Genomic DNA, 57,671 nt, shown 5'->3' on the forward strand with positions numbered 1-57,671 from the left:
TCCCCACATACCCGTGCGAGTTCTCTCGTGACAGTCAAGGCTAAGCCCATGAACCCAGGAAGCAAGAAATGTCTCCTGAGTCGACAACCGAACCTTACGTCACGACACGCCCGTTTCGCACAATTTTCCCGCAATTCACGTGAGTCAAGTTAATTCACATGACTCAACATGTGCACCTAACCTGCAATGATTTTGTTACCATCCCGTCATTGTGACTTTAATCACTAGACAACCGGAGCCCCATACGCCCTACTAGCCCCGAGTCTGACCATAACCAGGACAACTCAACCACTCCCCCACCGGATGTCAACCCCTAAGGGTTTACTTTGACCACTCCCCCGCCCCATCCACGATCCCCAATTAGGTATCCGGCTCACGTTAAGTCCAGGCCGAACTTCTGCCTCCCCAATCCGCAACCGACTCTCCCGGCATCCCGTGAGTGAACGAAAGTGTGTCATCCACATTCACCCGGAGCCCTTCAGTACACACCTTCGGGCCAGTTGCCCGAATTTTTCGGGGCATCAAAGGCCCGCAAAAGTTTCACCCTCTAACGTGATACTTTCTCGAACAAACTTAATTTTCAGGGACTATTTGTCGAATTCTGGAAAGCCAAGTTCCACGTTTCTCGCCCGACTTTCATCACTAGCCCGTCTCGCACGCCCAGCTTCCGTAGGTTCTTTTCAACTATTAGAGCGTGCGACGGCCGGCCGCTAGGAAAGAGCCAACCAATACAATCACGGCGATTACGGCAACTGCCCCCACCACTGCGCCGACCGGGAAGCTGATTTGGTCTAGCCCCCTGTAGTACTCAGACAGAAGGTCTACTTGTTCAACCCCAGGCGGGATCTGTGCCTGCACCGACTCAATGTCGGCACGGCTATAAGTGTCACTAACGGAAGAAACATGGCGAGGGGTTTGTACGATGACGGTATTCAAGCCTGTCGCATCCTGGAGCTCTTGGGCAATGTCACGGACATCAGGTGCCCGATCAGCCACCACATCAACCACGGCCACTCCGTCACCGTCTCGCAAGCCTTGAGCTACCTCCGCGTTGAGCTGTGCATCTTGGCTGAGCGTTGGGGACGTGTAGGCCACGCCATCCTCTTCCAGCTGGCCTGCCAAATCAGCTACATCTACGCCCGCGGGAACCATGTGTATCTCTTCCTTATATATAGGGCTCCTAAACTTCTTCTCCCCCAAGATACGGGCGGGCCACAGACGTCCTTCCCCTCAACTCGCCGAATTTCTCGAAAAGGTGAAAACAGAACGCTTGTACTGTTACAATGGCAGCGACCGAAGGTTTTAGCCTCTACAATATCTAGGTGAACCATCGCGTTCTTTGTCGCCTTCAACACAGCGGGCCCCATGGTCGCGTCGCGTCACACCAGTGACCAATGATGCCGAGCACTGCCCCGCGGTGACGACTGGCGGCGAGTACCAAACAGAACACACTGTTTATTAACAAGGAATGGAGCTCCCTGTGACTGAAAGCTTGAACTCCTTCGAGGCCAAGAAGACCCTTGACGTCAACGGCAAGTCTTATGACTACTTTGACATCAACACCGTCTCCGGCTTGGAGAAGTTGCCTTACTCCCTCAAGGTGCTGGCAGAAAACCTGCTGCGTAACGAGGACGGCAAGAACGTAACCAAGGACCACATCAACGCCTTGGCAAACTGGGATCCGGAGGCAGAGCCGGACACCGAAATCCAGTTCACCCCAGCACGCGTCCTCATGCAGGACTTTACCGGTGTTCCTTGCGTTGTTGACCTCGCTACCATGCGTGAGGCCGTCTCCGCACTGGGTGGCACCCCGGATCAGGTTAACCCTCTCAACCCGGCCGAAATGGTCATTGACCACTCCGTCATCGTTGAGGCTTTCGGCTCTACCGATGCGCTGGAAAAGAACGTTGAAATTGAGTACCAGCGCAACGAAGAGCGCTACCAGTTCCTCCGCTGGGGTGCTGAGAACTTCTCCAACTTCCGCGTTGTTCCTCCAGGAACCGGCATCGTCCACCAGGTAAACATCGAGTACCTGTCCCGCGTTGTATTCGACAACGAGGGCCTCGCTTACCCGGATACCTGTATCGGTACTGACTCCCACACCACCATGGAAAACGGCCTGGGCATTCTGGGCTGGGGCGTCGGCGGCATCGAAGCAGAGGCTGCCATGCTCGGCCAGCCGGTATCCATGCTTATCCCGAAGGTCGTAGGCTTCAAGCTGACCGGTGAGATTCCTACCGGCGTCACTGCAACCGACGTCGTTCTTACCATCACCGAGATGCTGCGCGAGCACGGCGTTGTTCAGAAGTTCGTTGAGTTCTATGGCAACGGCGTTAAGTCTGTCCCGCTGGCAAACCGCGCCACCATCGGCAACATGTCCCCTGAGTTCGGTTCCACCGCTGCGATCTTCCCGATTGACGAGGAGACCACCAAGTACCTCGAGCTCACCGGCCGCCCGCAGGAGCAGATCGACCGCGTCGAGGCCTACGCCAAGGCACAGGGAATGTGGCTGGAAGAGGACGCTCCAGAGGCAAAGTACTCCGAGTACCTCGAGCTGGACCTGTCCACCGTTGTTCCTTCCATTGCCGGCCCGAAGCGCCCGCAGGACCGCATCCTGCTGACCGAGGCCAAGGAGCAGTTCCGCAAGGATCTGGCTAACTACACCACCGACGAGGTTTGCGTTGACGAATCCTCTGTCGAGGCAAAGCGCATGTCCGCAGAAGGCGGCGCTCCAGTTATGGAGGACGTCACTGGCGGCTTGAACAAGGCTCGTGAGGGTCACGGCGAGTCCTCGGCTACTGGCGCGAAGGGCCGTCACTCCAACCCAATTACCGTTGAGTCCCAAAACGGTGGCGAGTTCACCTTGGACCACGGCATGGTTGCCATTGCCTCCATCACTTCCTGTACCAACACCTCTAACCCATCCGTTATGGTGGGCGCAGGCCTTATCGCCCGTAAGGCAGCAGAAAAGGGTCTGCAGTCCAAGCCATGGGTTAAGACCATCTGTGCTCCTGGCTCCCAGGTTGTTGATGGCTACTTCCAGCGTGCAGACCTGTGGAAGGATCTCGAAGCCATGGGCTTCTACCTCTCCGGCTTTGGTTGCACCACCTGTATTGGTAACTCCGGCCCACTGCCGGACGAGGTTTCCGCAGCCATCAACGAGAACGACCTCGCTGCCACCGCGGTCCTTTCCGGTAACCGCAACTTTGAGGGTCGTATCTCCCCGGATGTCAAGATGAACTACTTGGCTTCTCCAATCATGGTCATCGCCTACGCCATTGCCGGCACCATGGACTTTGACTTTGATGCTCAGCCGCTGGGTCAGGATAAGGAAGGCAACGACGTCTTCCTGAAGGACATTTGGCCTTCCCCGCAGGAGATTGAGGACACCATCCAGTCCGCTATTTCCCGCGAGATGTACGAGGCTGACTACGCCGACGTCTTCAAGGGCGACGATGCTTGGCGCAACCTGGACGTGCCGGAGGGTGAGACCTTCAAGTGGGATGAGGATTCCACCTACATCCGCAAGGCTCCTTACTTCGATGGCATGCCAACCGAGCCGAACCCGGTTGAGGACATCAAGGGCGCACGCGTTCTGGCAAAGCTGGGCGATTCCGTCACCACTGACCACATCTCCCCTGCTTCCGCTATTAAGCCGGGCACCCCGGCCGCGCAGTACCTCGATGAAAACGGCGTTGCCCGCCAGGACTACAACTCCTTGGGTTCCCGTCGCGGTAACCACGAGGTTATGATGCGCGGTACCTTCGCGAATATTCGCCTGGCCAACCAGTTGGTCGACGTCACCGGTGGCTACACCCGTGACTTCACCCAGGAAGGCGGCCCGCAGGCCTTCATCTTCGATGCTTGCCAGAACTATAAGGAAGCCGGCATCCCGCTCGTTGTCATCGCCGGCAAGGAGTACGGCACTGGCTCTTCCCGTGACTGGGCAGCCAAGGGCACCAACCTGCTTGGCGTGAAGGCTGTTATTACTGAGTCCTTCGAGCGCATCCACCGCTCCAACCTGATTGGTATGGGCGTTATCCCACTGCAGTTCCCACAGGGCGAGTCCCACGAGTCCTTGGGCCTGGATGGTACGGAAACCTTCGACATCGAGGGCATCTCCGCCTTCAACGATGGCTCCATCCCGAAGACCGTCCACGTCACCGCTACCAAGGAGTCCGGCGAGGCCGTCGAGTTCGATGCCGACGTCCGCATCGACACCCCGGGTGAGGCTGACTACTTCCGCCACGGCGGCATCTTGCAGTACGTTCTGCGTCAGATGGTCAAGAACTAAGCGTCTTCGCGCAGTCCTTTAGCCCAACCGATGGGTTAAAGGACTAAGTTCAGTCGACAACGCGGGGTTGCACCGCCCTCTCTCAGGAAGGGCAATGCGGCCCCGCGTTTCGTCACGTCGATTTTATTTCTTATTTAAAATTACTGATTAAACAATCTTTAGATATCCCCCATTAAGGAGAGTTCCCTACTATGCCCATCGTGAGCGAATCTGAACTTAGCCGCCGCCGGCACGACATTCTCGTAGGTGCCCGCCGCTGCTTTGCAGAGCACGGGTACGAGGGAGCGACTGTTCGGCTACTCGAACAAGCTACGGGTAAGTCACGTGGCGCAATTTTTCACCACTTCGGTGACAAAGAGTCACTATTCCTTGCCTTGGCGCAAGAAGATGCCGCTCGTCAGGCCGAAGTCGTGGCTCAAAATGGCTTGGTAGAAGTCATGCGGGAAATGCTCCAACATCCTGAGCGCCACGATTGGCTGGCCACACGCTTGGAAATCACCTCCCTGCTACGCACTGACCCCTCGTTCGCCGCTCGGTGGAAGGAAAACCAGTCGGTTCGTGATGAAGCCGTTCGCGCACGCTTGGCATCTAATGCGGATAAGGGCCGCCTTCGGGATGATGTAGAAATCGATACCTTGGCCATCTATCTTGAGGTATTTATGGATGGATTCATTAATCGGCTTGCCTTGGGCGATACCGCGGAACTAGAAAATGTTCTTGACTTAGTAGAGCAATCCATCCGCGGTGCTCAGGCGAGCCCACAGTAATCCCCCGTACATCCAATCCTGCTCCCGGCTGCTTCTTAACTGATATTGGAGAGAGCCGGGAGCAGTTTTGTATGCGCTTATAGCTGCGGCGCCAGCAGTGTTTTTTCCGTTACTTCAGCATAGGTTTCTATTTCTGCCACAAACTTAGAATCGTGGCAGGTAACTACGAGGGCGCTGCCGGACTGCAGTGCGTAGTGGATGAGTTGGTGCATGAGCCAGCGGTCGGCAGCTGAAAGCAAGGTGTCTGGTTCGTCGAGCAGAACCACCGGTCGCTGCTGCCCGATCACGTGGGCAATCTGCGCAAGCCGCAGGCGAGACGATGATAGATCGAGAGGATGATCCGCCGGATTTAGTCCCAACAGGTTGCGCAAGGTGTCATTGGGGACGAATTCCTCCACTGTTGGGAACACTGCCTGATCAAATGGCGATTGCAGGGCAAGAGCGGGTGGATTCGGGACAGCTCCGGCGCCATCGAGCCCAGCCGCGGCGCGCAGGAGCGTGGTCTTGCCACTGCCGTTATCGCCACGCAGCCACGTAACCGCGGATTCCGTGATAGGGATTTCCACCGGTCCGACGCTGAAGGAAGTGCCACGGGGCTGAGAAAAGTGCCACCATTTCTTCTTTGCTGCACCCCGGCGTGCCGTTAGCGGACCGATACTCCCTGTCCGGGGGCTTGCAGAAACACGCGGTAAGTCGACGGCCGCTACGAGTGGGTCTGTGCCAATGATGTCGCCACCCAATTCTGGCCAGGAGGAACTAGAAACGGAAATGACGCAAGTCTCCGGCATCGACTGCAAGAGGCGAACCACTTGCGTGCGCGAATCAGCATCAAGCCCGGCTCCGGGCTCGCACACAATCATGATTTCTGGCTCGCGAATGGCAACGCAGGCTGCCGCCAACCTGCGCGTTTGGCCACCGGATAGCTGCGTTGGGTCATGTTCGCAGTAGTCAGACAGTCCTACAGCGCGAAGCATTCGCTCCCCGCGCCGCTGCATTTCAGGGGCAGGCACGCCGGCATTTTCGAGGCCTAAAACTACTTCTTCGATACAGGTTTCCCGCAGGAAGCTAATCTGTGCTGAGGCATCCGTGCCGATGATGGCTTCGGTAGATAGGTGCTCGGCTAGTTCCACGGCAACGTCTTCGACGGCTGTGTCAGGTTCGACGAGTACTTGATATATGGCCCCAGGGGTGGGCTCAATGCGGGCTAGATCCATGTAGCAATCACCACCACAAGGCTAACTAGCGGAATGACGAAGCGTAAGACGCGGGAGACCATGGAATCGGTAACGGGGCGCAGTAGGGTGCGTTGCCCTTCTTGGTCGAATCCGACGGCGGCTAAGGCCTGGCCACGTTGGGTTCCTTGCGTAAGGAGGCGAGCGATGACGGGAATAATGACGCGCGAGATGGTATTGCGCCAAGTCACGGTAATGCCGGCGAGCTGGTTGGCTTCACGGACGCAACGCCAAGCATGCGCACCTTGGGGCAGGGTTTGTAGGGAGGCTCCAACGATATACGCGACCTTGTGGCCAGCGCGCGAAACTTGCAGCCACTTGGCGATATCAGCAATGCGCAGCACTGCCATGGCCGCGATGAAGCAGGCCATGAGGGCGCAGAACCGGAGGGTGAGGGTGGCGGCGAGAACCAGGCCGTCGCTAGTTAGCAGCGGCAGCACCGGGTCATCACCGTAGGGGGCGTGAATGACCAGCATGGAAAGGGCCGCTGGGGCGCTTAGCGCCAATGTTGTCAAAATTACGGAGGCGTTGCGGGTAGCGGCGGTACCGCAGGCTAGGGCGATGAGCGCTACGCTTGCCGACGCCACCGGGGTATTTAGCGCCAAAGTAAGGACCCAGCCGCAGGCCGCGATGGTGACAACGGTGGCGGGATGAAGGCCGTGCATTACCGTGGCTGGAGGGATTCTCGGGTGCGCTGCGGCAGTGCCTTGACCGCTGCCCAGACAATGAGGAAAACCAGTGCCTTATCCAGGGGATCCGAAATAAAGGACTGCAGCGTAACCGAGGCGATGAGGGAATTGCCCAATTCTCGGAAGAGCGAAACAACCGCGCCCGTACCAAGACCTGCGGTACCGCCATAAACAAAGGCAGCCACTGGTGCGGCGAGCATGCCGGAAATGATTCCAATGATGGCGCCGCTGAGAATGACCCACCACACCTTAGTGAAAGCGCCCTTCTTGATTACCAGTCCGGAGAGGAACCCCGTGGCGGCGGACACGGCGGCGAAGGGCAAAGCGGCGGGGTTCAACAGTCCCCATACGACGGAGGACAAGGTACCAGTAGCCAATCCGGCGATGGGTCCCGCGAGCGCGGCTACCAGGATCGTTCCCACGGAGTCGATATACAGCGGAACACCGATAGAACCGATGATTTCGCCGACAACAATATTGAGCACTAGTGCTACCGGGATGATGGCGATGGTTCGCGCCGGTAATGCCGGAACGGTGCCGGTGAGAAGGAGCGCGGCGCCAACGAGGTAGCCGGCGAGGGTAATGAGCGCCTCGGTCGAGCCGGCAACGGATTCCCAATCAGTAGGACGCAGAAGAACCAGATAAATCCAGGTTGCGGCGACGATGAGTGCACCCGCGATGACCATAGCCTTGCGGACGGGGGTGAGAGAAAGCTGTGACACAGTAAAAGTCCAAATCCATATACCGAAAAATGGGCAAAATAAACGCCGACCGCGGATGGTGCTGCTTTCCTATGTCACCTCGGAAAGCGAGCTCGCACGGCACGTGCGCCGCGGATAATAGTAGAGGCTCTGCGTGCTAAAAGCCACTAATGCGAAGCCAATAGCGTCAATCCCCGCGCGCATTCGTGGTGTGCGGCCTCCATGTCTGCGCTTGTTACCAGCCGCGCGTTGTGGGCGCGGCCCCAATGGTTGCGCAAATCTGCGACGCTCGTGCCACGCAGCAGTGTCGATTCCGCCTCGACGTCCATGGTGGTTTCTATCGCTTCATAAGGGATGCGCCCCAGGGCAATCATGCAGGTCAAAAGGTCGTGGATCTGGGCTTGATAGCCCTCTCCTTGCGCCTGGTGGAATTCAAAATAAAAACGCAGCACGTCCGGCAGGATTTGTGCCGTGGGGTGCTCCCCCAACAATTTCAGGACCTCGTCTAGGCGCTGCGGAGTAATGAGAAACTGTTCCGTTACTTCGAGGGAACACAGCGTGGTGAGAACGCGTGGGGCGTTTGAATGAAAATGTTGGGCGGCGGCGTGCGGATCCACCCAAAAGTTCCATTCGGCAGTTGGCGTGGTGTTTCCGCGGTAATTGACCGCGCCGCCCATGATGGTGATGGCACCGAAGCGCGCGGCAGCCTCGCTATGGGTTGCTTCGAAGGCCGCAAGGTTGGTGACCGGTCCAGTAACGATCAGCTGCAGATCGTCATGGGTGGCTAATGCTTCTTCCCATACCTGCTGCCAATCGCGCTGTTGTAGCTTGGCGGCGGCAGCGGGGGCGTGTGCGTAGCCCAGCCCTGTCGGGCCATGGGTCTCAGGGGTGGTGGTGAGATCTACCTTGAGGGGTTGGGGTAGGCCGGGGGCTACGGGGACGTCGGAAAGCGAGCACAGGTCCAGAATCCAGCGGGCATTATCCGCGGTCCGGTGGACCTCGACGTTGCCGGCCGTGGTGGTAACCCCCACCAGCTCGATCTCCCCGGCATGATGCAGCCCCGCCAGGTACATAAGGGCGAGGCAATCGTCGACGCCGGGATCGCAATCAATAAGTACAGCTGGTGGCTTGGCAGTCATAATGCCAGCCAGTCTAGCGTCTTACTTGATGGAGCTCACCGGATTGTCGCCATCAACGAAGGCGAGCGGGGAATCCGGCAGATTGTCGCGGCCAAGGACCTCGACGATGACATCCGCAACCAGCTCGCGGGAAGAAGTCAGAGACTCCTTCAGCATCTTATCCTCAATCTGCTCAATGCCCTTGGCTGGTTCCTCGGTTAGCATCGCTGGCTTGAGGATGAGGTGCGGGTAGCTGGCCTGTACAAGGCGGTTGTCTACTTCCTTCTTGGACTCCACATAGGCATACCACTTCTCATCGGCAGGATCCGTGGTTGCTACCTGGGAGCCGACATAAGAGATCATCACATAGGCGGGCACATCCTTGCCCTCCTGCTGCAACTTGTCCATGGCGTCGAGGGTAGCCAGGGCGCCATCGCGGTCGACGGCCCAGGTGAGGTCTGCCCCACCGCGGCCGCCATTGCCGGCGCCCCAGACTACAGCGTCATAAGCGGCGAAAAGCTCTGCCCACTGATCCACGGATTGTTCAGTAATATCCGCCATAACTGGGGTCGCGCCGAGCTTTTCAATCTCGGCCTTTTGCTCCGGATTGCGGATGAGGGAGTGGACCTCATGACCGGCCTCAACCAGCTTAGGGGCGGTCAGCAGCCCGACCTTGCCGTGTCCACCGATGTACAGAATCTTCTTCTTATCAGTCATACCTCCCCACGGTAACAACGGCGCGGCCAGCGTGCAGACGGCCTCCTTACTCCGGCACACACAAACCACCGCGGCGCGCCCGGCAAGCAGATAGAATTGCACGCATGTATGCCATTATGACCGTCACCGGTGCCGATAGCACCGGCATCATCGCCGCGGTGACCACTACCCTTGCAGAACTCGATATCAACGTCATTGACGTCTCCCAGACGCTCATGGGCGGATACTTCACCATGATCCTGCGCGTCGAATTCGATGCGGACAAGGTCTCCATCCAGACCATCAAGGAGCGCATGCGCCCCGTTGCGGAAGAAAAGCACCAGTCCATCCGCATTCAGTCCGAAGACCTCTTCACCGCCATGAACGAAATTTAATATGAGCACGCGTTTTAATACCACCAATATCTTGGACACCATCGAGATGATTGAGAACTATCGTCTCGATATCCGCACCGTGACCATGGGCATCTCGCTCCTCGGATGCACCCGCTCCACCATGGAGGCCACCTGCCAGGCCATCTATGACCGGGTCACCCAGCAGGCAGGGCGCCTCGTCGAGGTGTGCGAAGGCATCGAGGGCGAGCTCGGTATCCCCATTGTCAATAAGCGCATCTCCGTCACCCCCATCTCGTTAGTGGTGGCTGGCGTAGACGGCAACCCCGTTGATGCAGCCAAGGCGCTGGACAAGGCGGCAAAAGAGGTTGGCGTCAACTTTGTGGGCGGCTATTCCGCCTTGGTAGAAAAGGGCGCTACCACCGCCGAGCAAAAGCTCATCAGCTCCATTCCGGAGGCGCTGGCTACTACGGACGTCGTGTGTTCCTCCGTAAACATCGCCAGCTCCCGCGCGGGCATCAACATGGATGCGGCGAAGAAAATGGGCGAGGTCATCAAGGAAGCGGCCGAGCTCACTAAGGACAATTCCGCCATTGCGTGCGCCAAGCTGGTGGTCTTTGCTAACTCCGTGGGAGATAACCCCTTTATGGCCGGTGCCTTCCACGGCATTGAGGAACCCGATTGTGTGGTCTCCGTGGGCGTTTCCGGCCCGGGTGTAGTCGACCGTGCCTTGGGCTCGCTCGAGGGGGCCAGCTTAGACCAGGTTGCAGAAGAGGTGAAGAAGGCTGCTTTCAAGATCACTCGCGCCGGGCAACTGGTGGGCACCATGGCCTCGGAGCGCCTGGGCGTTCCTTTCGGCATCATCGACCTTTCGCTTGCCCCCACCGCCGAATTGGGCGATTCGGTTGCGCACATCTTGGAGCACATGGGCCTAGACCAGGTGGGCACCCACGGCACCACTGCAGCCTTGGCTCTGCTTAACGACGCCGTTAAGAAGGGCGGCATGATGGCTTGTTCCCGCGTGGGCGGGTTGTCAGGTTCCTTCATCCCCGTTTCCGAGGACAAAGGCATGATCGATGCGGTCAAGTCCGGCTCCATTTCCATGGACAAGCTGGAGGCCATGACCGCTATTTGCTCGGTTGGCTTCGACATGATTGCCCTGCCGGGCGACACCTCTGCCGCGACGATCTCGGGCATGATCGCTGATGAGGCCGCCATTGGCGTGATGAACCATAAAACCACCGCAGTACGCGTCATTCCGGTACCTGGCGCCCAGGTAGGCGACGAGGTCAGCTTCGGCGGGCTTCTTGGCTACGCCCCTGTCATCCCGGTCAATCAGGTGGGCAATACGCAGTTCATAAACCGCGGCGGCTTCATCCCCGCCCCGGTGCATGGATTCCGCAACTAGCGCCAGCGACAACCGCGCCGCGGTCTAATCCGCGGCGTGCTCCTCGCCTGGCTTATCGGATTCCGCCCACGCAGCTAGGTTGGCCTGGAAGTGCTGGTAGGAGGCCTCCAACTGTTTCAGCTCCACCTCGCCGCCTACCTGGCGGCGGGCATCGGAGTAGATGGCCCGGGCGGTGTCGTCAAGCACGCGCCGGCGTTCCGCTGTGCGAAGAAGGGCAACCACCTTAGCGAGGTTATCCAGCATGCTGAGGTAGATCTCCGCATTATCGGCCGCATCGCGCCGAATCTGTGTAAACATCGCCTCGACGATCTCGTCATAGCTAAAGGTCTGATAATCCAGCCGAAATTCGCCGTCCACATGCACAATGCCCTGCGGAAGCCGCTTATCCCCAATCACGGTGAGGATCTGGGTGAAGCGGTCAATGATGTCAATTACCGTAAATGGGTCATTAACGCCGGTGCTCAAAGCGCGGGCAGCAATTTCTGCAAGGTGCCGCGCGGTAAACCGAGGATCGTGGGCAGAGGCGTTTTCGCGGTGTTGCGTGAGCACGATATGACGCTCAATATCTTCCGGCAAACGTGGCACGCCGTGGGCAATGACCTCGCCTTCCAATACGAGGTCTCCCGGTGCCACGCCGAGGTGCACCGCGCAATCCTCTTGCGCCGCAGCCTGCGCGATGGCGTCATAGTCCACGAATTTGAGATAGCCAGTCTCACTACTGCGGCGCTTTTGCGCGTTCGTGTAGAACTCTGGCCCCGGCGCTTTTACTTTCTCCTCCTCCTCACCGCGGCGGATGAGCCGGCGCATGTGGCTTTCTACGTCTTGGGCAACCACGTGCACCACGTGGGACATGCTGATGGATTGCGCAATGTGCACGATGAAGTAGATGAGGAAGACAACGCAGGCGATGGCCAGCAGAACCGTGACGGCTACATTGAGGGAAGGAACGTATTCTTCTACCCCACCGCCGCCGGTACGAACCGCGCGCAGGGATAGGAGCGCAAAAATAAAGGTTGCCAGGTAGATCGCCAACGTGGATTGAATGGAGCGATCCTTTAAAAACTCGTGCAGGAGGCGCGGGCCCATCACCGTGACGACACCGGATAGCGCGGTCAGCGTGATGAAAAAGACGGTGCCGGCCAAGGAGAGTGACGAGGTTGCTACCGCGCTTAAAATCCCTTGCGCGCTATCGGCGCTGCCGTCATAAAAGGGCGTGTCCGACACGTCAAAATTGCTACCAACCGCAATGAGCAATTCCGCGCCGATCGCGGCGATGGCCACCGCCACGGCGGGGATGAGCCAAAACTTCTCCCGCCAAGCGGGCATCCTCTCCAGCAGTGTCTTCATAAATCCCTAAGCTAGCTCCACGATCTCCATATAGTCATCGGACCACAGGTCCTCATCACCATCGGGCATGATGATCACGCGTTCCGGATCCAGTGCCTTAACCGCACCCGGATCGTGCGTCACCAGCACCACAGCGCCCGTATACGTTTTCAGTGCATCAAGCACCTGCTCGCGCGAAATCGGATCCAGGTTATTGGTCGGCTCGTCTAGCAACAGGACGTTCGCGCGGCTGGAGACCAAGGCGGCTAGCGCAAGGCGCGTCTTCTCACCGCCGGAGAGGGTACCCGCAGGCTGCTCCAGCTTCTCACCGGAGAACATGAAGGCGCCAAGCAGGCTGCGCAACTCCTGCTGATCCGCGTCTGGGCAGGCATCGATAGTGTTTTGCCACACGGACTTATCCGGGTCGATGGTGTCATGCTCCTGCGCGAAGTAGCCGATGCGCAGGCCGTGGCCGCTGACGATGCCACCTTCACCATCGGTGCGTTCCACGCCGGCAAGCAATTTCAACAGGGTGGTCTTACCTGCACCGTTGTAGCCGAGAACAACCACCCTAGAGCCTTTGTCGATAGCGAGGTCTACGCCCACGAAAACCTCCAGCGAGCCGTACATCTTGGTCAGACCCTTGGCATTCATGGGCGTCTTGCCGCACGGCGCCGGCACGGGGAACTTAATATTGGCCACCTTATCGGCCACGCGGACCTCATCGAGCTCGCTCATCATGCGTTCAGCACGGTGGAGCATCTGCTTTGCCGCGGCGGCCTTGGTTGCCTTGGCACCGAGCTTGGCAGCCTGCTTTTGCAGTGCAGACGCCTTCTTTTCCGCATTGGCACGCTCTCGGCGACGCCGCGCTTCATCGGTAGCACGGGCATCGAGGTACTTCTTATAACCCATGTTGTAGACGTCGGCCTCGCCGCGGACCGCGTCAAGGAACCACACCTTGTTGCACACGGCCTCCAGCAGTTCGACGTCGTGGGAAATCATAATGAGCCCGCCCTCATGCTTGGACAGGAATTGGCGCAGCCACGTAATAGAGTCGGCATCCAAGTGGTTAGTCGGCTCATCCAAGAGCAGCGTGGTCTGGGATTTGCCGGAGCCTTCAGTAGCTGCAAAGAGGATCTGTGCCAGCTCCACGCGGCGACGCTGGCCGCCTGAGAGGGTCTTGAGCTTCTGGTCTAGGACACGCTGTGGCAGGCCCAAATTATCGCAAATCTGCGCACACTCGGAATCGGCTTCATAGCCGCCGAGCGACTCGAACTGCTCCTCCAAGCGGGAATACTTACGGATAGCCTTATCCCGGAACTTATCGTCCGTGGCCGATTCCATGAGCTCTTGTTGCTTCGCCATGCGGCGCTTAAGATCATCCAGGCCGCGTGCGGAGAGAACGCGCTCGCGCGCCGTTTGCTCGATATTTCCCTCGCGGGAATCCTGGGGCAGATAACCAATGGGGCCCGAGCGAGTCACAGAACCACCATAAGGCTCCGTCTCCCCTGCCAAAATGCGCATGGTCGTCGTCTTGCCCGCGCCGTTGCGGCCGATGAGGCCAATGCGGTCGCCGGGCTGCACGCGGAGGTGCTGCCCGGGGGCGTCGAGAAGCGTGCGCGCTCCTACCCTGACTTCGAAATCATTGGTTACAATCACGAAGAAATAGTCTAGCAATTGACGCGGCCAACGCTAAGACGCACTAACGCCCCCAACAGCCACTTCCCGAATCCGAGAAATGCGCTGCTGGGGGCGTGTGATTAATACGCGATTTTAAACCGCGAAACCGAGGGCCTGAAGCTGCTCGCGGCCCTCCTCAGTAATCATTTGCGGTCCCCATGGCGGCATCCATACCCAGTTGATGCGGACGGCATCGGCCAGCTTATTGGCCTTGACGATGTCTTCGACCTGCTCCGCAATGACATCGGTCAGCGGGCAGGCCGGCGAGGTCAGCGTCATATTGATCATGACGATTTCCTTGCCATTGTCCTCTTCAAACCAAAGATCATAGACAAGGCCCAAGTCAACGACGTTAATGCCGAGCTCGGGGTCAATGACATCACGCATGAATTCGGTGACATCAAAGGCCTTAGAAATCTGCTCTTCAGTCTGCTCCGGGCGCTCGCCGCTGCCGGAGAATGAAGAGTTCTCGTTCTGATAAGGATCTACGGGTTCGGTCATCTAGTTCTCCACTTCAGTTAGTGCATCGGCGGAAGCAGCCTGGAAGGCCTTCCATCCGAGGAGCGCACACTTGACGCGCGCTGGGTACTGGGACACGCCGGCGAAGGCAACGCCGTCACCGATGAGGTCTTCATCGCCCTCTTCTTGGCCGCGAGAGGTAATCATCTTTTCAAACTCGGCCAGCTTCTCATTGGCTTCCGCGAGCGGCAGTCCAACGATCTCTTCAGCCATAACCGAGGTAGAAGCCTGCGAAATGGAGCAACCTTCCGCGTCATAGGAGACGTCCTCGACGGTCTTGCCGTCGTCCGAAAGGCGCACGCGCAGGGTCAGCTCATCGCCGCAGGACGGGTTCACGTGGTGAACCTCTGCCTGATACGGCTCCCTCAAGCCGGCGTGTTGGGGGTTCTTATAGTGATCCAGGATGACGTCCTGGTACATGGAATCTAGGTTCATGAGGCAACTCCAAAGAATTCGCGGGCAGCCTTGATTGCGTCCACCAGCTTATCTACTTCTTCCTCGGTGTTATAAAGGTAGAAGCTAGCGCGGGCGGTGGACTGTGCGCCGCAGGCACGGTGCAGTGGCCACGCACAGTGGTGGCCAACGCGAATGGACACACCGTGGTCATCGAGGACCTGGCCCAAGTCGTGCGGGTGAACGCCTTCCACAGTGAAGGAAATGGCGCCACCGCGATTTTCGGTGGTTTCTGGACCGATGATGCGTAGACCAGGGATTTCCTTGAGCTGGCGCAATGCGCGCTCGGTGAGCTTCTTTTCGTGGGCGTGGATATTGTCCATGCCCACTTCTTCCAAGAACTTCACCGCTGCGCCGAGGCCAACCACCTGGCTGGTCATCTGCGTGCCCGCTTCAAAGCGTGTTGGCGGCTCGGCAAAGGTGGTCTCTTCCATCTTGACGATCTCAATCATCGAGCCACCGGTCAGGAAGGGCGGCAGCTTCTTGAGCAGCTCATCCTTGCCGTAGAGCACACCAACGCCGCTGGGGCCACACATCTTGTGGCCGGAAAAGGCCGCAAAATCCACGTCCAAAGCATGGAAATCAACCGCCATGTGTGGCACCGACTGGCAGGCGTCGAGGACAACCATGGCGTCGACCGCGCGGGCGCGGCGCACCAGTTCATCCACGTCTGCCACAGCACCCGTCACATTGGATTGGTGAGTAAACGCAACGACCTTGACGGAGTCATCGAGCTCGAGCGAGTCGAGATCGATGCGTCCGTCTTCGGTCATGGAATACCACTTCAACGTAGCGCCGGTGCGAGCACACAGCTCCTGCCACGGCACCAAGTTGGCGTGGTGCTCCAATTCGGTGATAACAACGGTATCGCCCTCGCCCACGTAGAGGTCCCCCGCGCGCTCGTCGCCAAGCACATAGGCAACTTCGTTCAGGGCCTCAGTGGCGTTTTTGGTAAAGGCGATTTCGTCGCGGTCCGCGCCCACAAATGCGGCGATAGCTTGGCGCGCCGACTCGTAGGCATCATCGGCCTCTTCCGCCAGCTGATAGGAACCGCGGTGAACGGGGGCGTTCGTGTGCAGCACAAACTCCTCTTCCGCCTTCCATACCGGCAGCGGGCGCTGGGAGGTAGCACCCGAATCCAGATACACCAGTGGCTTATCACCACGCACCGTGCGCTGGAGAATCGGGAACTGTTCCCTAATTGCGTTTACATCAAATCCAGACATGAATCTTCTTTGGATAGTCGCGGTTGACCGGCCGAGGGTCGGTCCTTACTTGAGGAACTGGTCGTAGCCGTCAGACTCGAGCTGGTCCGCCAATTCAGCGCCACCGGTCTTGATGACGTGGCCGTCAGCGAAGACGTGGACGAAGTCCGGCTTCACATAGTTCAGGATGCGCTTGTAGTGGGTAATCATCAAGATGCCACCATTGGTGTCCTTCTGGTAGCTATTGATGCCCTCAGACACGATGCGCAGAGCGTCAACGTCCAGGCCGGAGTCGGTCTCGTCCATGACTGCGAACTTCGGCTTCAGGATATCCAGCTGCATAACCTCGTGGCGCTTCTTCTCACCGCCGGAGAAGCCTTCGTTTACGGAGCGGGAGATGAAGGACTTATCAATCTTCAGGTTCTCGCGGGCCTGGGTAAGCTCCTTGTTCCATTCACGCAGCTTCGGTGCCTCGCCGCGAATGGAGGTGACTGCGGAGCGCATGAACTGGGAGACCTTTACGCCCGGTACCTCAGTTGGGTACTGCATCGCCAGGAAGAGGCCGGCGCGAGCGCGCTCATCGACGGGCATCTCCAGCAGATTTTCGCCGTCGAGAAGCACCTCGCCCTCGGTGACCTCATACTTTGGGTGGCCGGCGATGGTGTAGGACAAGGTGGACTTGCCGGAACCGTTCGGACCCATGATGGCGTGGATCTCGCCGGAGTTGATGGTCAGGTTAACGCCCTTGAGGATTTCCTTCGGCTCGCCGCCTTCTTCCGTCGGCAGCACCTGGGCATGGAGGTTCTTAATTTCCAGAGTAGACATAATGTGTGTGGGTTTCCTTCTATGAAAGAGTTAGGCGGAGATCTTTTCCAGTTCTTCGGAAATGCGGTTTTCCAATTCCTCGGACAGGGACTGCACCGGAATACGGTGGATGACCTCATTGAAGAAGCCACGGATGATGAGGCGGCGTGCTTCAGCCTCTGGAATGCCGCGAGACATCAGGTAGAACAACTCGATGTCATCGAAGCGACCAACGGTGGCCGCGTGGCCTGCACCGGTAATTTCACCGGTCTCAATCTCCAGGTTAGGGATTGCGTCCGCGCGAGCACCCTCAGTCAGAATCAGGTTGTTGTTGGTCTCGTAGGTATCGGTGCCCTGTGCATTGGAACGGATAAGGACATCGCCTACCCAGCAGGTGCGGGCCTCATTGTCCTTGGTGCCCTGCAGTGCGCCCTTATAAAGGACGTGGGAGCGGCAATTAGGGACGGAGTGATCCACCAACATGCGGTTTTCAAAGTACTGGCCTTCATCAGCGAAGTAGACGCCCAGCAGTTCTGCGTCGCCGCCCTGCTCGGTGAAGTTCACGCGAGGCACGATGCGTACCACCTCGCCGCCAAAGATGGCGGAGTTGTGGCGCAGCACAGAGTCGCGGCCGAGCTGTGCCACGTGGTTAGACAGGTGTACGGCATCGTCTTCCCAATCAACGTCAACAACGACGGTCAGGTGAGCGCCATCGCCCACGATGAACTCGACGTTATCTGCGTGGGTGCCAGAGCCGACGTACTTCAGGATGACGGTGGCTTCCGCGTGGTGGCCTACCTCGATGGAGGTAGCGCCAAAGGAAGTTACGCCCTCGCCCTTGCCGGTGTAGGTAATGACTACGGGCTCTTCCACCTGAGCCTCAGCGTCAATGGTGACAACCTGGCCTTCAGGCATAGAAGTCCACGCCTGAGCCGCAACGCGGTCAGACGGGGTACCAACGCGGCCCAAGCGCTCGTCATCGCGAGCGACGGTCTCGGAGCTTACGCCTGGATGTTCGCTCACGGTGACATCCTGTGCCACTACCTCAGCGAACTCGCCATTGTGTAGTCCACGGAGCTTGCGCAGGGAGACGAAGCGCCACACCTCATCGCGGCCGTGCGGCACCGGGAAGTCCTCCACGTTGGTGGAGGTAAAGACGTCACCCTTGGTGATCTTATCCGGATTGAATTCGTTCGAAGCGACCATTTTCTTTAGCCGACCGATCCTTCCATTTGCAGTTCGATGAGGCGGTTGAGCTCGAGGGCGTACTCCATCGGCAGCTCCTTAGCAATCGGCTCAACGAAGCCACGCACGATCATCGCCATTGCTTCTTCTTCCGCAATACCGCGGGACATCAGGTAGAACAGCTGCTCCTCAGAAACCTGGGAAACGGTTGCCTCATGGCCCAGCGTGACGTGGTCATTGCGGATGTCGTTATACGGGTATGTATCCGAACGCGAGATATTGTCCACCAGCAACGCGTCGCACTCGACGTTAGAGGTGGAATGGTGCGCGTTCTGATTAACCTGCACCAAGCCGCGGTACGCGGCGCGGCCGCCGGCACGGGCAACCGACTTGGACACAATATTGGAAGAAGTGTGCGGGGCCATGTGAGTCATCTTGGCGCCCGTGTCCTGGAACTGGTTCTCACCAGCAAAAGCAACGGAAAGAACCTCACCCTTGGCGTAAGGACCGGTCATCCATACGGCTGGGTACTTCATGGTGACCTTGGAGCCGATGTTGCCGTCGACCCATTCCATGGTGCCGCCTTCTTCTACCTTGGTGCGCTTGGTCACCAAGTTGTAGACGTTGCTGGACCAGTTCTGAATGGTGGTGTAGCGGCAGCGGCCGCCCTTCTTCACGATGATCTCTACTACCGCGGAGTGCAGGGAATCAGACTTGTAGATAGGAGCGGTACAGCCCTCGACGTAGTGAACATAAGCGTCCTCGTCGACGATGATGAGGGTGCGCTCAAACTGGCCCATGTTTTCCGTGTTGATGCGGAAGTAAGCCTGCAGCGGAATATCTACATGCACGCCCTTGGGCACGTAGATAAAGGAACCACCGGACCACACTGCGGAGTTCAGCGCGGAGAACTTATTGTCACCGGCTGGGATAACGGTGCCGAAGTATTCCTTGAAAAGCTCAGGGTAGTCGCGCAACGCGGTGTCAGTATCGACGAAGATGACACCCTGGCTTTCCAGGTCCTCACGGATCTGGTGGTAGACAACCTCAGACTCGTACTGGGCGGCCACACCGGCAACGAGGCGCTGCTTCTCAGCCTCTGGAATGCCCAACTTATCGTAGGTGGCCTTGATATCGTCAGGGAGTTCGTCCCAGGTCTGGGCCTGCTCCTCAGTGGACTTCACGTAGTACTTAATCTGGTCGAAGTCGATGCCAGACAAATCCGCACCCCAGGTGGGAACGGGCTTCTTATCAAAGATGTTCAGTGCCTTCAGGCGCTGGTTAAGCATCCATTCCGGCTCGCCCTTCTTGGCGGAAATATCGCGAACTACATCTTCGTTCAAGCCGCGGCGAGCAGAAGCACCAGCCGCGTCCGAGTCGTGCCAGCCGTACTCATATGCACCAATGGAATCAATGATTTCATCATCGGTCATCTTGTTCTCGGGTGCCGATTGTGCCTGGGTCATGACTCGCTCCTTTCAGTATTTGTATTAACGGGTGTCAAGGGGATGTTTGTGGTACAGATCCCGTGGCCTCCGGCGATGGAGGCCAAAGGCTGTACGTGTTTGCCTAATAGAGCAGAAAAGACTTCTTGTTCCGCCTCACACAGCTCTGGGTGCTCGGCCGCCACATGGGAGACCGGACAATGATGCTGACAGATTTGCACTCCCTGACCAGCGCGGTCCACCGTGGCGGCATACCCGTGCTCGTCCAAGACCTCAGCCAGCTTACGGGCCACATCCTCTACAGATTCACCCTCTTCTATCAAGGGACGCACATCTGCAACGAGTCGCTCGAAGCGGACCTTGGCAAAGCGCTTAACAGCCTCAGACCCGCCGACGTCGCGAAGCGCCGTCAAAGCATCAGAGGCCAAATCATCGTAGGCGTGGCCGAATTGCGCCCGGCCACGATCAGTGAGGCGGAAGTGTTTGGCTGGTCGGCCGCGACCAGACCCGTTGCCCGTTGAGCCGCGGGTCACTGGGTGGCGGCGCACGACCTCCGTCAGTTCCTCTTCCACCAAATTGTCTAAGTGCCGGCGGATTCCAGCAGCAGAAAGGCCAAGGCGTTCACCCAAGTGGGAAGCGGTAACGGGCCCGTCCTTCAGCAGCAACAGCATCACTTGCCGGCGGGTATCGCCATCCGTAGTGCGGGATTCCTTAGCCGCCTTATGCGTAGTTTCTACGCGCTGAGGTGTGCTCATGCCGGGACCTCCCTTCGTGCTTCGCTCACTTACAGCCGCCCTGCAGCCGGCTCCCGTAATTCCGAGAGTCGCGCCGCAGTCCAACTGCGCCTCCTTTATTAGACAACACTAGTGTTCCTTAATTCATTCCGGAATGCCACCATTGGCCATTCTTCGGCGTGGCACGGGGGTGGCTAACTCCCCTCATCGCCACAACTGGCGGCGCTGCGCGCGCTAAAAGGGCGGGCCCGCTGGGGTTGGGGCGGAGGATTCGCGTAAGGTCTTAACCCATGACAGGCAAATTCCGCGGCTTTCTTTCCGGCGTCAAGGCCGAGCTGCCGCAGCTGGGCACCGCTGGTTCTCGGTCTGCGCGGCTACACGCCGAGGACACCGGAGCCGCGGAGCCTGATTCTCGTTTTGATTTTGTCCCCGCCAAAGAAGATGGCCTAAAGCGCACCACCACCGCACAGTGGCGGACATTTTTTATCCTGCGCTGGGTGGGCACAGTGGGTTCTTTGCTTATCGCCTTCGGCGCGTTGGGAGCCGGCGCTCTCCCAGTAGTGGGAAACCCTTATGACAACGTGCCTTTTGGCTCCCTCATGTCTCGCATGCTGCAGACCTCTTCTGCCATAGTCATGGTGGGAGTGGGCCTGTTGGTGGCCGCCTGGGTTTTCCTGGCCCCTTTTGTAGGCACTCCGCTGCGCCAACCCCAGGAAGGTGCCGTCACCCCAACGCGCGCCCGCCGGCTCGTAACTACACACCAGCTGTGGCGCACGTGGGCCGGCTGGGTCATCCCGCTGATATTTACAGCCCCGCTCTTTACCCAGGACATCTACTCCTACTTGGCCAACGGTTCCATCGTGATGCAGGGCATGGATCCGTATTCTGCAGGACCGGTGCAATTGCTTGGCGCGGGTGATGAGCTCGCCCGATCCGTACCGTTTATCTGGGCCAACTCCCCTTCTCCCTATGGCCCCGTAGCACTCGGGCTTGCTGGAGTGGTGAGCGCAGTTACCTCAAATTCAATCCTCTTGGGTGTTATCGCCCACCGCCTCCTATCCATCGCCGGCATCATGGTTGCTGGGTGGGCCATAAGCTGTTTGGCGCGGCGCTGCCGGGTATCTCCAGAATCTGCGCTGTGGCTCGGCATTCTCAACCCACTGACCATCTTGCACCTGGTGGGCGGAATCCATAATGAGTCCATCATGTTGGGCCTGCTCTTGGTGGGTATGGAGCTGGGCCTGCGGGGCGTCGGCAAGCTAGAAAAGTCCACACGCAGTGCCTACCTAGCGCTCATTGCTTCCGGCTTTTGTCTGTCCTGCGCCGGAATGGTCAAGGTTACCGGCTTTATCGGGCTGGGCTTTGTGGGAATGGCGTACGCCCGCCACCTGATAGACAAAGACGGTGCATCTCGCTGGAAGGCCTTGGCCTACGCCATTGCCCTGCAGCTAGTTATTTTAATTGCAACCATTGCCCTTATTAGCGCCTTGACCGGCATTGGCCTGGGGTGGATCACGGGACAAGGCGGCGCGGCCTCCATCCGCTCGTGGCTTTCTACCTCCACCGCCGTAGGCGTGGGTACCGGCTTTATCGGAATGCTACTGGGCCTAGGTGACCACACCGAAGCTATTCTCACCGTAACCCGTACCTTTGGTGTGCTGGTGGCAGTAGCTTTCATGGCCCGCATGCTCTTTGCAACGTTGCGCGGCCGCATCCACCCTGTGGGAGGACTCGGCACCGCCTCCTTAGTGCTGGTTATCTTCTTTCCCGTGGTCCATCCGTGGTACATCCTGTGGGCGGTACTGCCTTTGGCTGCATGGGCCAACCGGCTTATCTTCCGGTTCTGCGTCGTGGCTTATTCGGCAGCTATGAGCTTCTTTGTGCTGCCACGCGGGCTCGGGTTACCGCCCAGCACCATCATCGTCATCTATGTGTCGGCAGCCTGCACTTTCGCAGTCATCGCCACCCTGTGGTGGGTTGCAGTGCGGCGCAGCGGAATCCGTGTCCTAAACTAATCCCACGTGAATTCCATTTCAGCCGATCGCCCAGCCCTCACCGTGGACAACGTGGTGAAAAAATATGGCTCCACCACCGCCGTTAATGGTCTGAGCCTTAGCGTTGCCGCAGGTGAGATCTTTTGCCTCCTTGGTCCCAATGGCGCTGGAAAGTCCACGACGATTGAGATGTCAGAGGGTTTTATCCACCCCACCAGCGGCACGATCGACGTCCTCGGGCTAGACCCGAGTTCCGCACCGGACAAGGTGCGCGAAAAGGTCGGCATCATGTTGCAGGGTGGTGGTTCCTACTCCGGCATCCGTGTTCTGGAAATGCTTGAACTTTCCGCTAGCTACAGCGCCCATCCCCTCTCCCCGCGCTGGCTACTGGAAACGCTCGGGCTGGAAGGGGTAGCCCGGACTCCCTATCGCAGGCTCTCCGGCGGGCAGCAGCAACGGCTTTCCCTCGCCTTAGCAATCATCGGCCGGCCCGAGCTGGTTTTCCTGGATGAGCCCACCGCTGGCATGGATGCACAATCCCGGTTGGCGGTCTGGGACCTTGTTCGAGCCCTTAGGCACGATGGCGTCACCATTGTTCTTACCACCCACCTCATGGATGAAGCGGAGTCACTAGCGGACCGAGTGGCCATCATGGATCATGGCGAGCTCGTAGCCCACGGCACTCCCGCGGAACTTACCGCCCAGTCGGACTCGGCAGGGCTTAGTTTCAGCACCGATATCGATGTTGATGTGGAGGCTCTGGCTAAGGCTGGAATTCGAGCGACCAAATCGCGACCGTTGCACTACCGCTTAACCCAGGCCGGCACGCCCGAGACGATTGCCGCGCTGAGCTCCGAACTTGCCCGCCAAGGAGTCCTGCTGCGGCGCTTAGACGCAGCCCACCGCAACTTGGAGGAGGTCTTCCTTGACCTCACCGGGCGCCATTTGCGCAGTTAGCTGCGCCCTCCGCCAAGATCGAATTCAATCAACTGCGTTGCGGAAAGAAGCCACCACATGAGCACTACCTTTAACACTGGAACCTTTACCCCGGCCCCGAAACGGGCTAGCGCCGGCGCCATGTTGCTCGCGCAAGGAAAGATGGAAGCAAAACTCATGCTGCGCCACGGCGAGCAGCAATTGCTGAGCGTCATCATTCCGCTGGCCCTGCTCATTGGCGCGGCCCACCTGGAGTCGCTCACCGGACATGGCTTGCACGAGGTATTTCCCATGGTGCTTGCAGTAGCTGCCACCTCCGCAGGCTTTACCGGTCAGGCCATTTCGCTTGCCTTTGACCGGCGCTACGGGGCCCTTAAACGCACCGGCGCGTCCGGCGTGCCCGCATGGGCCATTATTGGCGGCAAGATCCTCGGCGTGCTCACCATGGTGGTATTCCAAATCCTCGTTTTGGGCATCGCTGCCTATATCCTGGGTCTCCGCATCAGCCTGGGCGGGGTGCTGCTCATGATTCTTTCGCTATTTTTTGGCGTTGCGGCTTTTACCGCCTTGGGGCTGCTCCTCGGCGGCACCCTCAGCTCTGAGGTGGTACTCGCACTGGCCAACCTCATCTGGTTCCTGCTCCTCGGCGTAGTCGGGTGGACCCTCTACTCCCAGGGACTGGGCGATAATGGCATCCTCAACGCGGTGCCGACCGTCGCCCTAGCAGGCGCGCTTACCGACGCCTCTAATTCCGTCTTCCCCGGCCTCGAGCTCCTGTCCTTGTTGGCGTGGCTTGCGGTGGCGTCGTTCGCTGCGGTCCGTTGGTTCCGCTTCGATGGCTAAATGTGACTTTTGTCCGGTTCCTTTCGAAACGAGAGGAATTTTTATGCCCAAAATCTCCCGACTAGTAGGATGCTATGCGTGAATTACTGGACGAAGATCAAGCGCTTCTTTAAGGAAGCCGCCCCTACACTGCAACAGCAGCGCCTCATCGCGCTCATCCTCCTCTTGTGCCAGGGTGGCATCACCGTGTCTGGTTCCATTGTCCGCGTGACCGGCTCGGGATTGGGCTGTCCCACCTGGCCGGAATGCCAACCGGGCTCCCTTGTCCCTATGGAAGGCGCTGCGCCTGCTCTTCACCAGGCCATCGAGTTTGGTAACCGCCTGCTTACTTTCGTCGTATCCGCAGCGGCAGTCGCCGCTGTCATTGCTATGCGTATGGCGCATCGCCGCGCAGAGCTCAAGGTGTACGCCTGGCTCAACGTCGCCGGCATCGTCCTGCAGGCGGTCATTGGCGGCATTTCTGTCCACCTGGACCTTCGCTGGTGGTCCGTGGCACTGCACTTCCTGCCTTCCATGCTCTTGGTATGGCTGGCGGCAATGCTTTATTCCCGCATTCTGGAACCCGATGACGGAACGCCGCGCGCTCGCTTCCCTCAGGCGATTCGCCTCCTTGCAGCGGTCGCTACCGTTGCCCTGAGCATTGTGCTCATCACCGGCACGATGGTTACCGGTTCGGGCGTTCACTCTGGCGATTCCGGGGTGGGAATGGAAGGCCGCCTGCAGGTAGATACCGAAGCCATGGCTGTCACCCACGCCATGTGCATGTACGTCTACCTGACGCTAACGGTTATTACCGTCTTCCTGCTTTATAAGAACCGGGCACCACAAGATGCCAAGAAGGCTGGCTGGGTCCTCGTTGTATGCATCCTCATTCAGTGGGCAGTAGGCGTTTACCAGTTCTACATGAGCATTCCGCGCTGGACTGTCCCTTTCCACATTGCGCTCTCCTCCTTCGTCACCGCGTATACCGCCCTGCTATGGGCACAAGGTGTACGCCGCACCGACGGCACCGCGGATCTCATCACCGGATCTCCCAGCGGCGATGAGAAGTACGCAGCGCGTCAAACCTCTCTTGAACAAGAGCGGGCGACTGCTTAGCCCATAATGCTCACGGCCGGCCGAGGTACTGCACTCGGCCGGCTTTTTGCGCTAGCCTGGCTATATGCACGCAATTCAGGTCACAGAAACCGGCGGACCAGAAGTACTTCGCTATACCGAAGTACCCGCCCCCACCCCTAATGACGACGAGGTTTTGGTGGACGTCATCATGGCTGGCGTCAACTACATCGATACCTATTATCGTGAGGGTATCTATAACGCGGCCACCCCGTTCATTCCCGGATTCGAAGGCACCGGACGCGTAGTCCACGACCCCAAGGGGGAAATTGCCGAGGGCACGATGGTGGCCTGGAACCAGGCTTTTGGCTCCTACGCCGAGCAGGTGTGCGTCCCACGCGAGGGACTAGTGGCGGTCCCGGATGATTTCCAGCCAGAAGTCGCTGCTTCCATGTTGCTGCAAGGCATTACCGCACACTACTTGGCGCATGGCGTTTATCAACTGGGTGAAGGCGCTTCCTGCCTGATTACCGCCGGCGCCGGCGGTGTCGGCCAGATCCTCACCCAAATGGCATCGTCGCTCGGCGCTACCGTCTATACGGTGGTTTCCACGGACGAAAAGGAAGGACTCTCCTACGCGGCCGGTGCGGATAAGGTATTTCGCTATGGCGACGGACTCGCCGAGCAGGTACGTCGCTACAACGGTGATAGGGGCGTTGACGTAGTTTACGACGGCGTCGGCAAGGCGACCTTCCACGAGTCACTCGAAGCAGTACGCCCCCGTGGCACCGTCGCGCTCTTCGGCGCCGCCTCTGGCCCAGTTGAGCCTATCGACCCGCAGCTGCTGAGCAAGCATGGCTCTATCTTCCTCACCCGGCCTTCCATCGGCGCATGGACAGCCCAAGAAGGCGAGTTCCAAATGCGTGCCCAGGCGGTCGTCCAAGCTGTTATCGACGGCGATCTGAGCTTCAACGTCACGGCCTCCTACCCACTGGAAGATGCCGCTGCGGCCCACCGCGATCTCCAAGAGCGCAAGACTACCGGTTCCATCGTGTTGCGCGTCCAAGCTGGCGATAAAGCCTAAACCCACCCACATACGCCAAAAGCGCGGGAAAGCATTGGCCTTCCCGCGCTTTCGCTATCTTATCCTTGGATATCTGGTCGCAGTTAGAATAACGTGGCCGACCAACCGAGCATCCGGCCTAGTGGCTCCCATCCCAATACTGCGTCGATGGACAACCCGATAAAGAGCACCGACAGATAGTTATTGGAGTAAATGAACAGGCGCATCGGCTTAACCTTGGCACCGTTCTTCACTCCCTTGTGCAGGCGTATAGCCATCCACAGGAATACCGCGCCGGAGGCAAGAGCTGCGACCAAGTAAATCCACGATGCAGCGGGGACGATAAGTAGGGTCACGATAACCGTGCCCACGGTATACCACACGATCTGTCGAGTGACTTCCTTCTCATCAGCCACTACGGGCAGCATCGGCACGCCGGCCTTGCGGTAGTCTTCCTTGTACTTCATGGCCAGCGCCCACGTGTGTGGCGGAGTCCAGAAGAAGATGATGAGGAAGAGCACGATTGCCTGCCACCAGCGGTCAGGCTCTGCAGCAGGAGCGTTATCCCGGATAACCGCCCAGCCGACCATCGCCGGCATGCAGCCGGCCAAGCCGCCCCAGACGATATTTTGAGCGTTGCGCATCTTCAAAAACTTGGTGTAGACGAAGACATAGAAAAAGTTCGTCAAAATCACGAAGAAGGCCGCCAGCCAGGAATGAGCTAGGACGCCCAACCACAGCACGGAAAGGATGAGCATTACCCAGGCGAAAATTGCTGCGTTTCGCTTAGAAATCTTGGCTCTTACCAGTGGTCGGGCCCTGGTGCGCTGCATTTTTTGATCCAGCTCGTAGTCCACGACGTTATTAAACGTGTGGGCGGCAGCAGCGCCCATCCAACCGCCGAAAATGGTCGACACGATAAGCCAGATATTGTCTGAAACGGCCTCCACGCCGCGTTGCGCTTGGAGCATCGCCGGGATTGCGGCCACGAGGAGGAGCTCAATGATCCTCGGTTTCGTTAGCGCAAAATAGGCCTTGATGGTCTCCAAGGGATTCCTCCACTATCTGAACGTTGGTGAACTGTGCCCCGCGCACTTACTGCGCGCGGTCACCCCTAGCGGTCGCACATGCCCGTGAAAAAGTTCCAGTTCTCTCACTCACAGTTTTCGGCGCAGGGGTGAAAGACAACAGGCCTATGGCCGCTAGATTCAGTGCGCGCTCTAGCGCCCGCGCGCACTCCACTTAGCCATGCCAGCATACCTTTTATGCCTAGCTTTCTATAATTGCGCACCGCCGGTTTAAAAATTACTAGACTGAATAAAGTTAAGTACTTTTTGCCTAGACGTAAGCGAGGCTTTCCAGTGTCGAAAGATAAGTTGTCCCCAGAACTCCAAACTATGGTCGAGCGCCGTTATCCGGAGGATTGGTCGGAGTTTGACACCCGCGCCGTCGACACCGTACGAGTACTAGCCGCAGATGCTGTACAAAAGTGCGGTTCCGGCCACCCCGGTACGGCAATGTCCCTCGCTCCCCTCGCCTACACCTTGTATCAGCGCGTCATTAACCATGATCCCGCCGATGTGCACTGGGCCGGCCGCGACCGCTTCGTCCTTTCGGTTGGTCACTCCTCCCTCACCCAGTACATCCAGCTCTACCTGGGCGGCTTTGGCTTGGAGATGGACGATCTCAAGCAGCTGCGTACGTGGGGTTCGCGCACCCCAGGTCACCCGGAGGTGCACCACACCGATGGCGTGGAAATCACCACTGGCCCCCTTGGCCAAGGCTTGGCTTCCTCCGTGGGCATGGCCATGGCCGCACGAAAGGAGCGCGGGCTTTTCGATCCAGAGGCACCGGCCGGCGAGTCTCCCTTCGACCACTACATCTACACCATCGCTTCCGATGGTGACCTGCAGGAGGGCGTAACCGCTGAGGCCTCTTCCCTGGCGGGTACGCAAAAGCTGGGCAACTTGATTGTCTTCTGGGACGATAACCGCATCTCTATTGAGGACGATACGAATATTGCTTTCAACGAAGACGTGGTCGCCCGCTACGAGGCCTACGGCTGGCACGTCCAAACGGTCGAATCCGGCGAAGACGTCGTAGCTATTGAGGAGGCCGTCAAGGCCGCACAGGCAAAGACCGAGCGCCCTTCCTTCATCCGCGTGAAGACCGTCATCGGCTACCCGGCCCCGAATAAGATGAATACCGGCGGCGTTCATGGCGCTGCGCTGGGCGATGACGAAGTTGCTGCCACCAAGGAGGTCTTGGGCTTCGATCCGGAGCGCAGCTTCCACATCGACGACGAGGTCATCGCACACACCCGCAAGCTGCGCGAGCGCGGCGCCGAAAAGCACGCCGCGTGGCAGAAGAAGTTCGACGAATGGGCTGCGGCTAATCCGGAGAACAAGGCACTCTTTGACCGCATGCAGGCGCGCGAATTGCCGCAAGATTTCGACGCTGAATTGCCGGTGTGGGAACCGGGTGAATCTTTGGCCACCCGCAAGGCCTCTGAGGCCACCATCCAAGCCTTGGCCGCTTCCCTTCCTGAGATGTGGGGTGGCTCTGCTGACCTTGCCGGCTCCAATAACACCGTGATTAAGGGCGCGGACTCCTTCGGCCCCGCAGCCATTACCACCGATATGTGGTCGGCTCAGCCGTATGGCCGCAACCTCCACTTCGGCATTCGCGAGCACGCGATGTCTGCGATCATGAACGGTATTGCTCTGCACGGCAATACCCGCGTTTACGGCGGCACCTTCCTTATTTTCTCCGAGTACCAGTACCCCGCTGTCCGCCTGGGCTCATTGATGTCTACCGATACCTACTATGTCTGGACCCACGACTCCATCGGCTTGGGCGAGGATGGCCCGACCCACCAGCCGGTAGAGACCCTTTCTGCCCTTCGCGCTATCCCGAACCTGTCCGTTATTCGCCCGGCCGATGCCAACGAAACCGCTCAGGCTTGGGCCGCAGCGCTCGAGTACAAGGCCGCACCAAAGGGCCTGGCACTGAGCCGCCAGGGACTGCCGGTACTGGAAGGCACCAAGGAAAAGGCACATGATGGCGTGCGCCGCGGCGCTTATGTTCTGGTGGAAGAGTCCAAGGAAACGCCAGACGTGATCCTTCTCGCTACCGGCTCTGAGGTGCAGCTTGCCGTCGCCGCCGCTAAGGAACTGGAGGCCGCTGGAACAGCCACTCGCGTTGTCTCCGCACCGTGCCTTGAGTGGTTTGATGAGCAGGATGACGCATACCGCGAATCCGTGCTGCCTAGCGAAGTGCAGGCCCGCGTGTCCATCGAAGCCGGCATCGCTATGCCGTGGCACAAGTACACCGGTTCTTTCGGCCGGACCATTTCCATCGAGCACTACGGCGCCTCTGCTCCTGCGGGCGAGCTCTTTGAGAAATTTGGCTTCACCACCGCAGCGGTAGTTGAAGCGGCGCAGGAATCGCTCGCTGCCGCGCAGAAGTAAACCTCCAGGACTGGATAAGGAGTAATCATGAACCACATTTCCGAACTTGCCCAGCTGGGAACCTCAACCTGGCTCGATGACCTTTCTCGCGAGCGCCTAGTCTCGGGCAATCTCAAGGAGATAATTTCCGCTAAGTCCATCGTGGGAGTTACCACCAACCCGGCGATCTTCGCCGCGGCGATGACCAACGGCACCGCCTACGACGCCGAGCTTTCCACGTTGAAGGAGACCAAGGCCACCGCCGATGAAGCGGTGTACGCATTGGCTATTGAGGACGTCAAGAATGCCTGCGACCTCTTTGCGGATATCTACTCCTCTACTAACGGCGCAGATGGCCGCGTGTCCATCGAGGTCGACCCGCGCATTTCTGATGACGCTACTGCCACCCTTGAACAGGCGCGTGAGCTGTGGTCCAAGGTTGATCGTCCCAACGTGATGATCAAGATTCCGGCCACCACCGGCTCCCTTCCGGCCATCGAAGATGCCCTGGCAGAGGGAATCAGCGTCAACGTCACCCTTATTTTCTCCGTGGATCGCTACCGCGATGTCATTGAGGCTTTCCGTACCGGCCTCAAGCGTGCCGCCGAAGCTGGCAAGGACGTCTCTACCATTCACTCCGTGGCTTCCTTCTTTGTTTCCCGTTTGGATACCGAAGTAGATAAGCGCTTGGAAGCCATTGGCAGCGAGATTGCTCTGGCACTGCGGGGTAAGGCGGGCGTCGCCAATGCACAGCGCGCCTATGCTCTTTTCCAGGACGCCTTGCTTAACGACGCCGACTTGCCCGAAGGCGCCCACCTCCAGCGTCCACTGTGGGCTTCTACCGGCGTGAAGAATCCGGAGTACCCAGCCACCTTGTACGTATCTGAGCTGGCTGGCCCGCACACGGTAAACACCATGCCGGAAAAGACCATCGATGCGGTTCTCTCTGAGGGCAACCTCCACGGCGATGCCCTGTCTGATAGCCGCGAGGCTGCAGAAGGCGTCTTTGCCCAGCTAGAAGAGGTCGGCATTGATTTCGATGATGTCTTTGCAGTGCTGGAGCGCGAGGGCGTAGATAAGTTTGTCGCCGCGTGGGAGGAACTGCTTGCTTCCATTGAGGAGCGACTCGCGTAAACTAGCCGTGTGACTTGTGCCCCGCCGAGAATTCGGCGGGGCATTCTGCCGCTAGAATATTAGCGAGCTTAAAGCCCATAAACTCAGGAAGGATTCTTCGTGACCGACTCAGCCGCTTGGGTCAACCCCTTGCGCAATGCCAGCGACAAGCGATTGCCGCGAATCGCAGGACCCGCGGGCATGGTCATCTTCGGCGTTACCGGTGACCTAGCATATAAAAAGCTACTGCCCGCCATCTACGACCTAGCGAGCCGTGGTCTCCTCCCCGCTGGCTTTACCCTTGTGGGTTATGGTCGCCGCGACTGGGACAAGGTCGCATTCTGTGACTACGTTCGCTCAGCCGTCATCGCTGGCTCACGTACCGAGTTCAATGAAGATGTCTGGCAGCATCTATCCCAGGGCATCGAATTTGTACAAGGCTCTTTCGACGATGCTGGATTCGATCGCCTCTCGGCGCGTTTGGGCGAGCTAGATCGCGAGCGCGGCACCGGCAGCAACTGGGCATACTACCTTTCGGTTCCACCGGAATTCTTCTCCAATATTTGCCACCAGCTGGAGCGGGTGGGCATGGCCAACTCCGTCGAGGACTCGTGGCGCCGAGTAATCATTGAGAAGCCTTTCGGCCACGATCAAGAGTCTGCCCGCAAGCTCAATGAGATTGTCAACGCCGTCTTCCCTGAGTCCGCGGTGTTCCGCATTGACCATTATCTGGGCAAGGAGACGGTGCAAAACATCATGGCTTTGCGCTTTGCCAATCAAATTTTTGAGCCCATGTGGAACGCTCACTACATCGATCACGTCCAAATCACCATGGCCGAAGATATTGGCCTAGGCGGCCGCGCTGGCTATTATGACGGCATCGGTGCGGCTCGCGACGTCATCCAGAACCACCTGCTGCAGCTTTTGGCTCTGGTTGCGATGGAAGAACCGTCCTCCTTCGAGCCTGAGGCCCTGCAGGCAGAAAAGGTCAAGGTGCTGCGCGCTACCCACGCCGTGCACCCACTCAATAAGACTACAGCTCGCGGCCAGTACTCCGCCGGCTGGCAAGGCTCCGAGTTTGTCAAGGGCTTGCGCGAAGAAGAAGGCTTCGATCCGGAGTCCACGACGGAGACCTATGCAGCCTGCACCTTGGAAGTAAACTCTCGCCGCTGGGGAGGAGTACCCTTCTACCTGCGCACGGGCAAGCGCTTGGGCCGGCGCGTGACCGAAATTGCGCTGGTATTCAAGGCAGCGCCAAATCAACCATTCGTTGACGGCCAGACCGATGCGCTGGGGCGAAACGCCGTAGTCATCCGCGTACAGCCGGATGAGGGCGTCACCATGCGCTTTGGTTCCAAGGTGCCCGGCTCCACCATGGAGGTCCGCGACGTCAATATGGACTTTGCTTATGCTGAGGCCTTTACCGAGGAATCTCCGGAAGCATACGAGCGACTGATTTTGGATGCCCTCCTCGATGAGTCCTCGCTCTTCCCCACCAACGAAGAGGTGGAACTTTCCTGGTCGATTTTGGATCCCATCATCGATTACTGGGCCGAAGCTGGTCAGCCGGAGGAATACCGCGCTGGCACGTGGGGCCCGGAATCCGCCGATAGAATGTTGCGCCGCCGGGGCCACTCCTGGCGCCGCCCCTAGGAGGGACGCAGACAATGATTATTCCATTGCCCAACACCACTACGCGTGAAATCTCCAAGAAGCTAGTAGAGGCCCAAGAGCATTACACCCTTACTACCGGCCGAGTACTCACCCTAATCGTGGCTGCCCGCGAGGACGATGATCTGGAAAACATCCTGGCCTCCGTGCGTGATGCCTCCCACGAGCACCCGTCGCGCGTTCTGGTCGTCGTGACGGGTGACCCGCAGGCAGATACCCACCTGGACGCGCAGCTGCGCGTGGGCGGTGAAGCGGGTGCTTCTGAGATGGTCATCATGAAGTTGCACGGCGCTTTGGCAAACCAGGACGAGGCGGTCGTTACCCCACTGCTGCTTCCCGATACCCCCTTGGTCGCTTGGTGGCCTACCTTGTGCCCGCCCGACCCAGCTTCCAGCTCGGTGGGCAAGCTGGCTCAACGCCGCATTACCAACGTTGCCCATGACGGACGCGTCACTGGCGAAGATCTGCGCACATTATCCGCCGGCTACACGCCGGGCGATTCCGATATGTCCTGGGCCGCCATCACTTTGTGGCGCGGCGTCGTGGCCTCCGCATTGGACCGCCATCCTCACGAGCCCGTGCAGTCCGTCGAAGTGGCGGGACCTGCGGGCCACCCAGCCCCAGACTTCGCGGCCGGATGGCTCCTCGATCGCCTTGCAGTCCCCGTCCACCGCACCGTGACCGACTCTCAGGAGCCGCACTTCCCGGTGACCCACTTGCGGTTTAATCGGGAAACGAGCCACGTCGACGTTGATGTCATCGACGAGCGCACGGTGCGTGTATGCGTTCCAGGTTCCCCGGATTCCCTGGTGAGCCTTAGCAAGCGCTCCCAAGCTGAGGTTCTCTCTGAAGAATTGCGCCATCTAGATGCCGATAAGACTTATGCGCAAGCACTCCGTGCGCTCGCGCAAGTAGACTACAGTAAGCAGTAAAACGGCTTAACTCTGATTCTTTGCAAAGGATAGCGATACCTCATGGTAACTCTTCACCGCGTAAGCGATGTGGATGACCTTATCTCCCAGGCCGCGCTGAAATTCGTGGATACCGTAGCGCGTATCCAGGCCGCCGGTGGCGGGCTCCACCACGATGGGGTCGCGCGAGTTGTCCTAACCGGCGGTGGCGCTGGAATTGGCGTTCTTCACGAGCTAGCTCGTTTGGAGTTCGCGGCACAGCAGCAAGGCGAGAATTTTCCAGCCCAGCGCATCGATTGGTCGCGCGTTCACGTCTTTTTCGGCGACGAGCGTAATGTGCCCGTCTCTGACGCAGATTCTAATGAAGGTCAAGCACGCAGTGCCCTGCTCAATCACGTAGATATTCCGGACCAGAATATTCACGGCTTTGATCTGGGCGCGGTGTCCATGGAAGCCGCAGCGAGTGCGTATGAGCCAGAGCTAAAGGAATTCGCCCCGAACGGATTCGACCTGCATCTGCTGGGCATGGGCGAAGAGGGCCATATCAATTCCTTGTTCCCCCATTCTGAGGCGGTTCGGGAACAAGAAGAGCTAGCTGTTCCCGTCCATGACTCTCCCAAGCCGCCGAGCGAGCGCATTACCCTTACTCTTCCCGCGGTAAACAAGTCTGCTCGTATTTGGCTTCTTGTTGCAGGCGAGGCCAAGGCGGAAGCTGCCAAGCATGTCGTTGAAGGCGCTGAGCCCGAAGAATGGCCGGCTGCAGGCGTGCACGGGAAGGAAGAGACCATCCTCTTCCTTGCCGATGACGCTGCCTCCGAGCTGTAGTCACGTCAGCCTAGTGCGCAGCCGAGCTGAACTTGTGGCTCGGCGCCACGCAAAAAGCGCCGGTACCGCTTCCCCACCCCAGTTCCCACAGGGAACCAGGAAGTTGGAAGCCGATACCGGCGCTTTCGCTATTCCAGCTGGTAGCTTAAGCGAATGCCTGGATGAGGTTGAGGCCTACGATGCACGCAAGCCAGATAATTACCATGACCACGGTGTAACGGTCCAGGTTCTTTTCCACGACGGTCGAGCCGGAAAGGTTAGACTGCACGCCGCCGCCGAAGAGGCTGGACAGGCCGCCACCTTTGCCCTTGTGCAGCAGCACGAAGATGGACATCAAAATAGCTGCGATGACCAAGATGATTTCCAGTGCCAAGACCATGAGGATAATCCTTATTTCTAACGTGCGCCCTGTGGGTAACTCTCGCCACCCGCTAGCGCGGAATCGTACTTTTAGACTTCGCGTACAGCAAAGCTATCACATCGGCCCACTCTACACGATGGCGCGGGCTGGAACCATTCCAACCCGCACCTTAGCGCGAACCTGTGACAGGTGATAACTCCTGTTAGCTCAGGGCATTAGCTGCGTTGGCAGCCAACTTGGCAAACTCCTCGCCAACCAAGGAGGCGCCACCGATGAGGCCGCCGTCGACGTCAGGCTTGCTGACGATCTCTGCAACGGAATCAACCTTGACGGAACCACCGTAGAGAATGCGGATACCTGCAGCAACCTCCTCACCTGCGAGCTCCTTTACGAGCTCACGGATGGCGGCGCAGACTTCCTGGGCATCGTCTGCGGAGGCAACCTTGCCGGTGCCAATAGCCCACACTGGCTCGTAGGCGATGACGGTCTTGGCAAGCTGGTCTGCGCTCAGGCCAGCCAAAGAATTGCGGGTCTGGTTGACCACGTAGTCCACGTGGGTACCGGCCTCGCGTACAGCCAGCGGCTCGCCTACGCACACGATAGGGCTGATGCCATTGTCCAATGCTGCGGCTGCCTTTTCTGCAACGAGCTTATCGGTCTCGCCGTGGTACTGACGGCGCTCCGAGTGGCCCACGACCACCCAGCTGCAGCCGAGCTTGGCCAGCATCTTGCCAGATACTTCACCAGTGAATGCGCCGGACTCATGCTTAGAGATATCCTGCGCACCGTAGGTGACCTGCAGCTTGTCACCTTCTACCAGCGTTTGGATAGTGCGAATATCAGTAAACGGGACCATGTAGGCCACGTCGACCTTCTCGTAGTAGTCCTTTGGCAGGGAGAAGGCGAACTTCTGAACGGAGCCGATGGCCTCGACGTGGTCGAGGTTCATTTTCCAGTTACCTGCAATAAGTGGGGTGCGTGCCATGAATATTTCCTCTCTTTTGGCAAGTTGATCAGGCAGTTTTAGGCTTCCAGGACAGATACGCCCGGAAGCTCCTTGCCCTCGAGGTACTCGAGGGAGGCGCCGCCACCGGTGGAGATGTGGCTGAAGCCGTCCTCGTCCAAGCCCAGCATACGCACGGAGGCAGCGGAGTCGCCCCCACCGACGACGGAGAAGGAACCGTTGTTTGCGGTGGCGTCGATAATAGCCTGCGCTACCCCAGCAGTGCCCTTGGAGAAGGCTTCCATTTCGAATACGCCCATCGGGCCGTTCCAGAAGACGGTCTTGGAAGAAGCAAGAACCTCTGCAAATTTTTCCACGGACTTTGGTCCAATATCCAGAGACATCCAGCCCTCAGGGATGCTATCGAGCTCGACCACCTGGGTCTCTGCATCCGCCGCGAACTTGCTTGCAGCAATCAGATCAACCGGAAGCACCAGCTTGTCACCAAAGCGCTCGAGCAGGTCCTTGCAGTTTTCGATCTGATCTTCCTGCAGCAGGGACTCTTGAACGTTGTAGCCCTTGGCAGCCAGCAGGGTGTAGCACATGCCGCCACCAATGATGACCTTGTCTGCCTTGCCGGCCAGTGCTTCAATCACGCCGAGCTTATCCGAAACCTTGGCGCCGCCGAGGACGACCACGTACGGGTGCTCCGGCTCCTTAGCTACCGTGGACAGAACCGACAGTTCCTTTTCTACGAGCTTGCCTGCGTAAGCCGGCAGGCGCTTAGCGACGTCATACACAGATGCCTGCGCACGGTGGACAACGCCAAAGCCATCGGAAACAAAAGCGCCGTTATCGGCTGCCAGAGCAACGAGCTCGTCAGCGAACTGGCCGCGCTCAGCCTCGTCCTTGGAGGTCTCACGAGGGTCGAAGCGGACGTTTTCTACCAACATCACGTCACCATCGTTGAGGCCGTTGGCACGCTCATGAGCGTCTTCTCCGGTGACGTCGCCGGCTAGGGCAACGTACTGGTCAAGCGCTTCAGACAGCGCTTCAGCTACTGGAGCCAAAGAGAACTTAGGGTTTACCTCACCCTTTGGACGACCCAGGTGAGCGGAAAGAATGACCTTTGCGCCACCTTCTACCAGTGCCTTGATGGTCGGAAGAGAAGCGTTAATACGTCCGGGATCGGTAATGTTTCCCTCTTCATCAAGTGGAACATTGAAGTCAGAGCGGACGAGGACGTGGCGGGATTCGACGCCCTCCTTGAGAAGATCGTCAAGTGTCTGGAAAGCCATTATTTACTCCTTAATTAATTCGGACGGGTTAAAAGGCTATAGATATAAGAATACCGGCCACGACGCAGCGCCGTTAAGGCTTGCATCGGGGCCGGATTCTCATTGTTTGAGCTCTAGTTTAGAGCTTGTCTGCCACCAGGTTGGTCAGGCGAACGAGCTGGGAGGTGTAGCCCCACTCGTTGTCGTACCAACCCAGAACCTTGACCAGGTTGCCGTTGGAGACCTTGGTCATGCCGGAGTCGAAGATGCAGCCGTGCGGGGAGGTAACAATGTCGGTGGAAACCAGCGGATCCTCGGTGTATGCGAGGGTGTCCTTGAGCTCGCCCTCAGCAGCTTCCTTCAGGGCGGCGTTGATTTCCTCGGCGGTGACATCGCGGGAAGCGGTGAAGGTCAGGTCGGTAGCGGAGCCGGTGATAACCGGAACGCGCATTGCGTAACCATCCAGCTTGCCGTCCAGCTCAGGCAGAACCAGGGATACGGCCTTAGCAGCGCCAGTGGAGGTAGGCACCATGTTTACTGCAGCGGCACGGGCGCGGCGCGGATCCTTGTGCGGAGCGTCCTGGATGCGCTGGTCGCCGGTGTAAGCGTGAACGGTGGTCATCAGGCCCTTTTCAATGCCGAACTTGTCATTGAGAACCTTTGCCATCGGTGCCAGGCAGTTAGTGGTGCAGGATGCCGCGGAGATGAGGTTGTGGTTTGCCGGATCATAGGTGTCAGAGTTGACGCCGTAGACGAAGGTTGCGTCTACTTCCTTACCCGGAGCGGAGATGATGACCTTCTTGGCGCCCGCCTCGAGGTGAGCCTTGGCATCGTTGCCGTTGGTGAAGCGGCCGGTGGACTCGATGACGAGGTCTACGTTGTACTCGCCCCACTTGAGCTGCTTCGGGTCCTTCTCTGCGGTTACCACGATGCGGTGGCCGTTAACGGTAATGGACTCATCGTCGTGAGTAATTTCGCCATCGAAGCGGCCCAGTACGGAGTCGTACTTCAGCAGGTTAGCCAGCGTGCCGTTGTCGGTCAGGTCGTTTACTGCAACAACTTCGAGGTCGTTGTCACCCTGAGCGACTGCACGGAAAAAGTTACGGCCGATGCGGCCAAAGCCATTGATACCTACGCGGATAGTCACTGTATTTCTCCTCAAAGAGTCGAGTAAATGTGTGTACGGGTATGTGCGCGGGTCCTTCAATGAAGTCAGTGTTTGAGAAGCGCCCGAGCGTTTTCCCTTACAGTGCCGATACTACCGAGCGTTTTTTGTCAGCGCAGGCTCCCAGCAGCCTTAAGAACTAGTAGATGACAGACTTTCCAAAAGCGCGTACACTCTTTCCGATCCTTTTTATTTCCCACATATAAACCCGCTGGATAGGCCCGAAACCGTGGGTTTGTGTTGTGTTTACCCCGTAAACGTGAGATATATCACTGCTACACTTCAGGAGTTGCGCCCGCCTCTGCCCGATCGGACATTGAGAAATGCTGCCGCTAACACCTACCAAGACGACCGTATTGTTTCCGTGACACCCACCGCACGATATGCTTTCCTTACTCACTGGCTCACAAAGCGTTTAAGGCAACCCTGCCTGCTCTAGCGCCACCGTTGGTCACCGTGAGAATGCTTCATGTGCCCGTAATCTCCTACGGGCAAGACCACCGTAGAAATCAAGGACTTCTCTTGTTCGAAATAAATACCTCTGCTGTGGGTGACAGCCTCGGGCTTACCGCCCTGGTGGCGATTCTCCCGCTCATTGCATTCTTTATCATGCTGCTAGGCGTAAAGGCACGCGCGCATACTTCTGGCGCCGTTGCCCTGGCAGTATCCCTCATTATTGCCATCGCCGGCTTCTCCATGCCGGTAGATATGGCTTTGTCCTCTGCCGTACGCGGCGGGCTGTTCGGGCTCCTGCCCATTGTCTGGGTCATCATTACTGCAATCTGGTTCTATGAAATCACCGTAGCTTCCGGGCGCTTCGAGGACCTGCGCAAGACCTTTGACCTTTTGGGTGACGGCGATATTCGCATCCAGGCTATCCTCATCGCCTTCTGTTTTGGCGGTTTGTTGGAGGCCCTCGCCGGTTTTGGTGCCCCCGTAGCCATTACCGCGACCATGGTCATGGCCCTCGGTGTGAAGCCACTGCGCGCGGCTACAGTAGTTCTGATTGCTAATACCGCTCCGGTTGCTTTCGGCGCGGTTGGCATCCCCGTAACCACTGCTGGCGAGGTAGCCGGTCGCAGCGCCGAGCAAACCCACGACATCGCAGCACTTATCTCCTTGCAGGTGCTGCTCATCGCCGCCATCGTGCCATTCCTCATCGCCTTCATCTTGGATGGCTTCCGCGGTGTCAAGGAAACTGCCCCGGCTGCTGCCGTGATTGGCATTTCCTTCGCGTTGACTCAGTGGTTGACCGCGACTTTCTTTGCGTACCAGCTCACCAACGTCATCGCCTGCATCGTCTCTTTGGGCTGTGCTTTCGCCTTCCTCCGGGTATGGAAGCCGAAGGGCGTCAAGGAGTTGCGCGAGCGTCTCGAGCTGCCTGCCGCTGAGTCCACCACCGACCTCAACGGACGCCGTATCTGGATGGCGCTGCTTCCCTACGCCGTAGTGACCGTGGTCTTTGCCGTGGCCACCGCCGCCCCAGCCATCTTCGGATTCCTCAAGCTCCACTTTGCCTGGCCTTTGCTTGATGACGCGATTGTCGACGCCGACGGCAAGCTCATGGATACCAGCTTCAGCTTCAATGTCTTTGGCAATCCAGGTACGCTCCTGCTGCTCTCGGGCATTATTGTTGCGGTTGTCTACCACTACTTCAATGAAAATGGCCGCTACAGCCTAAGCTTTGGGCAGCCGGTAAGCGCCTTTGGGGACGTAGTCAGCCGCATGAAGTTCTCGGCTCTTACCATCATCCTGGTGCTGGCCTTGGCCTATACGATGAACTACTCCGGCCAGACTATTGCTATTGGTGAGTTCGTCTCTTCTGCCGGCAGCATCTTTGCGCTCTTCGCCCCAGTCCTGGGCTGGATTGGTACCGCGGTTACTGGCTCCGATACGTCTGCTAATGCCCTCTTTGCCAACCTGCAGGTTGCAGCGGCAGAGCGAATCAGCGTGAATCCTGACCTCATGCTCGCGGCCAATACCGCAGGCGGCGTTGTGGGCAAGATGATCTCCCCGCAGTCCCTTGCAATTGCGGCTACCGCCGTCAATATGGAGGGCAAGGAATCAGTCATCCTGAAGAACGTAGTGGGCTACTCCGTGGCCTTCCTTGCGTTTGTCTGCGTCATCGTGTTCCTGATGACAAACGTCCTAGGATTCCTCGTGCCCTAGTTCTTTAACGCTTCTGGCTAGCCGGTTGCGCACCTGCTAGCCGGGAAGGCACTAAAAATCTCCCCGCAGCTGCGCCTACCGCTTCGGTATCCGCACTGCGGGGAGTTTTGTCTGAGTTGATGCTTGCGAGCGTTAGGACTCGTTAAAGAGATCGTCTGTAATCGCTTGATTGGTATCGGGGATATCAAGCTCTTCGGCTCGTTTATCGGCCATCGACAGCAAGCGGCGAATACGCCCTGCTACCGCGTCCTTGGTCATAGGAGGCTCGGCCAGGCGGCCCAGCTCTTCTAGAGATGCCTCGCGGTGCTGAACACGCAAGCGGCCTGCGTCTGCCAAGTGCTCAGGAACATCATCACCTAGGATCTCCATGGCGCGGTCAACGCGCGCTGCCGCGGTAACTGCGGCGCGAGCAGAGCGCCGAAGGTTGGCGTCATCAAAATTGTCCAAGCGCCGAGACGTATCGTGCGCCTCCCGCTTGACGCGCTTCTTTTCCCAGCTCAATCGAGTCTCCTGAGCACCCATCCGGGTAAGAAGCGCCCCGATGGCATCGCCATCGCGTACAACGACGCGGTCTTCACCGCGGGTCTCCTTGGTCTTCGCTGAGATACCAAGGCGGCGGGCGCAGCCCACCAGTGCCAACGCAGCCTCTTGGCACGGGCAGGTGACTTCCAGCGCGGAAGAGCGGCCTGGCTCCGTGAGGCTGCCATGGGCAAGGAAGGCTCCGCGCCATGCTGCTTCGCTATCGGCCACGGTGCCGGAGATGACCTGCGGCGGCAGACCCACGACTGCATGGCCGGAGCGGGTGATAAGGCCTAGCCGACGGGTCAGCTCTTTCGCACCGGTGGAAATGCGGACCGTTACGCGAGTCTTCTTGGTGGTTCCTGCTGGGCCGGCAACGTGGCTCTCGGCGGATATTCCATAGAGGTCATCGAGTGCGGTCATGACGCGCCGCGCAATGGCGTGGCTTTCTAGCTCCAGCTCATAGGACATGCTGTCACCGGAAATATCTAGCTCGCCGGCGAATCGCAACATCGCCGCCAGTTCGGCAGCGCGAGCGGACTGGCGTGGCACGACGACAGCCGTCAATTCTTCTTTGACCTGGTCGGTCAATGGTGTGGTCACCTAGTTCGCCCCATTTCTATTCTCACAGTCACGAAGTATGCATACAGGCTAGAGCCTTGGCTCACGGCCTAGTGCGGTGAAAGGATTTCTGACATCATACCGCGCACGCTTGGTCGCCGCGCAGTCGGTCAAGCGCGATCGGCCGCACGCTAGCCTGAAGTGTAGGCACCAGTTCTAATCGCGAGCGCTGCGATAGTCCGAATATAGGTCCAGAAGTGCTGTAGACAGCTTTTCAGGGTCATGCTTATTGATGCTGCGGCCATCGGCATCAACTTGGCTCACATCCGCAAAGGTAGCGCGGGCACCTAGGGATTGCGCGGCGCGCTGAATATAGACGCGCTCACTATCGGTGGGTAAAGCCGCCTCGTCCACCAAAATGCGGTCAATCCGCAGATCGGGGGCGTGTTGAGCGAGCACATGCAAGTGGCGCTCTGCGGAAAAGCCATTAGTCTCACCGGGCTCAGCCGAAAGGTTCAAAACAACGACGCGCAGCGCATCGGAAGCAGAAATCGCATCCACTACCTCCGGCACGAGAGTATGTGGCAATACCGAACTAAACCACGAGCCTGGACCGATGGTGATGAGATCCGCGCGCTGGATGGCATCGAGCGCATCCGGATTCGCGCTGGGCTGTTCGGGCACGATGCGCACGCGCCGCACCTGGCCCGGCGTGGAAGCGACGGCAACCTGGCCGCGGACTTGGCGCATGACACGGGGGTCGTCGTCAAGCCCGGCTACGTCCGCTTCAATCTCTAGGGCCTGGTTGACTACTGGGAATACCCGCCCCTGGGAATTGGTAAGTTCTGCGATGGTATCCAGGGCAGCTTGATAATCGCCGAGCACACCCGTCAATCCCGCAATCATCAGATTGCCCACCGCATGCCCTGCCATCGCGCCATTGCCACCGAAACGGTGTTGTAAGGTTCGCGCCCACAAGTCCCCCACTGGGTCACTATTAGCCAAGGCAGCCAGCGCCATGCGCAGGTCACCCGGTGGGATGATTTCCAGCTCGCGGCGCAAACGGCCAGAGGATCCGCCATCATCCGCGACCGTAACAATGGCAGAAATATCGGTCGCATCGCTAAAGCGTGCGGACAGAAGGGTTTGATAAAGTCCATGGCCGCCTCCAAGGCAAACCATGTGTGAAGGATTGGTCATAAAAGCGTTAAAACTCCTGTGCTCTAGCCTCGAGCGATATCTCTATGCAAGGTGCTTACGTCTAATGTGTCATTGTCCCGCAGGCGCGCCGCAATAGCCTCTGCGATGGCGACGGAACGGTGGTGGCCGCCCGTGCAGCCGACTCCAAGCGTGATGAAGTTCTTGCCCTCATGGCGGTATCCATCCAGCATGGTGGAAAACATCTGCAAGAAATTGTCCACGAATTCCTGCGCCGCTGGCTGCGAGAGCACATAGTGGGCAACCGGTTCATCCGTACCGCGGTATCCGCGCAGTTCCGGAACCCAATAGGGGTTGGGCAGGAACCGCACGTCTACTACTAAGTCGGCATCGCGGGGCGAGCCATTCTTAAATCCAAAGGATTCGACGGTGACATGCTGCTTTTCATTTTGCATCTCACCAAAGGCGGCCTCAATGGCACGGCGAAGATCATGAATGGATAGGCTCGTCGTATCGATAATGATATCCGCATGGGAACGCACATCTGCCACTGCCCGGCGCTCGCGTTGGATTCCCACTTTAAGCGTGTCCCCCTCCTGCAAGGGGTGGGTGCGCCGCACCGAATCGAATCGGCGGATGAGTACATCATCGCGGGCATCCAAGAAGAGCACGGTGGGCTTCATATTTAGTTCCGTAAGCTCATCCATAATCTCCAACAGAGACCCTGGGAACATGCGCGAGCGCACATCCGTTACGGCTGCTACCTTGCCCACCGGAGTTTCCTCTTGGTTGCACAGCTTGAGCAGGTCCACAATGGCGCGAGGCGGAATATTGTGGGCCACGTAGTAGCCCTTGTCCTCAAACACTTTGGCAGCGGAACTCAACCCGCCGCCGGACATGCCGGTTATCAAAATGGGTGGAGTTTCGAAATGCGTCATGCTCTTCAGTCTAGCGCTTCAAGATTCGCTGCCTCTAGGAGAATGCCACTTAATTGCCCGCAGAATCATGCAAACTCTCGTACACGGTCTGGGCCAGTTTTGGACCAAAACCGTTGACCTCACAAATCTCATCCACAGTGGCGGCCTTGAGCTTTTTCACCGAACCGAAATGCTTGACCAGATCGGTGCGCCGTTGCGGTCCTAATCCCGGCACGGAATCGAGTACCGAGGAACGCATCCGCTTTGAGCGCTGCTGCCGGTGGTAAGTAATAGCGAAGCGGTGGGCTTCATCACGAATTTGCTGCAGGAGGAAGAGCGCTTGAGAGTTACGCGGCAAAATCACCGGCTCATCATCGCCGGGAACCCAAATTTCCTCGAGGCGCTTGGCCAGGCCCACCAGGGTTACATCCACAATGCCTAACTCATCAAATACCTCCTGAGCCGCGGCCACCTGGGGCGCGCCGCCATCCACGATAAAAAGCTGCGGTGGATACGCAAAGCGGCGACCCGCTTCGGCAGATTCTTCCGCCACCTTCTCCTCTGCAAAGGAAGACTCTTCTACTTCCTCATCCGGATGGGCCAGCTTATCTTGCTTGTGGCGTTTAAACCGACGGCGCGTGATCTCTGCGATAGAACCGACGTCATCCGAGCGGCCATCACCTGCTGCCTCCTTGATGCGGTAGCGCCTATAGTCCGACTTCTTGGGCAAACCATCTTCAAAGACCACTAGGGAAGCAACCACATCTGTGCCTTGAATGTGCGAGATATCGGTACATTCGATGCGCAATGGGGCTTGTTCCATGCCTAGGGCTTCTTGAATATCCTGCAATGCCGCCGAGCGTGCGGTGAGGTCTCCTACCCGCTTGAGCTTATGTTGGCGCAACTGCTCCTTGGCGTTTTTCTCTACCGTGGCCATAAGCTGCTTTTTATCGCCACGCTGGGGAACACGCAGGTCCACCTGGGCACCGCGCAGCTCCTCCAACAACGCGTTGACCTGCTCCGGTTCATCCGGCAGGGCCTGGACCAAAATCTGGCGTGGTATAACCTGCACGCGGCGGGATTTCATGTGCGATTCTTGGTCCACCCCGCGCCGCTTCACGTCCGCGGCGAGCGCAGCATCTTCGCGCGCTTCTTGTTTCTCGCGCTCTACTGCATCGGAATAGAACTGGATGAGGAAGTTTTGTACCAACGCGGGCAGCGCGGGATCAGGTTTTCCTTCTTCCAAGGGCTCTGAACTCGCCTGATCGCCGGCGCGTTCGACTACCCAACCGCGCTGACCGCGAATGCGCCCATCGCGAACGTGGAAAATCTGTACCGCTGCCTCAAGTTCATCCGAGTTAAAAGCAATGAGATCAGCATCCGTGCCGTCTGTAAAGACCACGGCTTGCTGTTCCATGATCTTGTCAATAGCGCCCAAGTCATCGCGCAGGCGCGCAGCGCGTTCGAACTCTAGGTTCTCGGCGGCCTGCTCCATGTCCTGGGTGAGTTTGCGGCGCACTGAACCGGTGTTGCCATTCATGAAGGACACGAGATCGTTGACCGTCTCGCGGTGGTCTTCCTTGCTTACTCGGCCAATGCAGGGTGCATCGCATTTGCCGATGTATCCCAAAAGGCACGGACGTCCGAGCCGCTCATGCCGGTTATACACGCCCTTGGAGCAGGTACGCATGGGAAAGACGCGGGTAAGCAAGTCCAAGCTTTCGCGCACGGCCCAGGCATGGGAATAGGGTCCGAAATAGCGCACTCCTTTACGCCGCGGGCCACGGTAGAAAAAGGCGCGAGGGACCGTCTCCCCGACCGAAACCGCGAGCATTGGATAGGTTTTATCGTCGCGGTACATGACGTTGAAGTGCGGATCAAAGCGCTTGATCCACGTGTACTCCAACTGCAGGGCTTCCACCTCGCTGGCAACTACCGTCCACTCCACCGAGTTGGCGGTGAGCACCATTTGGCGCGTGCGCGGGTGCAGTTGCGTGATGTCCTGAAAATAGTTGGACAGCCGAGCGCGCAGGTTCTTGGCTTTGCCCACGTAGATAACGCGGCGGTTTTCATCGCGGAACTTATAGACGCCCGGGTCGGTGGGGATGGTTCCAGGAGCCGGGCGGTAGGTGGTGGGGTCAGCCAATTGTTAATCCTGAGGCATGTACTTGGCTTCCACGTCGCGGAAGCGGCGGACGTTGTCGATGACGGTGTCCTTATCGCCAGATTGCAACGCCCAGACGGGGACGAATTCGAATTCGGGCAGCTCAAGGCGTGCCATACGCTGGCCTACGGGGAAGGAAAGTCCGTAGACCACCTGCCACGGATAAAAGCGCGTGCCCACGATATTGCGGACCTCTACCCCATCCTCATTGGCGCGCAGGCGTGGACGGTTAAGAGCGATCCAGGACAGAACGGAAATGAGAACACCTACGCCAGGGAAGGCGAATTTGTCGATGGTAGTCACGTGCGCACCGGTAAAAGACACATCCAAGGTGATTCCCATGAAGATATGGATGGCCATAACGAGGATCACCCAGGCGATAGCGACCTTGCGCAAGAAAGGCGAGGTGGCCGTAAACTCCCATGGCTTAGACGTGGTCTGGGCGAAGGGATCGGCGCTGGTATAGGCCAATACTTCGGCGTCGCTAAGCTGGTGGCTGTGCTGCGGATTCTTTGGGGCCTGCGCCTCGTTCATGTGCATACTCCTTTGGGGCGCGACCCGCCGGCCACCTTAGTGGTCAAGCATCGCGCGCTGACGCATTGCTAGAGGTTACTTCTGTGCTGCGTTTAGTGTACGCAACTGCAGCGCGGTATCTAAAGCCGCAATCATAGCTTCGGCACCCTTGTTTTCTACCGAATCTGCAAAACCGGCACGGTCGATGGCTTGCTGCTGGTCGTTGACTGTCAGCACACCGTTAGCAACCGGGGTGGATTCATCGAGCGAGATGCGAGTCAGCGCCTGGGTGACAGAGTCGCATACGTAATCAAAGTGCGGGGTGCCGCCACGGATAACGCAGCCTAGCGCCACCACGGCATCGTAGGCACGGGCTGCTGCTTGGACCACAACGCCAAGTTCCAGCGCACCTACCACTCGGTATTCGTCAACCTCGGCCCCATTATCGGTTGCAGTCTGCACCGCCTGGGCATGGAGCTGGTCGCAGATTTCTGCGTTCCACGTAGCAGTAACCACGGCAACGCGCAGTCCACTGCCATCTACCTGGGCAATATCAGGCAGGCCTTCTTTACTCATCGCTATCCTTTCAATCGCACGTCAAAGATTTATTTATGTTCGGCGTCCCACTGGGCAACCTGCGGAAGGTCGTGTCCCATGCGGTCGCGCTTAGTACGCAAGTATTCAATATTATCCGCGTGTGCTGGGGTGGCCAGCGGCGTGTGGTGGCTGGCATCCACACCAAAGCCGCTCAGACCTTCGCCCTTATGCGGATTATTGGTCAAAAGGTTTGCGGATTCGATGCCGAGATCGCGAAGGATCTGCCCGGCCACGGAATACTCCCGGGCGTCCTCGGGCAGTCCCTGCTCTAGGTTGGCATCGACGGTGTCCATGCCCGAATCCTGCAGGCGGTAGGCCTCCAACTTATGCAGAAGTCCGATGCCACGGCCCTCTTGACCGCGTAGGTAGATGACCACGCCGCGGCCTTCCTGGCTGATAAGGCGCATGGACTCATGGAGTTGGGGCCCGCAATCGCAGCGCCGTGAGCTAAAGGCATCACCGGTTAGGCATTCGGAATGGACGCGCACCATGACGTCGCGTGCGCCGCGCAGTTGGGCGGGATCCCCTGCAACCAACGCAACGTGCTCCTGCCCGTCTACCTCATGGCGGTAACCAATAGCAGTGAAGTGACCGTATTCGGTGGGCAGCTCAGTGGTTACCTGGCGGGTGACTTGGGTTTCATTATGGCGGCGCCACTCGATGAGCTGCGCGATAGAGATCATGGAGAGCCCATGCGTATCGGCAAAGCGACGCAACTCTGGCGAGCGCGCCATATCCGTGGGGTCATCCTCAGAGACGATCTCGCACAGCACACCGGCCGGGCGCAGGCCCGCCAAGCGGGCCAGATCAATGGAGGCCTCAGTATGTCCGTCCCGCTCCAGAACGCCGCTTGGGCGGGCACACAGCGGCACGACGTGACCTGGGCGGGTGAACTCTCCTGGAGTGGTCGCGGGGTCTGCCAGGCGGCGGATGGTTTCTGCGCGCGAGGTTGCAGAAATACCGGTACTGCCCGTTGCTGCGTCCACGGTCACCGTATAGGCGGTGCCACGTACATCCTGGTTGACCGCCAGCATTGGGGGTAGGTTCAGGCGGGTGCAATCTTCTGGTAATAAGGGGGCGCAGATATATCCAGAGGAATAGCGCACCATGAAGGCCACGAGTTCCGGGGTGGCTAGCTCCGCGGCGAAAATCAGATCGCCTTCATTTTCGCGATCCTCATCATCGATGACAACAACCGGCTTACCAGCGGCGATATCCGCGATGGCCTGGTCGATGGAATCTAGACGGATGGAATTATCACTCGCGCTCATAAGGTAGCAGTCTAGTCCTTAGCCTCAGGGGGTTAAGCTTCGGGGTGAAGCATCTTTTCTACATACTTGGCCAGCACATCCACCTCGAGGTTTACCTCTCCTCCCACCGGCAAGGCGCCGTGGATGGTATCGCGCAGTGTGGTGGGGATAAGGGATACCTCGAACCAGTCTGGGCCCACGGCGCTCACGGTCAGCGAGGTGCCGCTCACGGCAATGGACCCCTTTTCCACGACGTACCGGGCAAGCTCGGACGGCAAGCTAAACCGCAGCACATCCCAGTTCTCGGAGCTAGTTCGGCTCTGCAGCGTAGCGGTGCCGTCCACGTGGCCTTGCATGATGTGCCCACCCAGCCGGGTGGTGGGAAGCAGCGCCGGCTCTACATTGACCGGATCGCCCTCGGCAAGGCGCCCCAGGGCGGTGCGGTCAAGGGACTCCTGCATCACATCCGCACAAAAAGTATCGGCCGACAGATCCGCCACGGTAAGGCATACGCCGTTAATGGCAATGGAATCACCCAGTGCGGCCTCCGCAACGGTACGCGGGGCACGAATGCTCAAACGCAGCGCGTCTGCATGCGGTTCCATTGCCTCCACGGTGCCCAACTCTTGTACTAGCCCAGTAAACACGTCCAACCTTTCTCGCTCACTGCTTTGTCCAGCGCCTAGCGCACGTATTCAATGAGAACGTCATCACCCAGCGCCTTCATTCCCACCCGGCGGAAACGGGTGGCTTCTGCCAGCGTCTGGGTCACGGGGTGCGCGAGCACGCCGCGGCCCTCGCCCAGCAAAAGTGGCGCGATATAGGCAGAGATGGCATCCACCAAATCGGCCTTCAGGAAGCTACTGGCTAGGCCTGCTCCTCCTTCCACGAGGACGTCGCGGGCACCGGTGGCGTAGAGCTCGTAGAGAGCTTCTTCGATGCTGTCGTACTGCTCGTACCCTAGCTCGCGCAGGTGGCTTGCTGCATCGCCCGCCGATTCCAAATCACGCTTGCCAATGACCACCCGGCGTGGTTGGTGCGCGCGCAAGCTGCCGTCGCTAAAGCGCGCGGTGAGCGAGGGATTATCAGCCAGCGCCGTGCCGGTGCCTACCACGATGGCATCGCGGTGCGCCCTATCGGCATGCACCCAGTCGCGCGCCTCCTCGCCCGTAATCCATTGGCTGGTTCCATCGGCCGCGGCCGTAAAACCGTCCAGCGTTTGTGCGAACTTCAAGGTGACGTGGGGTCGTTGGGTGCGCACGGCAAATAACCATGGTACCAAGGCATCCTCGGCGTGCGGGGGCTTTTCTAGCTTGGCGACGTCCACTCCAGCCCCCGCCAGTACTTCTGCTCCACCCGCAGCCTGCGGGGTGGGATCGGCGTGGAGGTAGTACACGCGAGCCACGCCGGCATCGATAAGCGCCTGCACGCAGGGACCCGTGCGACCGGTGTGCGCGCAGGGTTCCAAGGTGACCACGGCCGTGGCGCCGCGCGCCTTATCTCCGGCCTCACGCAACGCCATGACCTCGGCATGCGCACCTCCTACGGGCTGGGTGGCGCCGACGCCCACAATTTCCCCGGCTGAGGACACGATGACCGCGCCAACGGGTGGGTTAGGGCTCGTGGTTCCGCGGACCTCAGCACCGGCGGCCATTGCGCGCAATAGCGCCGCGGAGATGTTGCTGTCTTGTAGCTCCGCGCCCATTAAGCACCATCCGCCAGATCACGCAGCTGCTTCACGACGCCGGCGGGATCATCCGATTTGAATACGGCTGAGCCTGCCACGAAAGCATCGCAACCCGCCTCGGCGGCTGCCCCGATGGTCTCGCGTGAAATGCCGCCATCGATCTCGATGACGGTATCAAGGCCCTGCTCATCAATGCTGCGGCGCAACTTACGGACCTTCTCCAGCATTTCCGGCATGAACTTTTGCCCACCGAAGCCAGGCTCCACAGACATCACGAGCACCTCATCGAAATGGTGCAGCTTATCCAACCACGGCGCGATGGCGGTGTCTGGCTTGATGGAAAAGGCCGCACGCACGCCCAAATCGCGGATGCGCTGGGCCAAGTCCACTGCCGCCTGGTCATCGACGACGGCCTCCACGTGGAAGATAATCGTATGTGCGCCCGCCTTGGCATAGGTCTCCACCCACTTTTCGGGTTCCTCGATCATGAGGTGGACATCTAGTGGCTTATCGGTGCTGCGATGGACCGTGGCCGTGATATCTGGGCCGAAGGACAGGTTGGGCACAAAGTGCCCATCCATAATGTCCACATGGACCCAGTCTGCGGTATCAATCGCCGCTAGTTCCTCGCCCAAGCGAGAAAAATCGGCAGCCAGGATGGAAGGGGAAATGATCGGTGCGGACATGCCCACCAGTCTATCGCGATTAGTCGGCTGCGCGGCGAAGCGCCGCAAAGAACATGGCGTCGGTACCGTGCCGATGCGGCCACATCTGCACGGATTTCTCATGGCCCACATCGCCCATATCAGGAATGAGAGCATGTGCATCGAGTTCTTCGGCGCCGAGTTCGCGCACGGCGCGGTCAACGATGCCCCGGGTTTCGCGCAGATCTGGCGAACACGTGGAGTAGATAACCACACCACCTGGACGCACCAGGTTTAATGCGGAAGACAAGAGCTCGAATTGCAGCTGGTTGAGCTCAGCAATATCGGCCTCCGACTTGCGCCACCGCGCCTCTGGGCGGCGACGGAGCGCGCCAAGGCCGGAACAAGGGGCGTCGACAAGCACGCGGTCAAAGCCCTCTCCCACGCCGGGATTTCGGCCATCTGCCACACGAACGTCTACGGGCAAGTCGCTCACCGTCTTTTCAATCAGCGCCGCTCGGTGCGGAGATACCTCCACTGCATCAACATGCGCGGAGTCGATGCGGGCAAGCGCCCCCATCAAGGCCGCCTTTCCGCCGGGACCGGCGCAGAGATCCAGCCACCGGCCGGTGTCCTCGCCCTCGAGGGGCGCCTCGCATACCGCGCGAGCAATCAGCTGCGAGCCCTCATCCTGCACGGCCGCCAATCCTTGGCGCACGGGTTCCAATTGGCCGGGGTCACCGGATTCCATGTACACCGCATAAGGGGAATAGCGCCCCTCCTCATTACCGGTCATCAGGGCCAATTCCTCGGCCGAGATTTCCCCGGGGCGCGCCACCAGATGCACCGAAGGTCGATCCGAATCCGCCGCCAGGGCAGCCTCCAACTCCCCAAGGCCCAACACGCGGCTAAACGATTCCGCAATCCAGGTGGGGTGGGCATGCTTAAAGGCGATGCAGGCGATTTCCCCCTGCGGGGCGAGCTTGTCCAGCCAGGTCTTAGCTGGCGTCCGGGTAATGGTGCGCATGATGCCATTAGCAAAGCCCTTGGCCTTGACTTCACCGGCGGCTTCCACCAAGCGAACGGTGGTATCAACCGCCGCGTGTGGCTCCACGCGGGTATAAAGAACTTGATAGGCGCCCAGGCGCAAGGCATCAACCACGGCGGGGGAAATGGCCTCGAGGCCGCGCGAAGAGCACTCTGCGATGACGGCATCAACTACGCCAAGGGTGCGCAGCGTGCCGTAGGTGATTTCGGTGGCGAAGGCGGCATCGCGCCCCTTGAGCTTTTGCTTGCGCAGTGCCTTGGGCAGAATGAGGTTAGCGAAGGCATCGTCCTCGCTTACCCTGCGCACCACGTCGTAAGCGACCGCACGCGGCGCATCCACGCCCGCGGCCAGCGCGGCCTGAATCAGACCGCCTTCCTGGCGCTTGCCGGGACGCTGGCCCTTAGCAGCCTGCCGGCCCCTATGCTGCCCACCGCGGCCGCCACGCTGCTGCCGTTGCGGGCGGCCATCTCGGCCCTTCGCACCAGTGGATTTGTGGGAGTCCTGCGGCTTACCCTCCGGGGACTTATCCCCGGACTTGCTGCGGGAACGGAAACCACCGCTCATTGAAACTTCACCTCGGCATCCTTGCCTAGTCCGCGGGCCCAATCGGCCGCATTCATCATCTTCTTTCCGGGAGGCTGGATTTTACCCAGCTGGACTGGCTGCGTACCGGTACCGATGAACACGGCGTTCTTGGCAATGTGCAGCTGCCCTGGTTCTAGTGCCTGCGGAACCGCCGCCTCATCTTTTAGGCTGACCGGTCCAATCTTCACGCGGGCCTCGTCCCACATGGTCCATGCACCCGGCCCAGGCGTGTGTGCGCGAATGTGCCGATCGATAGCGAAGCCAGGCTGTGACCACTCCACGCGTGCCTGCGCGGTAGAGATTTTCGGCGCATAGGTAGCCTCCCCCTGCTGTGGTTGCGCCTCCAGCTGTCCCGCCGCTAGGCCATCCATGGTGGCCACGAGCAGATCGCCGCCGGAATAGGCAAGGCGCGTCAACAGGTCATCGGCAGTATCGGTGCCTTTAATCTCCTCCGTCACGGTGCCGAGCACCGGGCCCGTATCCAGGCCCTCTTCGATGCGGAAGGTTGATGCGCCGGTCACGTCATCGCCTGCGGCAATGGCAGCCTGCACTGGTGCAGCACCGCGCCATGCCGGAAGCAAGGAAAAGTGCAGGTTTACCCAGCCATGCTGTGGTAGTTCCAGCAAGTCCTTAGTCACCAGATTGCCGTAGGCCACCACCGGAATCGCCTCTGGTTGCAATTCCTTTAAGCGGGAGCGCAGCGCCTGACCGTCCTCCGAGTCAGGGCGCAGGGTGGTCGGGGTCAATACTTCAATGCCATGTTCTTGGGCGAGCGCCTTCACTGGGCTCGGGTGAAGAGTGCGGCCGCGGCCCTTCTTCGCATCTGGGCGAGTAATTACGGCCACCACCTCGTGCGACGAGGCAAGCAGCTTTTCCAAGGCCACAACGGCTGGCTCAGGGGTACCGGCAAAAATGATCCGCATGCGGGGAAACTCTCCTCTTAATATCGTTCAAAATACTAGGCTACAACGCCGCAACGCTGCCGCCACAGCGAGTGGGCTACGAGGCGTTAAACCACTCGGATTCACGGATGGCGCGCATGGCCTCCTTGCGCACTGGCGCCTCTAGGCGTTGTAGGAAGAGCACCCCATCGAGGTGGTCGGTCTCATGCTGGATGCACCGAGCCATCAGTCCTGAGGCCACCATGGACACAGGGCGCCCCTCAATATCCTGGCCAGACACAAAAACCTGGTTGAACCGCGTGGTTTCCGCGCTAATTCCCGGAATGGATAGGCATCCTTCCGGACCTGTTTGCTGCTGCTCCCCCACCGGAGTCCAGGCCGGGTTAACAATCGCCCCACGCAGCCCAGATTGGGTATGCGAGCAGTCATAGACGAAGATTCGCTGCAAAATCCCTACCTGATTAGCCGCTAGCCCAACTCCCCCGGCTTTATCCATGGTCTCGAGCATATCGCTCGCCAGAGCGCGCAGACCGGCATCAAATTTACTAATTTCCTCCGCGCGGCTGCCCAAGACTGGGTCGCCGTAGATACGCAGCTCTCGAAGGGACATGGCAATCACACCTTTCTCATGGCACCGAGACCAAGCCGGCCAGCGGTGACGGCTTCCTCCGTCGAGATTAGCGCATGAGCACCGATGGCCCCGATATGGCTAACCCACGTGGATGGGGTCAACCACGATGCGCAACGGCAGGTCATCCTTGCGGGCGCTGCGCGACGCATTGGCGCTGCGTAAAGTCCGCCCCAATTGGGAACGCGGCCCCAGCGGGGTGCGCACGACCAACCGCTGCGGTGGGCCAAAACGCTGGCTATCGTAGTCACCAGGCAGGCTCTGCCCCGGCGGAAGGGGAACTGGGCCTAATACCTCCGCGTGGTCTGGAAGATCCACAAGCTCGGCAAAGCCATCTAGGGATGCATCCGCACCGTCGATGGCAGCAAAATGCACCGCGGGTGGGAAGCGCACTTCGCGCCGGGCAGCAAGCTCTGCCGCGGCCGCGCCCACCATATCCCAACGCAGGAAATGCTGGACTACGGTGAGCGACTCATCGGCGGCCAGGATTACTCGACCACCCTTGAAATGCGGCTGCACCAAGGTAGCCGCCTGCGCCCACTTCGCTAGGGTGTCCTCCGTGGCACGCAGGTCTTGCCGGTTGAGCAATGCTCCGGCATCCAAGAGCAACGCCGCGCCATAGGCACCATCTTTTACTGTCGGTTCAGCGCCAGGGGTGGCAATGACCAGCGCCGGCGCATTGTCCACCGCATCGAGCACCTTGTTTCCGCCCGAGACCACCACCCGCGTATTGGGAAACGCCCGGCCCATTTCTTCCGCAGTGCGCTCCGAGCCCAACACGATGGCTCGCAGGCGTGGGGACCCGCATTCGGTGCACCGATGCCGTGCCTCAATGCGACCACACCAGCGGCAGGTAGGCATTCCCGCTTCGTCCGAGCCCGCGCTTGCCGACGCCCCCTTGGGCGGCAGCCCCAATGGCCCATTGCAACGCCGGCAGCGAGCCGGCGCTCGGCACTGGCCACAGGCCAAAATGGGCGCATAGCCCTTGCGCGGTACCTGCACCAGCACCGGCTCTCCCCTATCCAGCGCCTGGTGGGCGGCTTGGAAGGCCTGCGCTTGTACTTTGGTGGTGCCGCCGTGGAGGTCACGGGCGATAGACAGACCGGACGACCCCACCGCCTCGATAGCCGGGCACCGCGCCGTTATGGTTTGCTCTTTGGCCACCACATCGTGCGCCCATCCTGATTCCACGAGCAGCTGTGTCTCCGCCGTCCGCGAGTGGTTGGCCAAAACCATGCTGCAGCCTTCGAAAGCTGAGCGGGTGGTGAGCACTTCCCTCGCATGGACATAGGGCTTGAGGTTGTCGACCAAATTATCATTGCCGTCATCAAGGATCACCGCCAGTTGCAGGTCTTTGACTGGGGCAAAGGCAGCGGACCTGGTGCCAATGACCACGCGGGCTTGGCCCACTAGCGCGGAGAGATAACGGCGGTAGCGCGCCTGCGGGCCCATGCTATTAGTCAGCACCGTTATCTGCTTTGCCCCAAGTACCTGTCGCAGCGCGGCCTCTACAGCATCGACGCTCTTCTGGTCCGGGGCGACGAGGAGAACTCCCCCTCCGCCAAGCGCCACTTTGGCAGCGAGGGCAGCCAGCGCATGTGCCCAATCATCGCCCGGGGCGATTTGCCAGGCGGCACGGGCGAGCTTGCCACCCAGAATCGAGTCAACGAAAGCCTCGCCATGTTGATAGGCCGACCATCCTGATAGGTCGGGCTCGCTCGTGGTGCCGAGCTCCTCCCACGGGGTTTCTAGGTCGGATTCCTCCGCCTTGGCGTGCCGCGGCGGGATGGCGGAGCGAATAATGTCTGAGCGCACGCCGCCGTAGCGGTCTGCCAGGGCGTCGACAAGCCGGGCCAACTGCGGCGGATAAACCTGGAAGGGTGAGATAATGCGCTCGATAAAGCGCAGGTTGCCGCCAAATTCGGAGTCATGCCGGCGTTCTAAAACAATCGCATCCACCAAGCGCCCATTGAAGCGGATGCGCACCTTAATCCCCGGTTGGACTTCTTCTGAGTCTGCCTCTTCTACGAGGTAATCAAATCCCCGGTCTAGGTGCGCAACCCCCAAAAGAGGCAACACCCGCGCAACCGGCTTCCGGGTGGCGGGTGTTTTCTTAGGCATAGGCCTCGATTCTACAGACCAGCGGCAGCACGCAATGCTTCCACTCGGTTCAACTGCTCCCACGGCAGCTCAACGTCGGTGCGGCCAAAGTGACCGTAGGCGGCAGTTTGCGCATAGATGGGGCGCAACAGGTCGAGCTCGCGAATGATAGCGGCCGGGCGCAGGTCAAATACCTGATTCACCGCAGCCTGGATATTCGCATCACTCAGGCCTTCCTTAGCGGTACCGAAGGTCTCCACGTACAGACCCACCGGCTTTGCGCGGCCGATTGCATAAGCCACCTGGACTTCAGCGCGATCTGCCAAGCCCGCGGCGACGATATTCTTAGCCACCCAGCGCATGGCATAAGCAGCGGAACGGTCCACCTTGCTCGGGTCCTTGCCAGAGAACGCGCCGCCGCCGTGGCGAGCCATACCGCCGTAAGTATCGACGATGATCTTGCGGCCGGTAAGTCCGGCATCTCCCATCGGTCCGCCAAGGATGAAGGAACCGGAAGGGTTGACCAACAAGGTCGTGTCTTCGGTGTAGTACTTCTCCAAGCCGGCGTCCTTGATAACCCATTCAAGGACCTTGCTGCGCAAGGGGCCTTCCAACCAAGCGCTATCGACCTCGGCATCGTGCTGCGTGGAAATCACCACGGTATCCAGGTGGGACGGCTCATTGTCATCGGTGTAGGCAAAGGTCACCTGGGTCTTGCCATCCGGTCGGAGGTGATCGACGATGCCTTCCTTGCGTACCTGCGTCAGGCGGCGGGACAGGCGGTGCGCCAAAGCGATGGGCAGTGGCATGTACTCAGCAGTCTCATTGGAGGCGTAGCCGAACATCAGGCCCTGGTCGCCGGCACCGGCGGTATCGTTTTCGGCGTCATAGTCCTCGTCATGGGCGCGGGCCTCAGTGGAGTTGTCCACTCCGGCGCCAATTTCCTGGGACTGCTCGCCGATGGCGATATTCACACCGCAAGTGTTGCCATCAAAGCCGACTTCGGAAGAAGTAAAGCCGATGGACTTAAGGGTGTCGCGCACCAGCGCCGGGATTTCTACGTATGCCTCGGTGCGAACCTCGCCCACCACGTGGACCTGGCCGGTGGTTACCAACGTCTCGACGGCGACGCGGGATGCTGGGTCCTTTTCCAGCAGGGCATCAAGGATGGCGTCAGAAATGGCGTCACAAATCTTATCGGGATGGCCTTCTGTCACGGACTCGCTGGTAAAAAGACGAGTTGCCACTGCAGCGTTATCAGTCACAAAAACTTCCTTCGCTCTCACTGTTGATTCGATGCTGTGGGTTTTCTACGCCCAAGCCTAATACCTCGCAATCCTAGACCAAGCGGTCTATAAACGCAATTTTAGTTGTCTACACCTGAAACATTTCATTCACAGCCAAAAGAATCTGAGCGGCGACAACCTGCTTCGAGCCATGCTCCACACGTTGTGGCGCGCAATCCGGACGTAAAATCCACCCTTCATTGGACTTTTGACCAAAGGTTTTTCCGCGCCCGACCTCATTGGCCATGAGCACGTCGCAGCCCTTACGCGCAAACTTTTCCTGGGCATAGTCCAAGGCGGACTTCTGGGCATCGCCAGTTTCGGCGGCGAACCCTACAATTACGCATTCGGCAGGGATTTCCGAGCGCTCGCGCGCAGCGACGAGCCCTTTGAGTACATCGGGGTTTTCCACCAGATGGAGCGTCGAGAGCGCATCGTCTGCCTGCCCCTTCTTCATCTTTGACTCGGCGACCTCCGCGGGACGGAAGTCAGAAACCGCGGCGGCCATGATCACCACGTCCGCGTTGCGGGACTCCTCGCGCATGGCATCCTCCAACTCACGGGTGGAGACAATGTGCCGGAGTTTCGCGCCACTTGGTACAGGAAGCTGGGCGGTATTACCCGCCACGAGGGTGACCTTGGCCCCCATCTGGGCGGCCCATTCCGCGAGCGCGAATCCCTGCCTGCCGGAAGAGCGATTGCCTAAGTATCGGACCGGGTCCAGCTC

At 59.1% G+C, this 57,671-nt stretch carries 51 protein-coding genes (1 of these 51 cut by a window edge); 15 read left to right on the plus strand and 36 right to left on the minus strand.

From position 1 onward, the window contains the following. Positions 1-687 precede the first annotated feature (687 nt). Entirely contained in the window at positions 688-1,152 is a 465-nt protein-coding gene (locus BJ985_RS02715) for an Rv1476 family membrane protein (protein WP_040425242.1), read from the minus strand. Between the two features lie 328 nt (positions 1,153-1,480). Between BJ985_RS02715 and can the strand changes: the two genes are divergently transcribed. Continuing rightward, a complete protein-coding gene (gene can, locus BJ985_RS02720) occupies positions 1,481-4,294 on the plus strand; it encodes an aconitate hydratase (protein WP_005328384.1) in 2,814 nt (937 codons plus the stop codon). 191 nt (positions 4,295-4,485) lie between these two features. After that, positions 4,486-5,061, plus strand: coding sequence for a TetR/AcrR family transcriptional regulator (locus BJ985_RS02725; protein WP_005324819.1), 576 nt, complete (start codon positions 4,486-4,488; stop codon positions 5,059-5,061). A gap of 77 nt (positions 5,062-5,138) precedes the next feature. On the opposite strand, the gene BJ985_RS02730 is transcribed toward BJ985_RS02725, so the two are convergent. The 5 genes from BJ985_RS02730 to BJ985_RS02750 all read right to left on the minus strand — a co-directional run bounded on the left by BJ985_RS02730 (position 5,139) and on the right by BJ985_RS02750 (position 9,518). Then, complete coding sequence (locus BJ985_RS02730) at positions 5,139-6,275, minus strand: ATP-binding cassette domain-containing protein (protein ID WP_179386517.1); 1,137 nt, start codon at positions 6,273-6,275, stop codon at positions 5,139-5,141. Continuing rightward, the gene (locus BJ985_RS02735; RefSeq protein ID WP_179386518.1) at positions 6,266-6,958 is read right to left on the minus strand and encodes an energy-coupling factor transporter transmembrane component T family protein; all 693 of its coding nucleotides are present in this window, start codon (positions 6,956-6,958) and stop codon (positions 6,266-6,268) included. The genes BJ985_RS02730 and BJ985_RS02735 overlap by 10 nt, the downstream gene beginning before the upstream one ends. Beyond that, entirely contained in the window at positions 6,958-7,668 is a 711-nt protein-coding gene (locus BJ985_RS02740) for an ECF transporter S component (protein ID WP_179387566.1), read from the minus strand. Before BJ985_RS02740 ends, BJ985_RS02735 begins: the two co-directional genes overlap by 1 nt. A 182-nt stretch (positions 7,669-7,850) precedes the next feature. Next, positions 7,851-8,822 (minus strand): nucleoside hydrolase, encoded by a 972-nt coding sequence (locus BJ985_RS02745; RefSeq protein ID WP_179386519.1) that lies wholly within the window; start codon positions 8,820-8,822, stop codon positions 7,851-7,853. Positions 8,823-8,843: 21 nt separating this feature from the next. Further along, a complete protein-coding gene (locus BJ985_RS02750) occupies positions 8,844-9,518 on the minus strand; it encodes an NAD(P)H-binding protein (RefSeq protein WP_179386520.1) in 675 nt (224 codons plus the stop codon). A 104-nt stretch (positions 9,519-9,622) separates the two neighbouring features. Here BJ985_RS02750 and BJ985_RS02755 point away from each other — a divergent pair, with 104 nt between their 5' ends. Both BJ985_RS02755 and BJ985_RS02760 read left to right on the plus strand, forming a co-directional pair. Then, positions 9,623-9,892, plus strand: coding sequence for an ACT domain-containing protein (locus BJ985_RS02755; protein ID WP_179386521.1), 270 nt, complete (start codon positions 9,623-9,625; stop codon positions 9,890-9,892). Position 9,893: 1 nt separating this feature from the next. After that, on the plus strand, positions 9,894-11,258 hold the full coding sequence (locus tag BJ985_RS02760) for a PFL family protein (protein ID WP_179386522.1): 1,365 nt from the start codon (positions 9,894-9,896) through the stop codon (positions 11,256-11,258). A 24-nt stretch (positions 11,259-11,282) separates the two neighbouring features. Here the strand turns inward: BJ985_RS02760 and BJ985_RS02765 are convergent, their stop codons facing one another. The 9 genes from BJ985_RS02765 to BJ985_RS02805 form a co-directional block, all read right to left on the minus strand. Then, positions 11,283-12,605: a DUF2254 domain-containing protein gene (locus BJ985_RS02765; protein ID WP_150851317.1), complete on the minus strand. Its 1,323-nt coding sequence runs from the start codon at positions 12,603-12,605 to the stop codon at positions 11,283-11,285. A gap of 6 nt (positions 12,606-12,611) precedes the next feature. Further along, positions 12,612-14,243, minus strand: a complete 1,632-nt coding sequence (locus BJ985_RS02770; RefSeq protein WP_179386523.1) for an ABC-F family ATP-binding cassette domain-containing protein — start codon at positions 14,241-14,243, stop codon at positions 12,612-12,614. Between the two features lie 114 nt (positions 14,244-14,357). Beyond that, positions 14,358-14,765, minus strand: coding sequence for a metal-sulfur cluster assembly factor (locus tag BJ985_RS02775; protein WP_005324830.1), 408 nt, complete (start codon positions 14,763-14,765; stop codon positions 14,358-14,360). Then, positions 14,766-15,218 (minus strand): Fe-S cluster assembly sulfur transfer protein SufU, encoded by a 453-nt coding sequence (sufU, locus tag BJ985_RS02780; RefSeq protein WP_005324831.1) that lies wholly within the window; start codon positions 15,216-15,218, stop codon positions 14,766-14,768. Continuing rightward, positions 15,215-16,462, minus strand: coding sequence for a cysteine desulfurase (locus BJ985_RS02785; protein WP_005324833.1), 1,248 nt, complete (start codon positions 16,460-16,462; stop codon positions 15,215-15,217). Before BJ985_RS02785 ends, sufU begins: the two co-directional genes overlap by 4 nt. Before the next feature lie 45 nt (positions 16,463-16,507). After that, on the minus strand, positions 16,508-17,266 hold the full coding sequence (gene sufC / locus BJ985_RS02790) for a Fe-S cluster assembly ATPase SufC (protein ID WP_179386524.1): 759 nt from the start codon (positions 17,264-17,266) through the stop codon (positions 16,508-16,510). A gap of 30 nt (positions 17,267-17,296) precedes the next feature. Continuing rightward, the gene (gene sufD / locus BJ985_RS02795) at positions 17,297-18,451 is read right to left on the minus strand and encodes a Fe-S cluster assembly protein SufD (RefSeq protein WP_005324835.1); all 1,155 of its coding nucleotides are present in this window, start codon (positions 18,449-18,451) and stop codon (positions 17,297-17,299) included. A gap of 5 nt (positions 18,452-18,456) precedes the next feature. Continuing rightward, positions 18,457-19,896, minus strand: coding sequence for a Fe-S cluster assembly protein SufB (gene sufB, locus BJ985_RS02800; RefSeq protein WP_275431205.1), 1,440 nt, complete (start codon positions 19,894-19,896; stop codon positions 18,457-18,459). Continuing rightward, complete coding sequence (locus BJ985_RS02805; protein ID WP_179386525.1) at positions 19,893-20,630, minus strand: helix-turn-helix transcriptional regulator; 738 nt, start codon at positions 20,628-20,630, stop codon at positions 19,893-19,895. Before BJ985_RS02805 ends, sufB begins: the two co-directional genes overlap by 4 nt. Before the next feature lie 269 nt (positions 20,631-20,899). Here BJ985_RS02805 and mptB point away from each other — a divergent pair, with 269 nt between their 5' ends. From mptB to BJ985_RS02830, 5 genes are all read left to right on the plus strand, one after another. Continuing rightward, the gene (gene mptB / locus BJ985_RS02810) at positions 20,900-22,624 is read left to right on the plus strand and encodes a polyprenol phosphomannose-dependent alpha 1,6 mannosyltransferase MptB (RefSeq protein ID WP_179386526.1); all 1,725 of its coding nucleotides are present in this window, start codon (positions 20,900-20,902) and stop codon (positions 22,622-22,624) included. A 6-nt stretch (positions 22,625-22,630) separates the two neighbouring features. After that, positions 22,631-23,560 carry an ABC transporter ATP-binding protein gene (locus BJ985_RS02815; RefSeq protein WP_179386527.1) on the plus strand — a complete coding sequence of 310 codons (930 nt, stop codon included), beginning with the start codon at positions 22,631-22,633 and terminating at the stop codon, positions 23,558-23,560. A 57-nt stretch (positions 23,561-23,617) separates the two neighbouring features. Continuing rightward, the gene (locus BJ985_RS02820; RefSeq protein ID WP_179386528.1) at positions 23,618-24,382 is read left to right on the plus strand and encodes an ABC transporter permease; all 765 of its coding nucleotides are present in this window, start codon (positions 23,618-23,620) and stop codon (positions 24,380-24,382) included. A 69-nt stretch (positions 24,383-24,451) separates the two neighbouring features. Continuing rightward, positions 24,452-25,480 carry a COX15/CtaA family protein gene (locus tag BJ985_RS02825; RefSeq protein WP_179386529.1) on the plus strand — a complete coding sequence of 343 codons (1,029 nt, stop codon included), beginning with the start codon at positions 24,452-24,454 and terminating at the stop codon, positions 25,478-25,480. A 64-nt stretch (positions 25,481-25,544) separates the two neighbouring features. Then, positions 25,545-26,522 carry a quinone oxidoreductase family protein gene (locus tag BJ985_RS02830; protein ID WP_179386530.1) on the plus strand — a complete coding sequence of 326 codons (978 nt, stop codon included), beginning with the start codon at positions 25,545-25,547 and terminating at the stop codon, positions 26,520-26,522. Positions 26,523-26,605: 83 nt separating this feature from the next. Here the strand turns inward: BJ985_RS02830 and BJ985_RS02835 are convergent, their stop codons facing one another. Further along, on the minus strand, positions 26,606-27,550 hold the full coding sequence (locus BJ985_RS02835) for a heme o synthase (RefSeq protein ID WP_179386531.1): 945 nt from the start codon (positions 27,548-27,550) through the stop codon (positions 26,606-26,608). A 348-nt stretch (positions 27,551-27,898) separates the two neighbouring features. Between BJ985_RS02835 and tkt the strand changes: the two genes are divergently transcribed. The 5 genes from tkt to pgl all read left to right on the plus strand — a co-directional run bounded on the left by tkt (position 27,899) and on the right by pgl (position 34,470). Further along, complete coding sequence (tkt, locus tag BJ985_RS02840) at positions 27,899-29,971, plus strand: transketolase (protein WP_005324848.1); 2,073 nt, start codon at positions 27,899-27,901, stop codon at positions 29,969-29,971. Positions 29,972-29,998: 27 nt separating this feature from the next. Next, positions 29,999-31,084, plus strand: a complete 1,086-nt coding sequence (tal, locus tag BJ985_RS02845; RefSeq protein WP_005324849.1) for a transaldolase — start codon at positions 29,999-30,001, stop codon at positions 31,082-31,084. 99 nt (positions 31,085-31,183) lie between these two features. Beyond that, positions 31,184-32,716, plus strand: coding sequence for a glucose-6-phosphate dehydrogenase (gene zwf / locus BJ985_RS02850; protein ID WP_005328410.1), 1,533 nt, complete (start codon positions 31,184-31,186; stop codon positions 32,714-32,716). Positions 32,717-32,730: 14 nt separating this feature from the next. Continuing rightward, positions 32,731-33,666: a glucose-6-phosphate dehydrogenase assembly protein OpcA gene (locus tag BJ985_RS02855; RefSeq protein ID WP_179386532.1), complete on the plus strand. Its 936-nt coding sequence runs from the start codon at positions 32,731-32,733 to the stop codon at positions 33,664-33,666. A gap of 42 nt (positions 33,667-33,708) precedes the next feature. Then, on the plus strand, positions 33,709-34,470 hold the full coding sequence (gene pgl / locus BJ985_RS02860; protein ID WP_005324854.1) for a 6-phosphogluconolactonase: 762 nt from the start codon (positions 33,709-33,711) through the stop codon (positions 34,468-34,470). Positions 34,471-34,615: 145 nt separating this feature from the next. On the opposite strand, the gene secG is transcribed toward pgl, so the two are convergent. The 4 genes from secG to gap form a co-directional block, all read right to left on the minus strand. Further along, entirely contained in the window at positions 34,616-34,849 is a 234-nt protein-coding gene (gene secG / locus BJ985_RS02865; RefSeq protein ID WP_005324856.1) for a preprotein translocase subunit SecG, read from the minus strand. 184 nt (positions 34,850-35,033) lie between these two features. Next, positions 35,034-35,816 carry a triose-phosphate isomerase gene (gene tpiA, locus BJ985_RS02870; RefSeq protein WP_005328415.1) on the minus strand — a complete coding sequence of 261 codons (783 nt, stop codon included), beginning with the start codon at positions 35,814-35,816 and terminating at the stop codon, positions 35,034-35,036. Between the two features lie 38 nt (positions 35,817-35,854). Continuing rightward, complete coding sequence (locus BJ985_RS02875; protein WP_005328416.1) at positions 35,855-37,072, minus strand: phosphoglycerate kinase; 1,218 nt, start codon at positions 37,070-37,072, stop codon at positions 35,855-35,857. A 118-nt stretch (positions 37,073-37,190) separates the two neighbouring features. After that, positions 37,191-38,198 (minus strand): type I glyceraldehyde-3-phosphate dehydrogenase, encoded by a 1,008-nt coding sequence (gene gap, locus BJ985_RS02880; RefSeq protein ID WP_179386533.1) that lies wholly within the window; start codon positions 38,196-38,198, stop codon positions 37,191-37,193. Positions 38,199-38,738: 540 nt separating this feature from the next. Between gap and BJ985_RS02885 the strand changes: the two genes are divergently transcribed. Next, entirely contained in the window at positions 38,739-40,385 is a 1,647-nt protein-coding gene (locus tag BJ985_RS02885) for an L-lactate permease (protein WP_005328423.1), read from the plus strand. 132 nt (positions 40,386-40,517) lie between these two features. Here BJ985_RS02885 and whiA read toward each other — a convergent pair whose 3' ends face one another. The 16 genes from whiA to coaBC all read right to left on the minus strand — a co-directional run. Then, entirely contained in the window at positions 40,518-41,507 is a 990-nt protein-coding gene (whiA, locus tag BJ985_RS02890; protein WP_179386534.1) for a DNA-binding protein WhiA, read from the minus strand. A gap of 174 nt (positions 41,508-41,681) precedes the next feature. Continuing rightward, positions 41,682-42,665, minus strand: coding sequence for a gluconeogenesis factor YvcK family protein (locus BJ985_RS02895; RefSeq protein ID WP_179386535.1), 984 nt, complete (start codon positions 42,663-42,665; stop codon positions 41,682-41,684). 23 nt (positions 42,666-42,688) lie between these two features. Continuing rightward, the gene (rapZ, locus tag BJ985_RS02900) at positions 42,689-43,570 is read right to left on the minus strand and encodes an RNase adapter RapZ (RefSeq protein WP_179387568.1); all 882 of its coding nucleotides are present in this window, start codon (positions 43,568-43,570) and stop codon (positions 42,689-42,691) included. Between the two features lie 40 nt (positions 43,571-43,610). Beyond that, the gene (gene uvrC / locus BJ985_RS02905) at positions 43,611-45,686 is read right to left on the minus strand and encodes an excinuclease ABC subunit UvrC (protein ID WP_179386536.1); all 2,076 of its coding nucleotides are present in this window, start codon (positions 45,684-45,686) and stop codon (positions 43,611-43,613) included. A gap of 3 nt (positions 45,687-45,689) precedes the next feature. Next, positions 45,690-46,238, minus strand: coding sequence for a PH domain-containing protein (locus BJ985_RS02910; protein WP_179386537.1), 549 nt, complete (start codon positions 46,236-46,238; stop codon positions 45,690-45,692). 75 nt (positions 46,239-46,313) lie between these two features. After that, positions 46,314-46,793 (minus strand): 6,7-dimethyl-8-ribityllumazine synthase, encoded by a 480-nt coding sequence (gene ribH, locus BJ985_RS02915; protein ID WP_179386538.1) that lies wholly within the window; start codon positions 46,791-46,793, stop codon positions 46,314-46,316. Between the two features lie 29 nt (positions 46,794-46,822). Next, on the minus strand, positions 46,823-48,085 hold the full coding sequence (locus tag BJ985_RS02920; RefSeq protein ID WP_179386539.1) for a bifunctional 3,4-dihydroxy-2-butanone-4-phosphate synthase/GTP cyclohydrolase II: 1,263 nt from the start codon (positions 48,083-48,085) through the stop codon (positions 46,823-46,825). Between the two features lie 32 nt (positions 48,086-48,117). Then, entirely contained in the window at positions 48,118-48,711 is a 594-nt protein-coding gene (locus BJ985_RS02925) for a riboflavin synthase (RefSeq protein WP_179386540.1), read from the minus strand. A gap of 35 nt (positions 48,712-48,746) precedes the next feature. Further along, positions 48,747-49,769, minus strand: a complete 1,023-nt coding sequence (ribD, locus tag BJ985_RS02930; RefSeq protein WP_179386541.1) for a bifunctional diaminohydroxyphosphoribosylaminopyrimidine deaminase/5-amino-6-(5-phosphoribosylamino)uracil reductase RibD — start codon at positions 49,767-49,769, stop codon at positions 48,747-48,749. Next, positions 49,769-50,437, minus strand: coding sequence for a ribulose-phosphate 3-epimerase (rpe, locus tag BJ985_RS02935; RefSeq protein WP_179386542.1), 669 nt, complete (start codon positions 50,435-50,437; stop codon positions 49,769-49,771). Before rpe ends, ribD begins: the two co-directional genes overlap by 1 nt. Positions 50,438-50,456: 19 nt before the next feature. Further along, positions 50,457-52,007, minus strand: coding sequence for an RsmB/NOP family class I SAM-dependent RNA methyltransferase (locus BJ985_RS02940; RefSeq protein ID WP_179386543.1), 1,551 nt, complete (start codon positions 52,005-52,007; stop codon positions 50,457-50,459). After that, the gene (fmt, locus tag BJ985_RS02945; protein WP_179386544.1) at positions 52,004-52,951 is read right to left on the minus strand and encodes a methionyl-tRNA formyltransferase; all 948 of its coding nucleotides are present in this window, start codon (positions 52,949-52,951) and stop codon (positions 52,004-52,006) included. Before fmt ends, BJ985_RS02940 begins: the two co-directional genes overlap by 4 nt. A 76-nt stretch (positions 52,952-53,027) precedes the next feature. Next, complete coding sequence (gene def, locus BJ985_RS02950) at positions 53,028-53,540, minus strand: peptide deformylase (protein WP_150850277.1); 513 nt, start codon at positions 53,538-53,540, stop codon at positions 53,028-53,030. Between the two features lie 99 nt (positions 53,541-53,639). Continuing rightward, entirely contained in the window at positions 53,640-55,679 is a 2,040-nt protein-coding gene (locus tag BJ985_RS02955) for a primosomal protein N' (protein WP_179386545.1), read from the minus strand. 11 nt (positions 55,680-55,690) lie between these two features. Next, on the minus strand, positions 55,691-56,923 hold the full coding sequence (metK, locus tag BJ985_RS02960; RefSeq protein WP_179386546.1) for a methionine adenosyltransferase: 1,233 nt from the start codon (positions 56,921-56,923) through the stop codon (positions 55,691-55,693). Positions 56,924-57,032: 109 nt separating this feature from the next. Next, a protein-coding gene (gene coaBC, locus BJ985_RS02965) for a bifunctional phosphopantothenoylcysteine decarboxylase/phosphopantothenate--cysteine ligase CoaBC (protein WP_179386547.1) crosses the window boundary here: on the minus strand, positions 57,033-57,671 show its 3' portion. Its footprint extends 609 nt past the window's final position; the window shows 639 of its 1,248 coding nt (coding positions 610-1,248); its start codon lies beyond the right edge, outside the window — the gene reads right to left on this strand; it ends in the stop codon at positions 57,033-57,035.

The sequence above is a fragment of the Corynebacterium tuberculostearicum genome (assembly GCF_013408445.1).
Lineage (GTDB): Bacteria > Actinomycetota > Actinomycetes > Mycobacteriales > Mycobacteriaceae > Corynebacterium > Corynebacterium tuberculostearicum.

Coding starts and splice junctions, on each gene's coding strand:
- BJ985_RS02825 (WP_179386529.1), top strand. CDS start 24,452: ATGCTATGCGTGAATTACTGGACGAAGATCAAGCGCTTCTTTAAGGAA.
- BJ985_RS02955 (WP_179386545.1), bottom strand. CDS start 55,679: ATGCCTAAGAAAACACCCGCCACCCGGAAGCCGGTTGCGCGGGTGTTG.
- rpe (WP_179386542.1), bottom strand. CDS start 50,437: ATGTCCGCACCGATCATTTCCCCTTCCATCCTGGCTGCCGATTTTTCT.
- BJ985_RS02755 (WP_179386521.1), top strand. CDS start 9,623: ATGTATGCCATTATGACCGTCACCGGTGCCGATAGCACCGGCATCATC.
- tal (WP_005324849.1), top strand. CDS start 29,999: ATGAACCACATTTCCGAACTTGCCCAGCTGGGAACCTCAACCTGGCTC.
- tpiA (WP_005328415.1), bottom strand. CDS start 35,816: ATGGCACGCACCCCACTTATTGCAGGTAACTGGAAAATGAACCTCGAC.
- BJ985_RS02785 (WP_005324833.1), bottom strand. CDS start 16,462: ATGTCTGGATTTGATGTAAACGCAATTAGGGAACAGTTCCCGATTCTC.
- BJ985_RS02715 (WP_040425242.1), bottom strand. CDS start 1,152: ATGGTTCCCGCGGGCGTAGATGTAGCTGATTTGGCAGGCCAGCTGGAA.
- BJ985_RS02910 (WP_179386537.1), bottom strand. CDS start 46,238: ATGAACGAGGCGCAGGCCCCAAAGAATCCGCAGCACAGCCACCAGCTT.
- secG (WP_005324856.1), bottom strand. CDS start 34,849: ATGGTCTTGGCACTGGAAATCATCTTGGTCATCGCAGCTATTTTGATG.
- mptB (WP_179386526.1), top strand. CDS start 20,900: ATGACAGGCAAATTCCGCGGCTTTCTTTCCGGCGTCAAGGCCGAGCTG.
- BJ985_RS02875 (WP_005328416.1), bottom strand. CDS start 37,072: ATGGCTTTCCAGACACTTGACGATCTTCTCAAGGAGGGCGTCGAATCC.
- BJ985_RS02920 (WP_179386539.1), bottom strand. CDS start 48,085: ATGAGCGCGAGTGATAATTCCATCCGTCTAGATTCCATCGACCAGGCC.
- tkt (WP_005324848.1), top strand. CDS start 27,899: ATGGTCGAGCGCCGTTATCCGGAGGATTGGTCGGAGTTTGACACCCGC.
- sufU (WP_005324831.1), bottom strand. CDS start 15,218: ATGAACCTAGATTCCATGTACCAGGACGTCATCCTGGATCACTATAAG.
- sufD (WP_005324835.1), bottom strand. CDS start 18,451: ATGGTCGCTTCGAACGAATTCAATCCGGATAAGATCACCAAGGGTGAC.
- BJ985_RS02820 (WP_179386528.1), top strand. CDS start 23,618: ATGAGCACTACCTTTAACACTGGAACCTTTACCCCGGCCCCGAAACGG.
- BJ985_RS02730 (WP_179386517.1), bottom strand. CDS start 6,275: ATGGATCTAGCCCGCATTGAGCCCACCCCTGGGGCCATATATCAAGTA.
- ribH (WP_179386538.1), bottom strand. CDS start 46,793: ATGAGTAAAGAAGGCCTGCCTGATATTGCCCAGGTAGATGGCAGTGGA.
- BJ985_RS02740 (WP_179387566.1), bottom strand. CDS start 7,668: ATGGTCATCGCGGGTGCACTCATCGTCGCCGCAACCTGGATTTATCTG.
- ribD (WP_179386541.1), bottom strand. CDS start 49,769: ATGGGCGCGGAGCTACAAGACAGCAACATCTCCGCGGCGCTATTGCGC.
- BJ985_RS02735 (WP_179386518.1), bottom strand. CDS start 6,958: ATGCACGGCCTTCATCCCGCCACCGTTGTCACCATCGCGGCCTGCGGC.
- BJ985_RS02775 (WP_005324830.1), bottom strand. CDS start 14,765: ATGACCGAACCCGTAGATCCTTATCAGAACGAGAACTCTTCATTCTCC.
- pgl (WP_005324854.1), top strand. CDS start 33,709: ATGGTAACTCTTCACCGCGTAAGCGATGTGGATGACCTTATCTCCCAG.
- fmt (WP_179386544.1), bottom strand. CDS start 52,951: ATGCGGATCATTTTTGCCGGTACCCCTGAGCCAGCCGTTGTGGCCTTG.
- BJ985_RS02855 (WP_179386532.1), top strand. CDS start 32,731: ATGATTATTCCATTGCCCAACACCACTACGCGTGAAATCTCCAAGAAG.
- BJ985_RS02830 (WP_179386530.1), top strand. CDS start 25,545: ATGCACGCAATTCAGGTCACAGAAACCGGCGGACCAGAAGTACTTCGC.
- sufC (WP_179386524.1), bottom strand. CDS start 17,266: ATGTCTACTCTGGAAATTAAGAACCTCCATGCCCAGGTGCTGCCGACG.
- BJ985_RS02805 (WP_179386525.1), bottom strand. CDS start 20,630: ATGAGCACACCTCAGCGCGTAGAAACTACGCATAAGGCGGCTAAGGAA.
- BJ985_RS02725 (WP_005324819.1), top strand. CDS start 4,486: ATGCCCATCGTGAGCGAATCTGAACTTAGCCGCCGCCGGCACGACATT.
- BJ985_RS02940 (WP_179386543.1), bottom strand. CDS start 52,007: ATGAGCGGTGGTTTCCGTTCCCGCAGCAAGTCCGGGGATAAGTCCCCG.
- BJ985_RS02765 (WP_150851317.1), bottom strand. CDS start 12,605: ATGAAGACACTGCTGGAGAGGATGCCCGCTTGGCGGGAGAAGTTTTGG.
- BJ985_RS02750 (WP_179386520.1), bottom strand. CDS start 9,518: ATGACTGATAAGAAGAAGATTCTGTACATCGGTGGACACGGCAAGGTC.
- BJ985_RS02895 (WP_179386535.1), bottom strand. CDS start 42,665: ATGACCAATCCTTCACACATGGTTTGCCTTGGAGGCGGCCATGGACTT.
- def (WP_150850277.1), bottom strand. CDS start 53,540: ATGTCCCTTCGAGAGCTGCGTATCTACGGCGACCCAGTCTTGGGCAGC.
- BJ985_RS02760 (WP_179386522.1), top strand. CDS start 9,894: ATGAGCACGCGTTTTAATACCACCAATATCTTGGACACCATCGAGATG.
- BJ985_RS02745 (WP_179386519.1), bottom strand. CDS start 8,822: ATGACTGCCAAGCCACCAGCTGTACTTATTGATTGCGATCCCGGCGTC.
- sufB (WP_275431205.1), bottom strand. CDS start 19,896: ATGACCCAGGCACAATCGGCACCCGAGAACAAGATGACCGATGATGAA.